Here is a 56,315-nt window from a genome sequence, read left to right as displayed (position 1 = left end):
GGTGGCCGCGATGGGGTGTCAGTGTCGAGGGACAAACCGTCCAACACCAGCGCGCTGATCTCGGGCGTGAGCCCCGCAACTGTGGTTTGTGCCGACGCGTGCCGCGCCGCGTCGCTGATCAGCAGGCGCGGATCGGTGGTCCGCAGGATCTGAGTGGCCTCGCGCGTTCCGGCGCGGGCACCGATCCCCACCACCACGGCGCCGCAGCGTTCTATGGCCACGAACAGCACATGGATGGCCGCGGTGTCGCCGTGCCACACCGCGACGCGATCGCCTGGTCGGACACCCAGCCCCGCCAACTGGGCGGCGAGTAGCGATGCGGCACAGTCGAATTCGTTCCAGGTGAACGTGGTGCCGGGGTGGTCGATATAGGCCGGCTTGTCGGGATGGGTGAGGGCGTGTTCCCGCACGGTCTGCGAGATCGTGCGGTCCGACCACCATCCGGCCGACCGGTAGTGGGCCGCTTCTGCAGCGTCAACTGCGGCGTCGCCGACCTTCATCACCAAATCATATGAAAATAAGAACCTGTGTCAACGGTCACACTGTTGTCGCTCGTGGATCACGGTCGTCGGGGACCGGACTGCGCCCACGCACGCACCATCGTCGGGTCGACGACCCCGTCGACGCCGGGGTACTGCTGGGCGTTGACCAGATGGGCCGCGGCCAGATCGCGGGCTCGCTGTGCATCGCCCATGTCGATCGCGTCGATCACCTGGCGGTGGTCTTCCAGAACCGCCCGGCGCTCCTCGACGGGCACGGTCGAGTGGTCCGTCACCTGAGCCGACCAGTTTTGCTCGTGGGCTGACCACAGCGCCTCCAGCGCGCCCGCCAGGATGATCATCGTCTCGTTGCCGCAGTGGCGCACCAGCGCCTCGTGATACCGGCGACTCGCCGAGGTGGCCTGCAGCAGATCGGAAACCGATCTGACCGATTCTTCGTGCAATTCACGGAGAATGGGTACAACAGTGCGCTTCCGGTCCGGCCGCTGGGCGCAGAGCGCGGCACACGCCGGCTCGACCTGCAGGAGTGCGGTGCCCACGTCGGCGAGTCCGACCTGCCCGGCGCCCAGTACCAGCCCCATGGTGTAGGCAAGGTTTGCTGCATCGGGTCGGTGGACCACCGCGCCGCCGAGCTTGCCGCGCCGTACCGTCAACAGCCCCTCGGCCTCGAGGATGCGCATCGCCTCGCGCAGGGACGGTTTGCTGATCGGGTATTCGACGAGAAGTTCGTCTTCCTTGGGCAGGATCGTGCCGTCGGGCAGTTCGCCGGTCAGGATCCGGCGCCGCAACTGGTCGGCGACCTGTTCGGCAAGTCGCTGGAACCGGACGTTTGGCTGCGCCACGCATCGAGTGTGCCAGATGCTCCGCCATTGAGGGGGCCGTGCCCAGCCTTGTATCCAAATGATTTGTCTCATACGGTGAGCCATGCAGAAGTGGACGATCGGCGCGTTGACGATTCACTCCGTCCTCGAGACTGTCGTGCCCACCCGGCCTGACCGGCTGTTTCGCGGGCTTCCGCCCGAGCTCCCGAGGTGGCTTCAGCCGCACTACGTCGATGACGCGGGCAATCTGCTGGTGGCCATCCAGTCGTTCCTCATCGAATCCGGTGACGAGCTCGTGGTCGTGGACTGCTGCTTCGGGGAAGGTCACGACCTGCCCTATCAGATCCCCATGGACCCTGACCAGTACCGACAGTCGTTGGCCGCGGCCGGATTCACGCCCGACGACGTGACCACAGTGGTCTGCACCCACCTTCACCTCGACCATGCCGGGCGCAACACCTCCCAGCGCGACGGTGCCTGGGTCCCCACCTACCCCAACGCGACGTACCTGCTCACCGCCGACGAGTACACGTCATGGCGGCAGTCCTCGGCGCCGAACCGCGCCGCTCCCGAGACCGTCGAACCTCTTGTCGCACACGACGTTCTGCGGCTGACCGAGATGGACCACGCGATCACCGACGAGATTCGGCTCATGGCCACGCCCGGTCACACGTCGGGACATACCGCGATCCGAATCGAGTCCGACGGGGAAGTGGCGATCATCAGCGGGGACGTGATCCACCATCCGATCCAGATCACCCACCCCGAGGTCCAGGCCCTACCCGATGACGATCCGGCCGCGGCCGCCGTGACCCGCACCCGGCTGCTGCAGGGCATCGTCGACGAGCAGGCACTGTTGTTCGGAACGCATTTCGCGGCCCCGGCCGCCGGCACGGTCGTCTCCGACGACGACAGGCTGATCTGGGTGTCGGTCTAGACCGCGAGCATCTCAGTCCGCGGTGTGGACGATGAGGATGTCGATCTTGACGCGGCGGGCGATGGTGGCAGGCACCGAACCCAGCAGGCGGCCGGCGACGGAGTCCAGCCCGATGTCGCCGACGACGATCAGATCCGCATCGACCTCTTTGGCGAGTTTCACCAGGGCGTCGACCGGGGCACCTTCGACCGCCCGCTCGACGACATCCGAGGCGCCGGCGGCCTTGGCCCGGTCGCGCGCCACCTGGAGGATCTCGTAGACCGGGGCGGCGCCGTGCATCCTGTAGCCCTCGCTCTTGAGGCTGTCCTCCGCACGGGTATCGACCACATGATCGGGCGACGGCGGTCGCGACCAGCCGCCCTTTTCGGCCACGGGTGGATGAGCACTCGCGACGATCAGCTTCGCGTTCTCCTGCGCGGCGACCGTGGCGGCGCGGTCGACCGCACGTAACGACGAGTCGGACCCGTCGGTCCCGACAACAATCGTCCGATACGTGCTCATGTCAGCTCCGAACTGTCGGCTTACCAGGACAAACAGGACATTAACGCACGTCAATCTTCTGCCGATGGAGATTCGGCTTCGCGCCGTGCCGAGGATCAACCGAGGCAATACAAACAAGGAGCGCCCCCGGCAGGGATCGAACCTGCGACCAGCCGCTTAGAAGGCGGCTGCTCTATCCACTGAGCTACGGAGGCCAACGCCCGCAGAGTCTATCGCGACTGTGCCCAACACCACGCAAACCGTGTCACCGGCAAAGCCGACCCGCGGGGCCGGTCGCGGACTAGCGTGGACGCTGCACTTGGTGGCCAGGGGAGGGGAGAGGGACCAAGCTATGAGCGACGTGCCGGAGTTGGATGCGGCCGGACTGCCTGAAGAGCTGAGCGCAGTCGATCAGCTGTTGCATCGGGGAGAGGCAAACCCGCGCACCCGGTCCGGGATCCTGGGCGTCGAGATCCTCGACACCACACCGGATTGGGAACGATTCCGGGCCCGTCTGGACCACGCGTCGCGCAAGGTTCTGCGGCTGCGCCAGAAGGTCGTCATGCCCACGCTGCCCACGGCCGCTCCGCGCTGGGTCGTCGACCCTGACTTCAACCTCGACTATCACGTGCGGCGGGTGCGGGTTCCGGCGCCGGGCACGTTGCGCGACGTGTTCGATCTGGCCGAGGTCGCCTTGCAGTCCCCGATGGACATCACCCGTCCGCTGTGGAACGCCACCCTGGTCGAAGGGCTGGCCGACGGGCGCGCGGCAACCATCCTGCACCTGAGCCACGCGGTGTCCGACGGCGTCGGCATGGTCGAGATGTTCGCCAACATCTACGACCTCGAACGCGATCCCGAACCGACCGCTGAGGCGCCGCTGCCCATCCCACAGGACCTCTCGCCCAACGACCTGATGCGTGAGGGCATCAACCGACTCCCCGGATCGATCGCGGGCGGTGTGCTCGGTGTGCTCGGGCAGGCGGCCCGCACGGTGACCAAGGTGGTGCGCGACCCGGTCTCCGCGGTCAGCGGCGCCGTCGACTACGCGATGTCCGGTGCCCGGGTGATGGGGCCGGCTGCGCACCACTCGCCGCTGCTGCGCCGCCGGAGCCTGTCGTCGCGCTCGGAAGCGATCGACATTCCGTTTTCCGACCTGCACCGGGCGGCCAAGGCCGCCGGCGGTTCGATCAATGACGCCTACCTGGCCGGGCTGTGCGGCGCACTGCGCCTCTACCACGACGCCAAGGGCATATCGATCGAGACGTTGCCGATGGCGGTGCCGGTCAACCTGCGTTCCGAGGATGATCCGGCCGGCGGCAACCGCTTCGCCGGGGTCAACCTCGCCGCGCCTGTGGGAATCGTCGACCCGGAGACCCGGATCAAAGCCGTCCGGTCGCAGATGATGAGCAAGCGTGAGGAGCGTGCCATCGACGTGGTCGGCGCGATCGCGCCCGTGCTGAGCCTGTTGCCCGATGCCGTGCTGGAGACGGTGGCCGGGTCGGTGGTGAACTCCGACGTGCAAGCCAGCAACGTCCCGGTGTATCCGGGGGACACCTTCATCGCCGGGGCAAAGATCATGCGCCACTACGGAATAGGCCCTCTGCCCGGGGTGGCGATGATGGTGGTGTTGATCTCGAGATCGGGACACATCACCGTCACCGCGCGCTACGACCGGGCTGCCATCACCGACGAGAAGCTGTTCGCCCAGTGCCTGCTGGCCGGCTTCGACGAGGTGCTGGCGCTCGGCGGCGACGGCCGAGCGGAGCCGGCCTCCTTCAGCAGCGACACGTCGGCGACGAACGGGAGTGCTGCACAGTGACTTCGAAAGATCCGGGCACACGCGGAACCAGGCAGATGCGGCTGCCCGGCACCCTGGCGGAGATCGAGGGGAGCCCGGAGGGCCCGGAGATCGGCGCGTTCTTCGACCTGGACGGAACACTCGTGGCCGGGTTCACCGGGGTGATCATGACCCGGGACCGGTTGCGCCGCGGCCAGATGGGCGTCGGCGAGTTCATCGGGATGGTGCAGGCCGGGCTCAACCACCAGCTGGGGCGTTCCGAGTTCGAGGACCTGATCGGCAAGGGCGCCCGGATGCTGCGCGGCAACTCGCTCAGCGATCTCGACGAGCTGGGCGAGCGGCTGTTCGTCCAGCACGTGAAGGGCCGCATGTACCCGGAGATGCGCGCCATGGTGCGCGCCCACATGGCCCGTGGCCACACCGTGGTGCTGAGCTCCTCGGCGCTGACAGTTCAGGTGGAGCCGGTGGCACGCTTTCTCGGCATCGACAACGTGCTGTGCAACAAGTTCGAGACCGACGAGGACGGCCTGATCACCGGGGAAGTGATGAGACCGGTCATCTGGGGGCCCGGCAAAGCCCGTGCGGTGCAGAACTTCTCGGCGGCCAACGGGGTGGACCTGACCAAGAGTTACTTCTACGCCGACGGTGACGAGGACGTCGCCCTGATGTACCTGGTGGGCAATCCGCGGCCGACGAATCCGGCCGGCAAGCTGGCCGCCGTCGCCGCCAAACGCGGCTGGCCCGTACTGAAGTTCAGCAGCCGCAGTGGCAGCAGCCCGGTCGCGCAACTGCGCACGCTCGCCAGCCTGGCCACCATTCCGACCGTCGCCGCCGGGGCGATCGGACTCGGATTGCTCACGCGCAACAAGCGCACCGGGGTCAATTTCTTCACCTCGAACTGGAGCAAGTTGCTGATGCTCACCACCGGCATCGAACTCAATGTCCTCGGCGAGGAGAACCTGACCGCGCAGCGCCCCGCGGTGTTCATCTTCAATCACCGCAATCAGGCCGACCCGATGATCGCGGGCCGGCTGGTCGGGGTGGACTTCACCGGCGTCGGGAAAAAGGAGCTCGAGCGCAACCCGTTGATGGGTCCACTGGGCAAGGTCATGGACGCGGCGTTCATCGACCGTGACGATCCGGAGAAGGCCGTCGAAAGCCTGCACAGGGTGGAAGAGCTTGCCCGCAAAGGTTTGTCGATCCTGATCGCGCCCGAGGGCACCCGCCTGGACACCACCGAGGTCGGCGAGTTCAAGAAGGGCCCGTTCCGCATCGCCATGGCCGCGGGCGTTCCGATCGTGCCGATCGTGATCCGAAACGCCGAGGTGATCGCGGCCCGCGATTCCAGCACGTTCAACCCCGGCAAGGTGGACGTCGCGGTGTACCCGCCGATATCGGTAGAGGACTGGACGGTCGACAACCTGGCCGACCGCATCGCCGAGATCCGCCAGATCTACCTCGACACCCTCGGCTCCTGGCCGCAGGACGAACTGCCCACTTTCGACATCTACACCCGCACACCCGCGAAGAAGGCCGCTCCGCGCCGGGCGGCCAAGAATGCACCGGCGAAGAAGGCGCCGGCGAAAAAGTCTGGGCCCGAACCGGATAACGCGTCATCGCAGTCGACCCCCAAGGGCCGGCCGTGACTGCGGGGCTCGATGAGTTCCCCAGCTTCAGCCCCACTGGCGATGCGCTCGTGCTCGCGTCGGTGTCGTCACCGGCCGAACTCGAGCTGCTCAACGAGTGGCTCAAAACGCAGCGACGCGAACACCCCGATTCCACGGTCGAGGTACTGCAGTTGCCCGCCACCGACGAACCCACGCCCGGAGCGGTCGCCCGGTTGGTCGAGGAGTTGGAATCGGACGAGGACCGGCTGGTGGTTCCGGTCCGGGTGTTCTGGGTGCCTGCCGGATTACCCACCCGATTGAAAGTGGTCGGGTTGATCTCGGGCCGCGACACCTACCGACCGCCGGACATCCTGCAGCGTCGCATCCTGCGTAAGAACCCGACGCGCGCACGGGTCGTCGCCGGTGAACCGGCCAAGGTGTCGGAGCTGCGCAAGCAGTGGAGTGAGACCACGGTCGCGGAAAACCCCAGGGAATTCGCACGATTCGTCCTTCGTCGGGCGGCGCTGGCAATCGAGCGGGTGGAGCTTCGTCTACTGGGCCCGGAGTACAAGTCGCCGCGGCTGGTCAAGCCGGAGATGCTCGACTCGGCACGCTTCCGTCAAGGCCTGGAGCAGATTCCCGGGGCGACGGTGGAGAAGGCCGGTGAGATGCTCGACGAGCTCTCCACCGGATGGAGCCGGTTCTCGGTGGACCTGATCCCGACTTTGGGCCGGGCCATCTTCAGCCGTGGATTCGATCCGCGGATCGACTATGACCGCTCCGAGATCGAGTCGATGCGCCATGCCCTGGAACAACATCCGGCGGTGCTGCTGTTCTCCCACCGTTCGTATCTCGACGGGGTCATCGTCCCGGTAGCCATGCAGGAGAACCGGCTTCCGCCGGTCTACACGTTCGCCGGGATCAACCTGTCGTTCGGCCTGATGGGTCCACTGTTCCGGCATTCCGGCGTCATCTTCCTGCGCCGCAAACTCGATGACCCGCTGTACAAGTACGTGCTGCGGCAGTACGTCGGCTATATCGTGGAGAAGCGGTTCAACCTGAACTGGTCCATCGAGGGCACCCGGTCGCGGACTGGAAAGATGTTGCCGCCCAAGCTCGGACTGCTCGCCTATGTCGCCAATGCATACCTCGACGGCCGCAGTGACGACATCCTGCTGCAGCCGGTGTCGATCAGTTTCGACCAGCTGCACGAGACGGCCGAGTACGCCGCGTACGCCCGCGGTGGCGAGAAGACGCCCGAGGGCCTGAGCTGGTTGTACAACTTCATCAAGGCACAGGGCGAACGCAATTACGGCAAGATCTATGTCCGCTTCCCCGAAGCGGTTTCGATGCGTGAGCATCTCGGTGAGCCGGGCGGCGACATGGCCCACGACGAGGCGGCCAAACGCCTGGCAATGCAGAAGATGGCGTTCGAGGTGGCCTGGCGGATTCTGCGGGTCACCCCGGTCAGCGCGACCAACCTGGTCTCGGCGCTGCTGCTGGGCGCCCGGGGGATCGCGCTGACCCTCGATCAGTTGCACCACACGCTGCAGGACTCACTGGATTACCTGGAACGCAAGAACACTCCGGTGACCAACAGCGCACTGCGGCTGCGTACCGCTGAGGGGGTGCGCTCGGCCGTCGACGCCCTCTCCGGCGGTCACCCCGTGACGATGGTGGACAGCGGCCGCGAACCGGTGTGGCGGATCGCACCCGAGGACGAACTGGAGGCGGCGTTCTACCGCAACTCGCTGATCCACGCGTTCCAGGAGACCTCGATCGTCGAGCTGGCCCTGGCCCATGCCGCTCATGCCGGCGACCCGCTGCAGGCGTTCTGGGACCAGGTGATGCGGCTGCGCGATCTGCTCAAGTTCGATTTCTATTTCGCCGATTCGGCCTCCTTCCGCGACAACGTCGCCGAAGAGATGTCTTGGTACGAGAACTGGGAAGAGAAGGTCGCGGCCGGGGGCGACGAGATCTATCAGATGTTGCGCGGCAAGCGACCGCTGTTGGTGGGCGCCATGCTGCGCCCGTTCTTCGAGGCCTACGCGATCGTCGCCGATGTGCTGCGCGATGCACCGGCGGAGATCGGGGAGCGGGACCTGACCAAGCGGGCGCTGGGTGTGGGGCGCCAGTATGTCGCTCAGGGCCGGGTAGGCAGCAACGAGTCGGTTTCGGCGTTGCTGTTCGCCACCGCGCGTCAGGTGGCGGCCGATCAGAACCTGCTGGTCGACGGCCCCGATCTGCAGCCGCGCCGCAACGCCTTCCGCGACGAACTGCGCGGGATCGTCGCCGACATGGACAAGGTCGACGAGATCGCGCGTGAGCAGTTCTACGTCCGGGAGCAGCAGCGTCGCGCCCAGCGATTCCTACAGGGCTAGGAGACGGCCGGGCTGCCGACACGGATTTGTCCGGCGGCCGGGGGTGTGGTGGAGCCCACGCCATACCCTTGCACCATGACTTCTGCCGGCCAGGTGGCCGCGTCCAGCGTGCGCAACAGCGTGGTGTGGCCTGTGCTGGTCGGCGTGGGGCTGCTGGCCGGGGCAGTGGCCGCGGGCATCGGCGCGCTGTCGCTGGCCGACGCGCTGACCGCCACGGGTCTGCCCGATCCCGGCCCGGTCACCACCTATGGACTGCCGTTCGTGCGGGCCGCCGGCGAGATCGCCGCTGTCGTCGCAGTGGGGTCCTTCCTGTTTGCGGCGTTCCTGGCGGCACCCCAGACCAACGGCGTGCTCGACGTCGCCGGTTACCGCGCCCTGCGGCTCGGCTCGGCCGCCTCGGGCGTGTGGACCGTATGTGCGGCGCTGCTGGTTCCGTTGACGATTTCCGACGTGTCCGGACAGCCGTTGCTCGATCATCTCGGGCCGGTCGACGTGTGGTCGGCGGCCAGCTTGGTCGATGTCGCCGTCGCTTGGCGCTGGACGGCGATCCTGGCCGCGGCCGTCACCATCGCGAGCCTCCCGGTGCTGCGGTGGGGGTGGACACCGGTGCTGCTGGCCGGGTCACTGCTGACGTTGATGCCGCTGGTTCTGACCGGACACTCCTCGGCCGGCGGTGCCCACGATCTGGCCACCAACAGCCTGTTCATCCACCTGGTGGCTGCCGCGTTGTGGGCCGGCGGGTTGCTCGCCTTGCTGGCGCACGCGATCCGGGCCGGCACCGGGGTCGGGGCTGACGGCCCGAACACCGTCCTGGCGGCACGCCGCTTCTCGGCGCTGGCGCTGTGGTGCTTCATCGCCATGGCGATCAGCGGTGTGCTCAACGCGTTGGTACGGATCCAACTGCCCGATCTGGTGCGCACCAACTACGGCTGGTTGCTGGTGGCCAAGGTCGTCGCACTCAGCCTGCTCGGCGTGCTGGGCTGGCGGCAGCGCCAGGTCAGCCTGACCGCCCTGGCCGCCGACCCCGGTGCGCGCAGACCGTTGATCCGGCTGGCGCTGACGGAGGCGGCGCTGTTCGGCGTGACGTTCGGTATCGCCGTCGGGCTGGGACGCACCCCGCCGCCGCCCGAGCCGAGGATCCCCAGCGCCACCGAGGTCGCGATCGGATACGACTTCGCCGGGCCTCCGACGGTCGCTCGGGTGTTGTTCGACTGGCGTTTCGATCTGCTGTTCGGGACCGCGGCGATCGTCGGTGCGGCGATGTACCTGGCCGCCGTGTACCGGCTGCGCCGCCGCGGCGATGTCTGGCCGGTCGGCCGCACATTCGCCTGGCTGCTGGGTTGCGCGGTCCTGCTGTTCACGACCTCGTCGGGGATGGGTCGCTACATGCCCGCGATGTTCAGCATGCACATGATCGCTCACATGCTGCTGTCCATGCTGGTTCCGGTGCTCTTGGTGCTGGGTGCCCCGGTGACCCTGGCCCTGCGGGCGCTGCCCACCGCGGGTCGCGGTGCGCCACCGGGCCCCAGGGAATGGCTGCTGGCGGCATTGCATTCGAAGGTGTCGCAGTTCCTGACCCATCCGATCGTCGCGACCGTCATGTTCGTCGCCGGCTTCTACGGCCTGTACTTCGGCGGCATCTTCGACGTCGCGGTGAGCAACCACGCCGCACATATCCTGATGAACGTCCACTTCCTGCTCTCGGGCTACCTGTTCTACTGGGTGGTCATCGGGGTGGACCCGACCCCGAGACCCGTCCCGCATCTGGTCAAGATCGGGATGGTGTTCTCCTCGCTGCCACTGCACGCGTTCTTCGGTGTGGTGATGATGGGCATGCAGACCGTGCTCGGCGCGAGCTTCTACCGGTCATTGCAATTGCCGTGGCACACCGACCTGCTCGGCGACCAGCACCTCGGCGGCGCCATCGCCTGGGCGGCCGGAGAAGTCCCGCTGGTCATCGTGATGCTGGCACTGCTCATCCAGTGGCGGCGCAGCGATCAGCGCACCGCCAAGCGGCTGGACCGGGCCGCCGACCGCGATGACGGCGCCGATCTGGCGGCCTACAACGCCATGCTCGCCGAGATGGCCCGGCGCGACCATCCTTCCGGCTGATACCGGAGTTATCCCCAGCCTGCGTTTCATCCCCAGCCGACGGGTGCATCGGGTCCGCCGCGGGTTCCGGCGTCGGACCGCCGACGGTCAATGGCTGCGTAAGGCGGTCGACGCTTCCGCACCGGCCGCCGGAGCCAGAGTGAAGCGAAAGGAACCAGAAAAATGTTCGAGACCCCGTTCAACATCGTCGGCAACATCGTCACCAACCCGGTCCGGCTGCGGTTCGGTGATCAGGAGTTGTACAAGTTCCGGGTGGCCAGCAACTCGCGACGGCGCACCCCCGAGGGCAGGTGGGAGCACGGCAACTCGCTGTATGTGACCGTCAACTGCTGGGGAAATCTGGCCACGGGCGTGAGTGCCTCGCTGGGGCGCGGCGATGCCGTCGTGGTGGTCGGGCACCTCTACACCAGCGAATACGACGACAAGGAGGGCGTGCGCCGGTCGTCGGTGGAGGTGCGGGCCAGCGCCGTCGGTCCGGATCTGTCGCGTTGCACGGCCAAGGTGGCACCCTTACCGAAGCCGTCAGCCGGCCCGGAACCCGAGCCCGGCGGCGTGACCGACGAGGCGGCGGACGCCACCGCCGAAACCGAGCCCGACGAGGATGACCTGCCACTGTCGGCCTAGCCGGTTTCGGTCACGCCTAGGATGGGCGCGAGTGAGTTGGGCTTGACGCGACCCTCCGCGCAAGCGCCCATCCGACGTTCCCGAGAAGCTTCAGAAAGGCACATCACGGCATGGCCGAATTCATCTACACGATGCGCAAGGTTCGCAAGGCGCACGGCGACAAGGTCATCCTTGACGACGTCAGCCTGAACTTCCTGCCCGGCGCGAAGATCGGCGTCGTCGGTCCCAACGGGGCTGGTAAGTCGAGTGTGCTGAAGATCATGGCCGGCATCGACCATGCCAACAACGGCGACGCGCTGCTCGCACCCGGCGCCAGCGTCGGCATCCTGATGCAGGAACCGCAGCTCGACGAAACCAAGACGGTCCGCGAGAACGTCGAGGCCGGCGTGGCCATCAAGGCCAAGCTCAACCGGTACAACGAGGTCGCCGAGCTGATGGCCACCGACTACACCGATGAGCTCATGGAAGAGATGGGCCATCTGCAGGAGGAACTGGACGCGGCCGACGCCTGGGACATCGACTCCCAGCTCGAGCAGGCCATGGACGCGCTGCGCTGCCCGCCGCCGGACGAGCCGGTCACCCACCTCTCCGGTGGTGAGCGCCGCCGTGTCGCACTGTGCAAGCTGCTGCTGAGCAAGCCGGACCTGCTGCTGCTCGACGAGCCGACCAACCACCTCGACGCCGAGAGCGTGCTGTGGCTCGAGCAGCACCTGGCCAGCTACAAGGGCGCCATCCTGGCGGTCACCCACGACCGGTACTTCCTCGACAACGTCGCCGAGTGGATCCTCGAACTCGACCGCGGCCGGGCCTACCCGTACGAGGGCAACTACTCGACGTACCTGGAGAAGAAGGCCGAGCGCCTCGAGGTCCAGGGCAAGAAGGACCAGAAGCTGCAGAAGCGGCTCAAGGACGAGCTGGCCTGGGTCCGCTCGGGCGCCAAGGCCCGTCAGGCCAAGAACAAGGCCCGCCTCGGCCGGTACGAGGAGATGGTCGCCGAAGCCGAGAAGACGAGGAAGCTCGACTTCGAAGAGATCCAGATTCCGACCCCGCCGCGACTGGGCAGTGTCGTGGTCGAGGTCGAGCACCTGGACAAGGGCTTCGAGGGCCGCACCCTGATCAAGGACCTGTCCTTCACGCTGCCGCGCAACGGCATCGTCGGCGTCATCGGTCCCAACGGTGTCGGCAAGACCACGCTGTTCAAGACCATCGTCGGGCTTGAGCAGCCCGACAGTGGTGAGGTCAAGGTCGGCGAGACGGTCAAGCTGAGCTATGTCGACCAGAGCCGCGCCGGCATCGACCCGAAGAAGAACGTCTGGCAGGTCGTCTCCGATGGACTGGACTACATCGAGGTCGGCCAGAACGAGATCCCGTCGCGCGCCTACGTGTCGGCGTTCGGTTTCAAGGGACCGGATCAGCAGAAGCCGGCGGGTGTGCTGTCCGGTGGTGAGCGCAACCGGCTGAACCTGGCGCTGACCCTCAAAGAGGGCGGCAACCTGATCCTGCTCGACGAGCCGACCAACGACCTCGACGTCGAGACGCTGTCGTCGCTGGAGAACGCGCTCGAGCAGTTCCCCGGCTGCGCCGTGGTGATCAGCCACGACCGGTGGTTCCTGGACCGCACCTGCACGCACATCCTCGCGTGGGAGGGCGACGACGCCAACGAGGCCAAGTGGTTCTGGTTCGAGGGCAACTTCGGTGCCTACGAGGAGAACAAGATCCAACGTCTCGGTGCCGAGGCGGCACGCCCGCACCGGGTGACCCACCGGAGACTGACCCGCGACTGAGCCGTGACGGGATAAACGGCGCAGCGGGCTCAGTGACGCTACTAATGTCGCAGCTATGCACCAATGCCGGTGTATGGGCGTGAGTAGGGAGTGATCCGTATGACGGCCGAGCCGGGAGCTCTTCGGGGACAGGGAATTAGCGACCGGGATCGCTCACAGGCACCGCCTGAGGTGATCCACCGGCTCGCGGTGGCTTTCCTGTCCACCTATCGGGCTCCGCAGGCCGATGCGCCTGGGGTCGCGGCCACCGGTCCTCAGGTCGCCGTGGCCGAGCGACTGGTCTCCGATGCCACGCTGGCCGCCCACTACGCGTTGGGCGGCCAACGGGCGCCGGGCGAAACCAAGGTCATGGTGTATCCGGGGGACAGTGACTCCGGCCCTGCCCTGCAGATCGTCACCGAGCAGGCGGCGATGCTCGTGGATTCCGTGACGGTGCTGCTGCACCGCCACGGCATCGCCTACCCGGCCATCATGAACCCGGTCTTCCGGGTGCGCCGCGACGCCAACGGGGTGCTGCTGGACTTCCAGCCCGCCGCCGAGGCCACCGGGGTCGACGGCGTCGACGAATGCTGGATCCTCGTTCCGGTCAACGGGGCGGCCGACGGCCCGGCACTGACCGAGGTGGTCGCACTGGTGCCCGGCGTCCTGGCCGAGGCGCGCCAGATCGGGTTGGACGCCGCGGCCATGGGCGCCGCGCTGCACGCCCTGGCCAACGACGTGGCCACCGATGTGGAGGGCCGGTTTCCCAACACCGACCGCAGGGATGTCGCCGCTCTGCTGCGTTGGTTGTCCGACGGACATTTCGTGCTGCTCGGTTATCAGCAGTGCGCGATCAGCGACGGGCAGGCCTCGGTCGATCCCGCCAGCCGGCTCGGCGTGCTCAAGCTGCGCGACGACGTACTCCCGCCGCTGACCGCTCCTGACGACCTGATGGTGCTGGCGCAGGCCACGATGCCGAGCTATGTGCGCTACGGCGCCTACCCGTACATCGTCGTCGTACGCGAGAGCGGCGAGCGGGTCGTCGAGCATCGCTTCGTCGGCCTGTTCACGGTGGCTGCGATGAACGCCAACGTGCTGGAGATCCCGTTGATCTCGCGGCGGGTCGAGGAGGCGCTGGCCATGGCGCGCCGCGACCCCAGCCATCCCGGGCAGCTGCTGCGCGACATCTTCCAGACCATCCCGCGCCCCGAACTGTTCGCGCTGAGCTCGAAGCAGCTGCTGGACATGGCGCTGACCGTGGTGGACCTGGGGTCACGGCGCCGCACCCTGCTGTTCCTGCGCGCAGACCAACTGGCGCACTTCGTGTCCTGCCTGGTGTACCTGCCACGTGACCGCTACACCACCGCGGTGCGGCTGGAGATGCAGGACATCCTCGTACGCGAGCTCGGCGGGGAGAGCATCGACTACTCCGCCAGGGTCAGCGAATCACCGTGGGCGGTGGTGCATTTCACGGTCCGGCTGCCCGACGGCACGGCCTCGCACACCGTGGACACCTCGGCCGAGAACGAGAGCCGGATCCAGAACCTGCTGACCGAGGCCACCCGCAACTGGGGTGACCGCATGACCAGCGCCGCCGCGCACGCGGCGCTCAGCCCGGCCGCCGTCGAGCACTACGCGACGGCGTTCCCGGAAGACTACAAACAAGCCGTCGCCCCGGCGGATGCCATCGCAGATATCGCGATCATCGAAGGGCTGCAGGACAATTCGGTCAAGCTGGTGTTCGACGAGGGTGGGGACGACGGGCTGGCCCAGCTCACCTGGTACCTCGGGGGACAGTCGGCCTCACTGAGCGAACTGCTGCCGATGCTGCAGTCGATGGGTGTGGTGGTGCTCGAAGAGCGTCCCTACACCGTGCGCCGGGCCGACGGCCTGCCGGTGTGGATCTATCAGTTCAAGGTGGCCAGGCAGCGCAGCATCCCCAAGGCGCCCGATGCGGCATCGCGGGAGGCCACCGCCCAGCGGTTCGCCGACGCCGTGACCGCGATCTGGCACGGCTGGGTCGAGGTGGACCGGTTCAACGAACTGGTGCTGCGCGCCGACCTGACCTGGCAGCAGGTGGTGATCCTGCGCGCCTACGCGAAGTACCTGCGTCAGGCGGGTTTCCCGTACAGCCAGTCGCACATCGAGTCTGTGGTCAACGAGAACCCACACACCACCCGGTCATTGGTGCAACTGTTCGAGGCACTCTTCGACCCGACCGAGGACACCGCGGGTACCCGGGACGCCCAGGGTGCGGCCGCTGCCGTGGCCGCCGACATCGACGCCCTGGTCAGCCTGGACACCGACCGGGTGCTGCGGGCCTTCGCCACCCTGATCCAGGCCACGCTGCGGACCAACTACTTTGTGCAGCAGCCGAATTCGGCGCGGCAACGCGGTGTGGTGGCGATGAAGCTGAACCCCGGCCTGATCAACGAGTTGCCGTTGCCGCGGCCCAAGTTCGAGATCTTCGTGTACTCACCCCGGGTGGAAGGCGTGCACCTGCGGTTCGGGTTCGTGGCCCGCGGCGGGCTGCGCTGGTCGGACCGCCGTGAGGACTTCCGCACCGAGATCCTCGGCCTCGTCAAGGCTCAGGCGGTGAAGAACGCGGTCATCGTTCCGGTCGGGGCCAAGGGCGGGTTCGTGGTGAAACGGCCGCCCGAGCCGACCGGCGACGCCGCCGTCGACCGTGAGGCGACGCGCGCCGAAGGCGTTGCGTGCTACCAACTTTTCATCTCCGGACTGCTCGACGTGACCGACAACGTCGACAAGGGAACCGGTGCCGTCGTCACCCCACCGGACGTGGTGCGGCGCGACGGAGAGGACGCCTATCTGGTGGTGGCGGCCGACAAGGGCACGGCCACGTTCTCCGACATCGCCAACGAGGTCGCGAAGTCCTACGGGTTCTGGCTGGGCGACGCGTTCGCCTCGGGCGGTTCCATCGGCTACGACCACAAGGCCATGGGCATCACCGCCAAGGGCGCGTGGGAGTCGGTGAAGCGCCACTTCCGGGAGATGGGGGTGGACACCCAGAGCCAGGACTTCACCGTTGTCGGCGTCGGCGACATGAGCGGTGACGTGTTCGGCAACGGCATGCTGCTGTCGAAGCACATCAGGCTCATCGCCGCCTTCGACCACCGGCACATCTTCGTCGATCCCAATCCCGACGCGGCGGTGTCGTGGGTGGAACGCAAGCGCCTGTTCGAGCTGCCGCGGTCCAGCTGGGAGGACTACGACGCCAAGCTGATCAGCGAGGGCGGCGGTGTTTTCAGCCGTCAGCAGAAGTCCATCCCGATCAGCCCCCAGGCGCGCGCCGCACTCGGGATCGAGGGCGACATAGAGGAACTCACGCCGCCCGCCCTGATGAAGGCCATTCTCAAGGCACCGGTGGACCTGCTGTGGAACGGCGGTATCGGCACCTACGTCAAGGCCGAGACCGAGGCCGATGTCGGTGATCGCGCCAACGACCAGATCCGGGTGTGCGGAAACGAAGTGCGGGCCAAGGTTATCGGCGAGGGCGGCAACCTCGGCGTGACGTCCCTGGGGCGCATCGAATTCGACCTGGCCGGCGGCCGGATCAACACCGATGCACTGGACAACTCCGCGGGCGTGGACTGTTCCGACCACGAGGTCAACATCAAGATCCTGATCGACTCGCTGGTCACCGCCGGCAAGGTCAGTCCCGAGGAACGCACCGAGTTGCTGTTGTCGATGACCGACGAGGTCGGTGCCCTGGTGCTGACCGACAACAAGGACCAGAACGACCTGATGGGGACCAGCCGGGCCAACGCCGCGAGCATGCTCTCGGTCCACGCCCGGATGATCAAGGAGTTCGTGGCCAACCGTGGGCTGAACCGCGAGCTGGAGGCGTTGCCCTCGGAGAAGGAGATCCGGCGCCGCGTTGACGCCGGAATCGGTTTGACCTCACCGGAATTGGCCACCCTGATGGCCCACGTCAAGCTCAATCTCAAAGACGATGTGCTGGCCAGCGACCTGCCCGATCAGGAGGTGTTCGCCTCCCGGCTGCCGCGGTACTTCCCGAAGAAGCTGCGGGAGCCGTTCACCAGCGAGATCCGGTCGCACCAACTGCGCCGGGAGATCGCCACCACCATGCTGGTCAACGATCTCGTCGACACCAGCGGGATCAGCTACGCGTACCGCATCACCGAGGATGTCGGCGTCGGCCCCGTCGACGCGCTGCGCAGCTACGTAGCCACCGACGCCATCTTCGGGATCGGCAAGGTGTGGCGCGAGATCCGGGCTGCCGGTGATGACGGGGTCCCGGTGTCCGTCACCGACCGGATGACGCTGGATCTGCGCCGGCTGGTCGACCGGGCCGGGCGCTGGCTGCTCAACTACCGTCCGCAGCCGCTGGCGGTCGGTGCCGAGATCAACCGGTTCGCCGCGAAGGTGTCCGCCCTGCGCCCACACATGCCGCAATGGCTACGTGGTGACGACAAGGCCATCGTCGAGAAAGAGGCCGGGGAGTTCTCCGCGCAAGGGGTTTCCGACGAACTGGCGTATGCGGTGGCGACCGGGCTGTACCAGTACAGCCTGCTCGACGTGATCGACATCTCCGACATCGTGGATCGCGAGCCCGCCGAGGTGGCCGACACCTACTTCGCGCTGATGGATCGCCTCGGAGCCGATGGCCTGCTCACCGCGGTGTCCCGGCTGGGCCGCGACGACCGGTGGCATTCCTTGGCGCGGTTGGCGATTCGCGACGACATCTACGGTTCACTTCGGGCCCTGTGCTTCGACGTGCTCGCGGTCGGCGAACCCGACGAGACCGGCGAGGAGAAGATCGCCGAGTGGGAGCTGACCAACAGCTCCCGGGTGACCCGCGCCCGTCGCACGCTGACCGAGATATACCAAGATGGTGAGCAGGATCTGGCAACGCTGTCGGTGGCGGCGCGGCAGATCCGCAGCATGACACGAACGAGTGGAACGGGAACAACTGCGTGAGCTTTACAACGCCGGTGCACGTGCGCTGGTCGGACATCGACATGTACCAGCACATCAATCACGCCACCATGGTGACTCTTCTCGAAGAGGCCCGGATACCTTTTCTGCGTGAGCCGTTCGGCGCCACGATCGAGACGATCGGCCTGCTGATCGCCGAGGTCAAAATCGTCTACAAGGGGCAGCTCCGGCTCGTGGACTCACCGCTGCAGGTGACCATGTGGTCCAAGCGGGTGCGGGCCGTCGACTTCACCATCGGCTACGAGGTGCGCTCGCTGAATGCCGCCCCGGACTCCAAGCCGTCGGTGATCGGCGAGACCCAACTGGCCGCGGTACACATCGCCGAGCAACGACTGGAACGTCTGACGGCCGAGCAGCGCGGCTACCTGGAGAGCCATCTGCGATGACCGCCACCGAGCGCGGGCTGTGGATCGACGATCCGCGGGACCGCGACGACTTCGCGACGTTCCTCGACCGTGCTTTGCGGCTGGACGGTGCCGCGGTGGTGCGGCTGCGGGAGCGGACCGCCGGGCAGGGGAGTGGCGGCACAGCCGTGGCCTGGGTGGCGACCGGGTTGGAGGTGCTGGCCAGCCGGGTCGTGGCCGGGCGGGTGCGTCCGTCGGACCTGTCCGCGGGCGCCGACGCGCTGGTGGCCGGATTGTCCACTGCCGCAGACGGATACGTCGACCCAGGCTTCCCGATGGACTCCGCCTGGCGCGGTGGCTTGCCGCCCGAGGACGGATTCGTCCACCTCGATGACATCCCCGCCCGGGTGATGCTCGACCTGGCCCAGCAGGGCGGTGCGCTGGCCCGCGAGCACGGCAGTGCCCACGGGCCGCCGGCCTCGCTGCTCGACCAGGAGGTCATCGCGGTCAGCGCGGGCGAATACCGCATCGGCATCCCGATGCGCTGCGTCTTCGCGTTGACGGCCATGGGATTTCTGCCGCAGACGGGCAACGAGGTCAGCGAGCAGGAGATCGTGCGGGTCCGCGCACACCCGTCTTGGTTGCGCATCGACGCCCGATTCGGCTCGGTGTACCGCCGCCGCGGCAGCGCCGCACTGATCCTGGGTTGACCAGCGGGCGCAACGTGTCATCTGGTGACTTCGAGCTGACCATGGACGAGCTGCGGGTCGTCGCTCGATACGTGACGGAGACGGCGGAAGAGGTCCTCGGCGTATTCGAGGGTGTCCATCCCGATGACCGTCGGCCGCGAGCCGCCATCACCGCCGCGTGGCGGTTCGTCGACGGTGCGCCCAGATCCCAGGCGCAGCGGGTCGCCTCGCTGGACGCCCACCGGGCAGCGAAGGGTGCCGGCACCGAAGCCGCACGTCTGGCGGCGCAGGCGGCCGGTGACGCCGCCTCAGCGGCCTACCTGCATCCGATCGCGAAAGCCCATCAGGTCGGCCACATCCTACGGGCCGCGGCGAGCGCGGCCCGCATCGCCGAGATCAATGGCGACGGTGATCCCGCGGCGGCCGACATGGTGCTGCAGCGAGTTCGGCAGCGTGCCTCACCGGTGTTGATCGACGTTCTCCGTCGCTATCCGCCCGCGCCGACCGGCAAAAGCCGGGTGGCCCAGCTGATGACGACCTTGGACGATGCCCTGAGGGCGCAGCGCTGACGGCCCACCTTCAGATCAGCCAGGCGGCGGTGTCGGCGGGCAGCAGATCATCCGCCGGCTCACCACTGCTCAGCAGCACCTCGCCGGGCGGCAACGGCACCGGCTCGGCACCCGTGTTGAGGACACACACCAGGCCACTTTCGCGCCGCAGCGTCAGAACGTCGCCTGCGCTGTTCAGCTCGATCCGGTCGCCGGTGAATTCGTCACGGCTGGAGCGTAATTGGATGGCCCGCCGGTAGAACTGCAGCGTCGACGACGGATCGGCCTGCTGACGCTGCACCGTCAACGGTGCCCACTCGGCGGGCATCGGCAACCAGGTATCGGAGTCCGACGAAAACCCGAACGGTGGGGCATCGCCCGACCACGGCATCGGGACCCGGCACCCGTCACGTCCGCGTTCGGTGTGACCCGAGCGCTCCCACACCGGATCCTGGAGCACCTCGTCGGGCAGATCGACATTGGGCAGCCCGAGTTCCTCGCCGTTGTAGACGAACACCGCACCCGGCAGTGCCAGCATCACCAGGGCCATCGCCCGTGCCCGCGCCAACCCTCGGGCACCGCCGCCGTAGCGGGTGACCTCACGTTCCACGTCGTGGTTGGACAGCGTCCACGTCGGTGTCGCCCCGGCGAGGTCGGCCGCGGTGATCGCGTTGTCGATCGCGTCGTGGACTTCGCGGGCGTCGAAATCGGCTTGCACCAGACGGAAATTGAAGCCCAGGTGCAGCTCGTCGGGGCGCAGGTACTTGGCGAAGCGCTCGTTGCCGTGCACCCAGACCTCGCCGACCGCCACGGCGTCGGGATAGTCGTCGAGCACCGTGCGGATGAAGCGGTGGATGTCGTGCACGCTGTCGTTGTCGAACCGCGGGTCGTCGTCACTGTTTCGGAGCAGCGCGGTGTCGGTGACCGCCATGTCGGGCAGCTCGGGTGGCTTGGCCATGCCATGGGCCACATCGATACGGAACCCGTCGACCCCGCGGTCGAGCCAGAACCGCAGCGTCTTCTCCAGATCCTCGAACACCGCGGGGTGGTTCCAGTTCAGGTCGGGCTGGGCGGGGTCGAACAGGTGCAGATACCACTGGCCCGGTGCGCCGTCGGGTTCGGTGACGCGGGTCCATGCCGGGCCGCCGAACACCGACACCCAGTTGTTGGGCGGCGCGTCACCGTGTGGGCCGCGGCCGTCCCGGAAGATGTAGCGGTCGCGACGGCGCGGATCGGCCAGAGCCTGGACGAACCACGGGTGCGCCGAACTGGTGTGGTTGGGCACCAGGTCCATGGTGACCCGGATCCCGCGGGCATGAGCGGCGTCGAGCAAACGGTCCAGGGCGTCGATACCGCCGAACAGCGGGTCGACGTCGCGCGGGTCGGCGACGTCATAGCCGTGGTCGGCCATCGGCGACACCATCACCGGGTTGAGCCACAGGGCGTCGACGCCGAGCGCCGCCAGATAGTCCAGCCCGGCGCTCACCCCGTCGAGGTCACCGACCCCATCGCCATTGCTGTCGGCGAATGAGCGGGGATAGACCTGGTAGAAAACCGCGTCTACCCACCACCGGCGCATGTCAGAACGCCGAGTTCACCATCGAATCTGCGGCCATGTTCAGATAGTCCAGCAACGCGCGCCGGTGCGGCTCGTCCAGCGTCGCCGAGTCGATCGAGGCCACCGCGGTGTGCATGCAGCGCAACCAGGCGTCCCGCTCGAGGTACCCGATCCGGAACGGGGCGTGCCGCATCCGCAGCCGGGGGTGGCCGCGCTGATCGGAGTAGGTCCGCGGCCCGCCCCAGTACTGCTCGAGGAACATCCGCAGCCGCTCTTCGGCGCCGTCGATGTCGTCCTCGGGATACAACGGCAGCAGGATCTCGTCCTCGCGCACCAGTTGGTAGAACCGCGACACGATCGTCGCGAAAGTCTCGTGCCCACCGACTTCGTCGTAGAAAGATCGCTGCACCTGCGTCACGTCGTTCATTGTGGTCCATTGTGGCCTGACGGCACGTCGGCGCCGGTCACGGCACCGTGGTCACCTGGTGTTCATTGGACTGACCTGCGAACACACAAAGAATTTTCGTGCGTATCCGCAGGATCCATGGTGGACTGTCTCCTCGGAGGCTCCATGGCGCACAGCAAAAAAAGCCATATGCGACGGACCGGCCACATTCCCGGCCCATCGGGACCCCATGTGCCAAATCGCCCCCTGCACAGCGTCGAGGCACTGCCGACGACCAACCCTGACGCCTCCCTGTGGGGGCGTCGCCGGGTGCTGCTGCTCAACTCCACCTACGAACCGCTGACCGCGCTGCCACTGCGGCGCGCGGTGATCATGGTGATGTGTGGCAAGGCCGACGTCGTGCACGACGACCCGTCGGGGCCGGTCATCCACTCGGCCACCCGGACCATCGTGGTGCCCTCGGTGATCCGGCTGCGCACCTTCGTGCGGGTGCCCTACCGGGCCCGCATCCCGATGACCCGGGCGGCGCTCATGCACCGTGACCGATTCCGCTGCGCGTACTGCGGCGGCCGGGCCGACACCGTCGACCATGTGATCCCGCGTAGCCGCGGTGGCGAGCACTCGTGGGAGAACTGTGTGGCGGCGTGCGCGCCGTGCAACCACCGCAAGGCCGACCGTCTGCTGGCCGAACTCGGCTGGTCACTGCGGTGCGTGCCGATGCCGCCGAAGGGGCAGCACTGGAGGCTGTTGTCGACGATCAAGGAGCTCGACCCGGCCTGGGTGCGCTATCTGGGCGAGGGCGCGGCCTGATGCCCGACTTGCTGGGCACTCTCGGCGCATCGTCGCATTGCGGCTGATACGGTTTGCGCGTGAGCACAGCACTTACCCATTCCCTCCTCGGAGGGGTTCCGCTGGTGTTGTTCGTGGTCCTTGCGTTGATCTACCTGCCCCAAAAGGGACCGCATCCGGCTACCTACAAGATGTCCGATCCGTGGACCCACGAGCCCATTCTGTGGGCCGCCGAGGAGCCGCAGGATCACGGACACGGCGGGCATGATTCACACGGTGTGACGATCGGAGGCGGCGCAAGTGGCAAGTGGTGAAATTGCGACCGCGACGAAGGACGTCGACCTGCCGTACGGCTACGCCCTGACCTACAGCGGCCGGATCTCCGGGGTCACCGAGCCCGGTGAGCTGTCGGTGCACTACCCCTTCCCGACGATGGACCTCGTCGTCCTCGACGACGCGCTGAAGTACGGCTCCCGCGCTGCCAAGGCCCGGTTCGCCGTCTACATCGGTGACCTCGGCGCGGACACCGCCGCCACGGCACGCGAGATCCTGGCCAAGGTGCCCACCCCCAACAACGCGGTGCTGCTCGCGGTCTCACCCGACCAGCACGCCATCGAGGTGGTCTACGGCGCCGACGTCAAGGGCCGTGGCATCGAAGAGGCCGCCCCGCTGGGCGTCTCGGCAGCTGCCGCCTCATTCAAGGAAGGCAACTTGATCGACGGTCTGATCAGCGCCGTGCGCGTGCTGTCGGCCGGCGTTTCTCCCGCCTGATTTTTCGTACCTGGCACCGTGAGCGTGCGTGGTTGTCTGTCGACAATCACGCACGCTCGCTGCATTTGTGGGGTCGGTTAACCCACCAGCTCAGTGCGGATCTCCACAAATCGCGTCAAGAACGCACGCTCATCGAGCCGTTTGCGCCGCATCCAGGTGCTGACCTCGAAGTTGCACTTGCTGGCGTTGCACGACGCGCACGCCGGCACCACGTTGTCCACGGTGTAGCGCCCGCCCCGTGAAATCGCCATCACACAGTCCTTCTGGAACGGACCCGTGGGGCTGTGGCAGTAGGCGCACCCGCCCCACGCCGCCTTGATGGCCTCCCACTGCTCGTCGGTCAAGTCGTGGACCACGAGGTCCATCCGACGCTTACGTTTGCGGGCAGCCCGTGCCGCGCGGGTTCGACTGACCGCCATCGGCACAGCGTATGACCGCGAGCGGGCGTGTCAGGCAGCAGACACGCCCGCTCGCGGTGCAAGTGGGGAACTAGCTCACGTCGAAGGCGCGAGCGCGCAGGGAACGTTCCACTCCGGCCCGGCCCTCGATCACCAGCCGGCGCAGCGCGGGCGGCACCTCGGGATCGGACAGGAACGCGTCCGCAGCGTCCAGGCCGTTCTGGCTGATGTCCCACGACGGGTACAGCCCGATCACCACGGTCTGAGCGACCTCGCTGGACCGCCGCTCCCACACCCCGGAGATCGCCGCGAAGTATCGCGTCGTGAACGGTGCGAGGAACTCGGACTGACCGGGCTGCACGAATCCGCCGACGATCGCGCGGGTGGTGATGTTGGCGAGCGTGTCGTCCTCGATGACCTGCTCCCACGCCGCGGACTTCACCACGTCCTGCGGGCGGGCGGCCGAGGCCGCCGCGGCCTGACGCTTGCCGGCCGCGGTCGGGTCGTTCTCGGCCTCGGCATCGATGAACGGCGCCTCGGGCCCGTCGGCGTCGACGTCGCCGGTGCGGGCCAGCGCGGTGACGATCCGCCAGCGCAGATCGGTGTCGATCACCAGGCCGGTCATGTTCACCGCGGCTGGTTCGTTGTCGAGCAGGGTCGACAGCACGGCGACATGGTTCGGCGACAGCACCGAGGTGCACAGCGCGTTCACGAACGCGAGTTGGTGATCGGAACCCGGCGCGGACTCTCGCGCCAGATCGAGCAGTGCATCCCCGAAAGCCGGCCAGCCGATTTCGGTGGCCCAGGCGGGATCGGCGTAAGAGCTCAGGGCGGTCTGCGCCTGCATCAGCAGCCGCTGCGCGACACCGACCTCGGTCTCGGCGTGCACTCCGCTCATCACCAGGGCGACGAAGTCGCGGGCCTTCATCTCGGCCTCGCGGGTCATCTCCCAGGCTGCCGACCAGGCCAGCGTCCGGGGGAGCGGATCGGCGATGTCGGCGATCCGTGACAGCACGGTCGACAGCGAGGCCGGGTCGAGCCGCAGCGAGCAGTAGGTCAGGTCGTCGTCGTTGACCAGGATCAGCTTCCCGCGCGAAACACCGACCAGGGCAGGAACTTCCGTGATCGGGCCTTCGACGTCGAGCTCCTCGCGGTGCACGCGCACGAGCTTGCCCGAGCCGTCGTCGTCGTAAATGCCGACGGCGAGCCGGTGCACCCGGGTCTCGCCGGCTCCCGGGGCCGCACCCGACTGGGCGATCGCGAACCGGGTGAACGCACCTGAGCCGTCCACATCGAAGTCGGCCCGCAACGTGTTCAAACCCGTTGTCTTGAGCCATTGCTGGCCCCAGCCGGACAGGTCGCGTCCCGAGGACTTCTCCAGCGCACCCAGCAGATCGCCGAACGTGGCGTTCGCGAAGGCGTGGTCGCGGAAGTAGTCACGCAGCCCGGAGAGGAACTCTTCGAGCCCGACGTAGGCCACCAGCTGCTTGAGCACCGAGGCGCCCTTGGCGTAGGTGATGCCGTCGAAGTTGACCTCGACGGCGGCCAGGTCCGGGATGTCGGCGGCGACCGGATGGGTCGAGGGCAGCTGATCCTGCCGGTAGGCCCAGGACTTCTCCACATTGGCGAAAGTGGTCCACGCCGTGACGTATTCGGTGGCCTCGGCCTGGCACAGCACCGACGCGAACGTCGCGAAGGACTCGTTGAGCCACAGGTCATCCCACCACTGCATGGTGACCAGATCGCCGAACCACATGTGCGCCATCTCGTGCAGCACGGTCTCGGCGCGACGCTCGTAGGAGGCCCGGGTCACCTTGGACCGGAAGACATAATCCTCGAGGAAGGTCACCGCGCCGGCGTTCTCCATGGCGCCTGCGTTGAACTCGGGCACGAACAGCTGGTCGTACTTGCCGAAGGCGTACGGCGTGCCGAAGTTCTTGTGGTAGAAGCCGAAACCCTGCTTGGTCTCGGTGAAAAGCCGGTCGGCGTCCATGAACTCGGCCAGCGAGGCCCGGCAGAAGATGCCCAGCGGGATCTCGCCGTGGGAGTCGGAGTAGGAGTCGCGCCACACCGCGTACGGTCCGGCGATCAACGCCGCCAGGTAGGTGCTCATCTTCGGAGTGGTGGCGAAGGTGTGCACGGTCCCCGACCCGTCGGGCTCGGCGCTCGTGGTGGCGCCGTTGGAGATCACCTGCCAATGCGAGGGCGCGGTGACCTGCACGTCGAACGTGGCCTTCAGGTCGGGCTGATCGAAGCAGGCGAGCATCCGCTTGGCGTCGGCGGTCTCGAACTGCGAGTAGAGGTAGACCTCGTCGTCGACCGGGTCGACGAAGCGGTGCAGGCCCTCGCCGGTGTTGGAGTACAGGCAGTCGGCATCGACCACCAGGGTGTTGTGCTCGGCCAGGCCGGGCAGCGCGATGCCCGTGGATTCGTCGTAACCGGACACGTCCAGTGCGATGCCGTTCAGCGTCGCACTGCGGACGGTATCGGCCGCCAGGTCGATGAAGGTGTCGGCGCCGGCGAGTGCGTCGAACGTCACAGTCGTAGTGGACCGGAAGGTGCGTTCGCCCGGTTTGCCGTTGCCGTCGGTGAGGTCGAGGACGACGCGGTAGTTGTCGACGGTGACCAGAGCGGCGCGCTCGATGGCCTGTTCGCGAGTGAGATTGGGAAGTGCCACCCGTCCAACCTAGTGGCTGGACCTCTGCGGGACCCGGGCTACTGGGGGAAGCCGGCGATCCCGGCGAGTCCGTTCAGCGCGCCCAGGTTGTTCAGGATCGAACCGTCGCCGATCGACGACATCATCTGCGGGCAGTACATCTGGATGGCGATTCCGGTGAAGAACGACGCCATCTGTGGGGACATGCCGCCGTCGCCGCGCATCTGTGAGGCCACCGATGCGAAGTCCTTGCCCGGCTCGACCAGCATCGGACACACGTCCTGGCCCATCTGGACAGCGGTGTTGGGGTCGCCGTAGCCCACCCCGGCGTTGTTCAGGGCGTTCAGGAACGAATTGTCGGTCGGATCGGACGGGGCCGGGACCGGATCGGCTTGCGCAGGGGCTGCAAACGCGAGGGCGGCGGCGACGGCACCGACTGTCGCCAGGAAGGCACGAGCGGCCATATTGAGCTCCTCAGCTATCACGCAGAACCCTTACTTCGCTCTGCTCACTTGGGCAACAGTGGTTTACCAGGGTCACAGGAACAACACGTTTCCATAAAGGTTCGCCCACTATGCGTTTCCTGTGCTGCTGCCGTGACTTCAGCATGCATGTCGGACATGCCAGTCACCAAGGTTGTCGCAATTGCTCCCCGGATAGTTACTCGGATCGGGAACATCTCAATGCGGGTGCAGAGTTGTGCAGATTGCAGTTGTGCCCTGAACCACATCGAGAGGACGCATAGATGGCCCCCAAGGATCAGAAGGCCGCAGACCAAAAAGACACCGCCGGTTTCTGGTTCGACCCGCTGTGCCCGTGGTGCTGGATCACCTCGCGCTGGATCCTCGAAGTCGAGAAGGTCCGTGACATCGACGTGCAGTTCCACGTCATGAGCCTCGCCGTCCTCAACGAGGGCCGCGACCTGCCCGAGAACTACCAGGAACTGATGAAGAAGGCGTGGGGCCCGGTCCGGGTCGCCATCGCCGCCGAGCAACTCAAGGGGCCGGAGATCCTCGGCCCGCTCTACACCGCGATGGGCTTCCGGATTCACAACCAGAACAACAAAGACCTCGATCAGGTCATCGCGCAGGCACTCGACGAGGTCGGTCTGCCCGCCGAACTAGCCGAGGCGGCCACCACCGACGAGTACGACGAGGCGCTGCGCAAGAGCCACCACGCCGGCATGGACGCCGTCGGTGAGGACGTAGGAACCCCGACCATCCACGTCAACGGTGTCGCATTCTTCGGCCCGGTGCTCTCGAAGATCCCGCGCGGTGAAGAGGCCGGCAAGCTCTGGGACGCGTCGGTGACGTTCGCGTCGTACCCGCATTTCTGGGAGCTCAAGCGTTCCCGTACAGAGGCACCTGAGTTCGACTAGCGCGAAACCGGATCGACCGGGCCGCGACGCAGCCACCGCAGGTCGTCGCGGCTTGGAGCCAACTCCCAGTCACCTTCGCCGGTGCACGCGAACGCACCGCACGCCAGCGCGGTCTCGAGGCACTCGCGCACCGTCGCACCGCGGGCGAGGTCAGCCAGCCAGCCGGCGACGAAGGCGTCTCCGGCACCGACGGTGTCGATAACCGGGACAGCGACGGCCGGAGCCGAATACCGGACCTCGGCTGTGGCGGCCATCGCCCCGTCGGCGCCGCGCTTGACTACCGCGCAGCCGATGCCAAGATTCAGCAGAGCGTCGAGTTGCCGCTGCGGGGAATCGGCTCCGGTGAGCAGCTCCGCCTCGTCTTCCCCGGCGAACACGATGTGGGCCCGCCGGGCAAGTTCGAGATACTCCGCCGCTGCCGCCTGCCGGTCACTCCACAGGGCGCTGCGATGGTTGACGTCGAACGATACCGATGCGCCCGCCGATGTCGCGGCGTCGATTGCAGCGTGCGCCGCGGATCGGGCGGACTCACCCAACGCGGCCGAAATGCCGGTGACATGAAGGATTCTCGTGTCAGTGACCACAGCGATCGGGACATCGGCCGGTCGCAGCCGGCTGCCGGCTTGTCCGCGGCGGTAATAGCTGACGCGGGCGCTGCCGGGGTGCGGACGTTCTTTGACCATGAGCGCCGTCGCGGCGTCGTGATCGAGCACCGGGTACGGATGAACACCTTCGGCCCGTAGTTCACGCAGAATCAATTCGCCGAGGCTGTCCGCGCCGAGCCGGCCGATCCAGGCCGCCGCGCCGCCGAGCCGGGCCACCCCGATGGCCACATTGCTCTCGGCACCGCCGAATCTCAGCTGCAGCGTCGGGTTGTGGTGCAGGCGCCCGGACTGCGGCGCCGTAAGCAGGCCGAGGCTTTCGCCGACGGTGACGACGTCGAAGGTCGGGCTCATCGCGGCGCCTGTGCCGCAACCGCGACCGCTGCGCGGGCCGCGTCAGCCACGGCATCGGCACCGGCGTCGGCCCGGGCGGTGATCCAGCTGCCGCTGACGGCGAAAACTGTCTGCTGAGTGAGGAATTCAGGCATGGTCACGGTGGTGACACCGGCTGACGGCATGAACATCATCTCCGGGAACACCGCCGCGTAGGCCGACAACAGAGCAGACGTGTCGACGGCGGCGGCCGGAAACAATTTGACCCGGTGCAGGCCGAGGCGGGCCGCGGCGCCCACCTCGGTTGGCGTCAGCACACCCGGGATGACTGCCAGGCCGGCTTGCTCGACGCATCGCACCACTTCCGCGTCCAGCCCGGGGGATACCACGAATCGCGCGCCCGCATCGATAGCATCGCGGGCTTGCGCGCTCGAGCGGACGGTGCCCGCGCCGACCAGAAGATCGCCGCGGGCGGCGAGCCGGCGAATCGCGGCGAGGCCGTGCTCGCCGCGCAACGCCACCTCGACCACCGGCAGACCGCCGTCGACGAGCCCGTCGCCGATCGCGTCGATGTGACCCGGATCCCGTACGGTCGCCAGCGGGATCACGCGGTGCTCGAACACCGCGTTCATCGGGCGTCGGCGAACGTCGGGCGGGTGCCGTAGCGCTCCAGTGCGGTTCGGTCCAGGGTGACGCCGAGCCCGGGCCCGTCTGGCACCGCGAGCATGCCGTCGCTATCGAGATCCCATCCGCCGCTGACGAGTTCGTCGATATAGGCCGATCCGGTCTTGTATTCGACGAGGTCGGTCGCCGCCAGTGCCGACGCCAGATGCAGATCGGCGGCCAACCCGATCGCGGTGTTCCAACCGTGCGGGATCAGCCGCACCCCGCGGTCCTGGGCGGCCCACCCGATACGGCGTGACTCGCTCAAACCACCACCCTTGGTGCTGTCGGGCTGGACGATGTCGAATGCCCCGGCATCGAGGAATGGCAGGAACGTCTGGCGACGGGTCAGCACCTCGCCGCCGCTGATGGGCACCTTGGAATGGCGCCTCAACTCGACGAAACCGTTGACATCGTCGGGGGCCAACGCCTCTTCGAACCAAGCGATGCCGTACTCGGCCAGCATGTCGGCCGTGCGCTTGGCCCACGACAGCCCGCCAGGGAAGAACGCCTCAGAACCACCGGCGTCGACGGCCAGCACGTGGTCGTCGACGGCGTCGCGGGCCGCGGCCACGGTACGCTCGTCGGTCTTGCTGTCCACGCGGCCGAATTTCCACCAGCCGATCTTGAACGCCGTGAATCCCTGATCCACCAGTTCAGCAAGGTTTTCGGTCATAACTGGCGCCTCGTCCATGAGCACTGAGGCGTAGGGCCTCACCCGCTCCCGGTAGCGGCCACCAAGCAGCCGCCCTACCGGTTGACCGAGCGCCTGGCCGGCCAGATCCCACAGCGCGATATCGATGGCGCTGGTGGCGTGGGTGAGGGAGCCGCCGCGGCCCATCCAGAACGCACTCTGGTGCAGCGTCTCCGTCAGCCGTTCGGCCTCGATTGCGCTCTGACCGATCAGTTGCGGCGCAAGCACATCCACGGCGGCGGCGACCAAACCTTCGGTCGTGAAGGCGCTGCCGAGGCCGACCTGGCCGCTGTCGGTGTGGACGGCGACCAGGGTGTGCACGACGTCGTCGGGCCGCAGCTCGTTGGACCAGCCCCCCTCCGGGGTGGCGCCACGCAGCCCGCACGTCTGAATGTCGGTGATTTTCATGTGTTTCGGAGCTCCTCGGGATGATGCGGTCGTGTGGTCACGGCCGGCGGGTGAGCATGAGTCCGGGCCTGCGGCCCGTGTGGGTGGCGTCGGTGACGACGGGCACGCCGTTCACCCAGACATGTCGCGCCGCGTCGGCATATCGGGGCGGCAACGTCCAGGTGTCGGTGCGGCCGATGATCGCGGGGTCGAACGCGACGACATCGGCGAAAGCTCCCTCGCGCAGTTCACCCCGGTCGCGCATGCCGAAGTGTTCGGCGACCATGCCGGTCATCTTGTGGATAGCCGTCTCCAGCGACAGGGTGCCCGTCCGCACGTGGTGAGTCAGGTAGTGCGTATGTCCGTGGTAGAAGAGCGGATTGCGGGTGCGGCCGTCGAGGGCGCCGTGTCGGCAGGTGGTGAAGGCGTCGACCCCGAGCAGGAAGTGGTCGTGCGCGATTGCCTCGGCGAGGTGGCCCGCGGTAAACAATTCGCCGAGCAGCTGCACACTGCCCATGTCGGCGCCTGCCGCGGTGAGGATGTCGAACAGGCACTCCCATTCGTCGGCGCCGCGCTTCTCGGCGATCTCGGTGAAGGGCAGTCCTTCCCAGTCGGGGTGGGTCGGGCTGACTCCGAGCCGCACGCGGTGCCACTGGCCGCGGTGGACGAACCGCCAGTAGCGGTCGCTGTCCCGGCGCACTTGCTCCCGAACTTCCCGGTCCTTGAGCAGCTCGGCGGCCTCGGCGCCGGGACGTTCTGCCAACCAGGCGGGGAGTAACCCGGTGGCCATGCCGATACCGTGGGGGTAGGGGGTCATGTCGGCCAACACATCGGTTCCACGCTGTCGTTCGGTGACAACGCGCTCGGCCGCACGCTCCCAGGCGCCGGATTCGGCGCCGGTGTCATGACGCACGTTCAGGTGCGAAAGTTGAGCCCGCACCTGCCCTCCGTCGACGACGGCGAAGAACTCGTCCACGGCGCTGTCGAGATCGGCGTCGCGGTTTCGGATGTGGCTGGCATACATGCCGTCACGCCGGCCTGCCGCCTGGGCGAGCGTCACGAGTTCCTCGGTGGCCGCGAAGCGTCCTGAGCCGTACTCCAGTCCGCTGGAGAAGCCGATCGCGCCGGCCTCCATCGCTTCCTCGAGCAGGCGTATCTGCGCGCGCAGTTGGTCGGTGGATGACCGCGCGGCGCGGCGAATCGCAGTGTGCCCCACGAACCACATGAGGTTCTGCGCTGTCGGACCCGAGTGCACCCGCTGCACGAGCTCGCCGAAGCTGCGCCAGTCGACCGGACCGTCGTAGCCCATGGCGCGCAGGGCACTTGCGGTCGTGTCGACATCGTCCTCTTCGATCGGGGCATAGGTGACGCCACAGTTGCCGACCACCTCGGTGGTGACGCCCTGGTGGATCGTGCTGAACGCGTCGGGATTGCCCAGCACTGACCAGTCGCTGTGGCTGTGCGGATCGATCAGCCCGGGGGTGATGGTCATGCCGGTGCAGTCGAGGGTGGTGACCGCTCGGACGTCGGGCGACAACCCGACGAATGCGATGCGGTTCCCGCGCAGACCGACATCGGCTCGTCGCGCGGGCGTCCCGGTACCGTCGACGATTTCTGCGCCCGTCAGCAAGTAGTCCAGTACCGGCATCTCAGAGCACCTTGCTCAGGAACTCCCGCGTGCGGGTCTCCTGCGGGCAGGTGAACATCGATGTCGGGCTGGCGGTTTCGACGATGGTGCCCTTGTCCATGTAGATCACCCGGTCGGAGACCTCGCGGGCAAAGCCCATCTCGTGGGTCACCACGACCATCGTCATGCCCTCGGCGGCAAGGTCTTTCATCACCGCCAGCACCTCGCCGACGATCTCGGGGTCCAGCGCTGACGTGGGCTCGTCGAACAGCATGATCTTTGGATCCATGGCCAGCGCACGGGCGATGGCCACGCGTTGTTTCTGGCCGCCCGACAGCGAATCGGGATAGACGTCGGCCTTGTCTGCCAGACCAACTCGCCCCAGTAGGGTGCGGGCCCGTTCCTCGGCCTCGCTCCTGGTGCGACCCAGTACCCGCCGCGGCGCCAGCACAATGTTCTCGATGACGGTCATGTGCGGAAAGAGGTTGAAATGCTGGAACACCATGCCGACGTCGCGGCGTACCACAGCAAGGTCGGCGGTCTTCTCCTGGGGCCCTAGCGTGTGTTCGTTGATCACGATCGTGCCGTGCGACGGCCGTTCCAAACCGTTCATGCAGCGCAGCAGCGTGCTCTTGCCCGAGCCCGACGCGCCGATGATGCACACCACTTCACGCTCGGCCACCCGGCACGAAACGCCGTGCAGCACTTCGGTGTCGCCGAAGCTCAGCCGTAGTCCGTCGACCTCGATCATTTGTTCGCTCCTGTAGTGAGGGTGAGGGTGTCGCCGACATCGGGTGCCTTGACGTGAACGCCGAGCCTTTGTTCGTATCGGCGGCCCAGCGACGAAAGCGCGTAGCAGATGACGAAGTAGCCGGCACCGACGATGAGGTACGTGGTGATCGGATCGGCCGTCAGCGAGCTGACCACGTTGCCCGCGCGGGTCAGTTCGATGAGACCGATGACTGCGACCAGCGAGCTGTCTTTGATCAGCACCACCAGGAAACCGACACAGGGTGGCACGATCACCCGCGCGGCCTGCGGCAGGATGACCCAGCGCATGCGATGGGTGTAGGACAGCCCGAGTGCGTCGGCGGCCTCGAACTGTCCGCGGGGGACGGCCTGGATGCTGCCGCGCACGAGCTCGCCGATGTAGGCCGACGCGAACACCGACAGCGCGATCACCGCGGCCCAGTACTCCGAGAGGCTGCTGCCCGGGGCCATCAGCGGTATACCGAAGTAGACGAAGAAGATGATCAGCAACGCCGGGATGCCGCGGATCAACGCGACGTAGAGAGCGGCCACCCACCGCAGGGCGCGGATTGTCCCGGTGGACATCAGGCCGATGACGATTCCGAGTGCGCCGCCGAAAAGCACTGACAGTGTGCATATCTGGAGAGTCACGAGGGCCCCGTGCCAGATCAGCGAGAGATGTTGGGTGCCGAGTCCTTCGAACATCACGCCACCTTCCACTTGATGGACCAGGTTTCGACGATTCGCGACAGGCTCGCGATGAGGAACGCGACCGCGAAGTAGAGCAGGCCGCCGACGGTGAACGCCTCGATGGTGCGGAACGTGGTCGAGGTGATTCCCATCATCACGTGCATCAGGTCGGGCAGGGATACGACCGACGTGATCGACGAGGCGAGGAACAGCAGAATGGTCTGATTGGTAATGGCCGGCAGGACATTGCGCATCGCCGGTGGGAATAGCACCCGCCAGAAGGTGTCGCGCGGACTGAGCCCGAGTGCCGCGCCCGCTTCGCGCAGGCCGGCTGGCACGGATTGAAAGCCAGCGCGGAAGATCTCGGCCATGTACGCCGCGTTGTTGATACTGAGTGCGAGGATGCCCGCGGCGACCGGGTCGAGGTTCACACCGGCCTGCGGCAGTGCGAAGTAGACGAGGTAGAGCTGCAACAGCAACGGGGTGTTGCGGATGACCTCGATGTAGGTCGATGACGCGATGCGCCAGATGCTCACCTTGGATGTGCGCCCGGAGTACAGCAGGATTCCGAATGCGCCGCCGACTACCGCCGCGACCAGGCTCACGCCGATGCTGACCGCGAGGCCTTTGAGCAGTGGAACGAGATAGGGGATCAGGTCCCCGTAGTAGAGCTGCATGTGTTGTCCTGAGAAATGTTGGGATGCAGCGAGTTACTTGATGAGCGCGGGGACGTCCATGCCGAGCCACTTGTTGTAGGACTCATCGGCGGCCCTGCTGATGTTGTAGTTCATGATGAAGTTGTTCAGGTAGTTGAGCCAGAGCTGGTCGCCCATCTTGATGCCGAAGGACACGAACGAGGGCGCCAGTGGGGGCGCATCGAGCACCCGTACCGCATCACCCTGGCTCGCGCGGACGCCGGCGACCACCGCGGTGCTCTCCATCAGTGCGTCCACCTTTCCGCTGCGCAGGGCTTGGATGGAGTCGGCGACGGCTTCGAACAGGCTGGGCTTGGCCTGCGGGAACTCGGCTTCCAAGATGGTGGCGGGCACACTGCCGCGGGTCGAGGCCACGGTGCGGCCGGCAAGGTCGTCATAGCGCCGAATCGAACTGTCCGCGGGCACCACGACCAGCTGTCCCTCTGACGCATACGGCCGGGTGAGCGCGACCACCTGGGCCCGCTCGTCGAGGTTGGTCAGCGCGGCGATGATGACGTCGGCTTTTCCGGTCTCCAGCATGGGAATTCGGCTCGCATTGGTGGCGCTGACGAATTCCACGCTGACGCCGAGTGAGTCCGCGAGTGCTCTGGCCTTGTCGATGTCGAAGCCTTCGTAATCGCCGGAGCCGTTCATCACGCCATACGGAGGGGCATCCGCGAAGACACCGATGGTGATCTTCTTGGAGGTCAGCACCTTGGTCAGGACGCTGCTCTGGGTGGTGCCGGTCTGACCCGACGACGTACAGCCGGCCAGCACCAGCGCAGTGGTGGCGGCAAGGGCGACGAACACGGCGCGGAGGGCTCTACGCATGAATGTCCTTTGTTCAGAAGATTTTTCAGGTCGAGGCCCGTAACCGTCGCGCCCCGTTTGGATAAATCAGAGATTATCTATAATCTGTAATCTACGCAACAGTGGCAGGCGGCAGTGTCTGCGCCGGAATGGGTGCAGACAGCTGCATAGGATTGACGCCACTGGGCAACCCTGGCGACCTTTTGTGAAGGAGAACGACCATTGACGGAGGCGCTGGAACCACTGGCCGCAGTCGCCCCGTTGCCCGCGTCGCGACGGCATCAGATCGCGGACTGGCTGCGCGAGCAGATTGTGAAAGGCGGCCTGGCACCCGGTGCGCAGCTCAAGCAAGATGTGCTGGCCGCACACCTGAGCACCAGCCCCGGTCCCGTGCGCGAAGCCCTGCGGCAGCTGGAAAGTGAAGGCTTGGTGCATCACATCCCCAACCGCGGGGCATTCGTGGCGACGGTGAGCGCCGACGAACTGCTGGGGGTGTTGCTTCCGGTGCGGTTGTCCATCGAGCAGTTCGCCGTGGAGAAGGCAAGCCTCGATCCAGCCGTGCTGGCCGAGCTGCAGCGGCTGGTGGCGCTCATGGACGATGCCGCGGCGGCCGACAACCTGGATCTGCTCAACGAACTCGACGTGCTGTTTCACGAGACGATCGTCAAGAGCGCTCACTCTGAACACGCGATGCAACTGTGGGCCAGTGTGCAACCGCGCATCCGGATGCAGATCCACCGGCTCGCCAGGCGCCACGACAGCCCGTTCGCGATCCCCGAAGAGCACCGCGCTCTACTGCACGCGATCAAGACCGGCGGGCCGGACGTGCGCCGCTCAGCGCTCCATGCCCACATCGTCGCCAGCGCCCGCGAGTTGCTTTCCGTCGCCGAGCCCGACTGAACGCCAACCAATCTCCGCGTTCAGCTTGCGTTGGGCCACGGTTCACGCCACGGTGTACGCATGACAGCGGCTGAGCCCAGTACAGACGGTTCCTACCGCGACCGGATCGCAGCTGTCGAGCCGGGCGGTAACGAGCACATCGCCGAGGCCGATCGGCACGGCAAGCCCAGCCAGTTGTTCTGGACCTGGACCTCGCCGAACCTGGAGTTCGCCACGATCTTCCTGGGCGTGCTGGCGGTGTCCGTCTACGGCATGACGTTCTGGCAGGCGGTGGCCGGCCTGGCGATCGGCACGGGTCTAGGGGCGCTGGCGCACTACTTCCTGTCCAAGCGTGGGCCTTTGCACGGCGTCCCGCAGATGGTGCTGGGCCGGCTGGCGTTCGGCTTCAAGGGCAATGCCGTGCCCTCACTGCTGATGACGGTGACCGCGGGCATCGGGTGGTTCGCCACCAACAGCGTCAGCGGTGCGTTCGCACTCTCCACCCTGATCGGCATCGCGCCGGTGCTGGCGCTGGTGCTCGTCGTCGTGGTGCAGACCGCGCTGGCGATCTTCGGGCACAACCTGGTGCAGGCCTTCGAACGGTGGGCATTCCCGGTGCTCGCGGTCATTTTCGCGATCACCTCGGTCGTGATCCTGAGCAAGGCGGATCTGGGCGCGCCCGCGGTCACCGGTGGTGTCGGTGGCACGGGTGGCTTCCTGCTGACCGTGGGCACCGCATTCGGTTACGTCGCCGGGTGGGCTCCGTATGCCGCCGACTACACGCGGTACCTGCCCCGGTCCGAGGCCGGCCCGCGTACCGGATTCTTCGCTGCCGCAGGACTGTTCGTGTCGTGCATGCTGCTGCAGACGGTGGGCGCGGCGTCGGTGACCATCGGCCCCGCGGTCTCGGACAATCCGACCACGGCGTTCACCTCGGAGTTGGCCCCGTGGCTGGCGAGCCTGACCCTGCTGGCGATCGCGATCGGGGCCGTGGCCGCCAACGCGATCAACATCTATTCGGGTGCAATGGCTTTCGTGACCATCGGGATCAAGCTCCCGCATCACATCGCCCGGGCCTTGGCGACCGCGTTCTTCGGCATCGTCGGATTTCTCATCGCCTGGTGGGCGCTGGCCGACGCTGCCGCAAGCTACGAGGCTTTCCTGTTGATCATCGCGTACTGGATCGGCCCGTGGCTCGGGGTGGTGTTCGCCGACGAGTACCTGCGCGGCGACGCGCCCGTCGCGCAGTTCCTCTACGACCGGTCATACACGAACTGGCCGGGCCTGTTCTCGTTCCTGATCGGTCTGGTGGTGTCGGTGACGTTGTTCTGCAACCAGACGAAGTTCGTCGGCTACATCGCACGCGAGGTACCACAGTTGGGTGACATAACATTCTTCGTCGGTTTCCTCATCGCCGGTGCGTGCTATCTCGTGTTGTGCCGGTCAAAGCTCACCGCGGAACGTATGGTGCCGGCATGACCCCGGAGCAGATGCTCGACGTCGCTGTCGAGGAAGCACGAAAAGGATTGGCCGAAGGCGGTATTCCGATCGGTGCCGCCTTGTTCAGCTCGGACGGGGCGCTGCTGGGCGCCGGCCACAACCGTCGCGTGCAGAACGACGACCCGTCGATCCACGCCGAGACGGACGCCTTCCGGGCCGCCGGGCGCCAGCGCGGCTACCGGTCCACGATCATGGTGACGACGCTCTCGCCGTGCTGGTACTGCAGCGGCCTGGTCCGCCAGTTCAACATCGGCGCGGTGGTGATCGGTGAAAGCCGGACCTTCACGGGTGGCCATGACTGGCTGGCCGAGCACGGGGTGGCGGTTACCCTGCTCGACGATGAACGCTGCGTGGCGATGATGGAGGACTTCATCGCCGAGCGGCCGGACCTGTGGGCGGAGGACATCGGCGAATGAGCGCGATAGCAACGATTGACATGTCCCGGTGGTACGCCGGCGGGGCAGAGGCCGACGCGGTCGCCGCCGAGGTCGACGCCGGGCTGCAGCGCGCCGGCTTCATCGTCGTCACCGGCCACGGTGTGGACACCGCCCTGGCGGCCAAGGTCCGCGCGGCCAGCCGCGAGTTCTTCGCGCTACCCGACGACGTCAAGCAGGGCTACTCGGTACCGGTCGGCGGGCACGGCTGGATCGGGCCGGGCGCTGAGGCCAACGGCTACGCCGAGGGCACCGAGACCCCGCCCGATCTGAAGGAGAGCTACAGCCTGGGCGCCGAGACCGCGACCGGTGACCCTGAGGTGGACCGGATCTGGTTCGCACCCAACGTGTGGCCGGCCGAGGTGCCTGCGCTGCAGACGCTGGTCGACGAGTACACCGCCGCGATGCGGAAGGTCTCCGACGACCTGCTGGCCTTGTTCGCCCACGCCCTCGGGCTGGCGGCCAACCCCTTTGTCGCCCTGGCGGATCGGCCGACCTGGACCATGAACATCAACCACTATCCGCCGGTCAGCGTGGTGGGGGAGCCAGAGCCGGGCCAGTTCCGGATCGGCCCGCACACCGACTTCGGCACGGTGACCATCCTCGACCGCGAGCCGGGCGCGGGCGGACTGCAGGTCTACTCCGAGCAGGAGGGCTGGGAGGACGCGCCGTGGGAGCCGGGATCGCTCACGGTGAACATCGGTGACCTGCTGGAGTACTGGAGTGGCCGCCGTTGGCCCTCGGGCCGGCACCGCGTCCTGCCGCCGCAGGCGCACGCCCCGGAAGAGGACCTGGTCTCGCTGATCTACTTCTACGAGGCCAACCACGATGCGCTGGTCGCGCCGCTGGAACCCCCCATCGGCAAGATCGGCGGCCTGGAGCCCGTGACGTCATCGGCCTTCATCAAGGAACGCCTGGACGCCATCACCATCGGCTGACGCGCTACGACCTGGGCGTCGGGCCGGCGGGGTCGAGGGTGTAGAACCCCGTCGTCAACGGTTTCCGGGCGCCGCGATGTTCGGTCGCCACAATCTCGGCCATCGCCCCGGTGGCGTCCGCACCGAACAGAAAGAGCAGCTCGCGGTGTGGCGCCGCAGCCACGATGTCCTCGCCGAGAAACCGGGTCATGCGCTCGTAGAGCCCGGGAGCCACCAGTGTGGTTGCTGCCAGCCAACTTCCGCTCGCGACAACGGTCGGTGCTCCGGACGGCCCCCGATCGAAGAACTCCAGCGCGATCTGGCCCGCCGACAAGGCGGCGGACAGGGCCCGATCGGCGTGGCCGTAGGCCGTGGCCAGGTCGATCCCGGCGCCGGCCAGGCCGGCGGCTCCCACCGCGCCGAGGATCTGCGCATCAGCCGGGCCCGTCGGTGTCACCAGAGCCACCGAGAGCCCATGACCGATCCGGCGCTGAGACTGCGCGCCGGTCGACAGCGCGTCGGGATAGTCCTCGGGAACCAGGTATGGGTAGATCTGATCGACATCGATCGTCGAGGGTGCCGCGTCTCGCCGCCGACGGAGCCAACCGGTCATCTCCATACCGTCATCCTGCGCTATGGCCAAGCGGCGTTACTGACCAGTTAGGGTTACCGACATGCGCGTTTACATCGGTGCCGACCACGCCGGATTCGAGTTCAAGCAGACCATCATCGAGCACCTCAAGAAGACCGGCCACGAGCCGATCGACTGCGGTGCCTACAGCTACGACGCCGATGACGACTACCCGGCGTTCTGCATCGACGCGGCAGTCAGGACAGTCGCCGATCCCGGCAGCCTGGGTATCGTGCTCGGCGGCTCGGGCAACGGCGAGCAGATCGCCGCGAACAAGGTGCCCGGCGCCCGCTGTGCCCTGGCCTGGAGCGTCGAGACTGCCAAGCTGGCCCGCGAGCACAACAACGCGCAGCTGATGGGCCTGGGCGGTCGCATGCACACAGAGGAGGAGGCGCTGGCCATCGTCGACGCGTTCCTGTCGACGCCGTGGTCGGAAGCCGAGCGCCATCAGCGCCGCATCGACATCCTGGCCGAGTACGAGAAGGACCACGTGGCCCCGCCGGTTCCCGGCGCGCCCGCCTGACCCATGCCCGAAGGGCACACCCTGCACCGGCTGGCCCGGCTGCACCAGAAGCGGTTCGGCCGGGCACCGGTGATGGTGTCCAGCCCGCAGGGCCGATTCGCCGATGGTGCCGCCGCGGTCAGCGGCCAGGTGTTCAAACAGGCCGACGCCTGGGGCAAGCACCTGTTCCACCACTACGACGGTGGCCGGGTCGTGCACATCCACCTCGGCCTGTACGGCACGTTCACCGAGGCTCTCGTCCCGCTGGGGCTGCCGGTCGGCCAGGTGCGGATGCGGATCGTGGGCGCCGAGTACGGCACCGACCTGCGTGGCCCCACTGTGTGCGAGGTGATCGCGGAGCCCGAGATCGCCGACGTGGTGGCGCGCCTCGGTCCCGACCCGCTGCGCAAGGACGCCGATCCCGCCCTGGCCTGGGCACGAATCAGTAAGTCGCGCAGGTCAATCGGTGCGTTGTTGATGGACCAGTCGGTGATTGCCGGGGTCGGCAACGTGTACCGCAGTGAGCTGCTGTTCCGTCATCACATCGATCCGTACCGGCCGGGCACCCATATGGGGCAGGCCGAATTCAGCGACATGTGGACCGATCTCGTCGAACTGATGAAGGTCGGCGTGCGTCGGGGCAAGATCGTCGTCGTCCGGCCCGAGCATGATCACGGTGCCCCGTCCTACGGTCCGGGCCGGCCCCGCACCTACGTGTATCGCCGGGCGGGGGAGGCCTGCCGGGTGTGCGGCGCAGGAGCGCGCACCGCGGAACTGGAGGGCCGCAACCTCTTCTGGTGCCCCGACTGCCAGGTGTGAGCGCGCGGCGCCGGCGCGGGCACGGGACGATTCCCGGGTGGAATTGATCCTCGTCGTCGTCGGAGCCATCCTCGTCACAGCAATCGCGCACCGCCGTGGGATGGAACCCGCCCTGATCATCGTGGTGATCGGCAGCGCGGTGTCGTTCCTTCCGGGGTTCGAACCCCCCGAGCTGGATTCGCACATTCTGCTGACGGTGGTGCTGCCGCCGCTGCTGTACTCGGCAGCCCTGGACTTCTCCTTCCCGACGTTCTTCCGCAACATCCGCCCGATCCTCGGCCTTGGTGTCGGGCTGGTCGTGGTGACGGCTTTCACGGTGGCCGCGGTGTCGTCCTGGCTGGTGCTGGTGCCGCTGACCTTCGGGCTGGCCCTCGTGCTCGGCGCGATCGTCGCGCCGCCGGACGCCGTCACGGCCGTCGCGGTGGGCCGCAAGCTCGGCCTGCCAAAACGGGTGATGGCGATCCTCACCGGCGAGAGTTTGATCAACGACGCGGCGGCGCTGACCCTGTTCTCCATCGCGGTGGCCCAGGTGGCGGGCAGCCACACCTTCATCGAGAACCCCTTCCTGCTGTTCGGATACAGCGCCACGGTCGGCCCGGTGGTCGGGGCACTGCTGGGCTACGTGACGCTGTGGATTCGAAAGCACCTGGACAACCCTGGCCTGGAAACGGTGCAGGGCCTGGTGGTTCCGTTCGCGGCCTTCATCACCGCCGAGGAACTGCACGCCTCCGGTGTGCTGGCGGTGGTGGTCGCCGGCTTCGTGGTCGGCAACGGTGCGATGGGTGCGGGGTACCAGACCCGACTGCAGGAGCGCTACGTCTGGAATTCGGTGGACGTTCTGCTCGAGGCGTTCGTATTCGCCTACATCGGGTTGCATCTGAGGTTCGTGCTGCAGGACCTCAACGAAGCCCACGAGTCGCTGACCGTCGTCGCCGTCGCCTCGGTGATCGTGTTGCTGATCGTGCTGGTGATCCGCCCGCTGTCGGTGTTCTTGATGTTCGGCCGGAACAAGCTGTCACGGCACGTGGAGAGCAAGTTCAGCGTGCCGGTGCCCGACGGCGCCCGCGGCGCCCTCGGCCGGCGTGAGCGAAAGCCTGAGGCGCGGTGGCGCCGGATCATCGACCGCCGCTCACTGAGCTGGCGAGAGAACGTCGTCGTGTCCTGGACCGGGATGCGGGGCGTGGTGACATTGGCTGCGGCCGCCGCGATCCCGGTCACCACAGCTGCGGGCGAACCCTTCCCGGAGCGCGCCACCATCCAGGCCATCGCGTTCGCGGTGAGTGTTGGCACGTTGCTGATCCAGGGTTGGACCCTGCCCCTGTTGATCCGCCGGCTGAACCTGTCCCGGTTCTGCGACGATCACGCCGCCGACCGGGAAGAAGAACTCAAGGCCGAGCGCGTGGTGCACGATGCGGCCGACGAGGTGCTCGACGCGTTCGAGGTGGATCCTCCAGAAGGTCTGGATCCCCGTGTGGTGACCGAGATCCGCGCGGTCATCGCCCGGCATTCACAGGACGCGGACGAAATGCCCGATCCCGAGGCGCTCACCAAACGGGCCGCGGTGTTCTCGGGCCTCTACCGCGATGTGCTTGCCGCGCAACGCGGTGCGCTCATCACCGAGCGTGACGAAGGTCGCATCGAGGACGAGGCGGTGCGAGCCATGCTGGAGCGTCTGGACCTACAGGAGGCTGGTGTGTCGGCGCGTCTGGAGAGCCGCCTCTAGATTTGTGTCGGGTTTCGGCTTGACCTTGCCCTAGGTGGCAGTGTTTACAGTCTGGGCGAGGACTTGACATGCAGATTTCTGAACTGGCCCGCCGGACGGGCACGTCGACCAAGGCCGTGCGTTACTACGAACACCTCGGCCTGCTGACTCCGGCACGCCTGGGCAACGGATACCGGAACTACTCCGATGAGCATGTGCAGATCGTGGAAGAGATCCGCGCACTCGCCGCGATCGGTATCTCCCCGTCGAAGGCCGGCCCGTTCGTCGACTGCCTTCGCCACGGTCACGAGCACAGTGACGAGTGTCCCGAATCGCTTGCGGCATACCGGGACAGCATCGCCGTACTCGATGAGACCATCGCGTCGTTGACGCGTAAGCGCCAAGTCCTCACGGCGCGGCTGACCGAGGCCGCGTGTCGAGCATTCGATGAGGAGCACCGACCGTTGACCGAGTTCACGTCTCTTCCCGCCGACCTGCCCGCACCCGTTGACGACGGTGCCGCAGACCATTTGGTGGGCCGGCCGATTCCCGACATCACCTTGGCCGGCAGTGGCGGTGAGGACATCGGGCTCGAGAGCCTGCCCGCGGGACGCACGATCATCTACCTGTACCCGCTCACCGGTCGTCCGGGAGTTGACCTCCCCGAGGGCTGGGACGCGATTCCCGGCGCGCGCGGATGTACACCAGAGGCGTGCGGATTCCGCGATCACTATGCGGAACTGCGCGCTGCCGGCGCGCAGCAGGTGTGGGGATTGTCCAGCCAGGACGCCGACTATCAGGCGGAAGTTGTTCGGCGGCTGGGCTTGCCGTTCGGGATGCTCTCGGATGAGGCGTTCGTCCTGGCGGACGCGCTGAACTTGCCCACGTTCGCGGCCGCCGGGCACCCGCGTCTCTACACGCGTCTCACCCTGGTGGTTCGGGACGGTCGGATCGAGCACGTGTTCTATCCGATATTCCCGACGGACACGCATGCCCAGCAGGTGCTCGACTGGCTCAACAGCCACCCGGTCGACTAGGCACCCGGGAAGTCAGGAGTCTGCTGGGCGGGGTCAGAAGCCCCCGAAATCACCGCCGAAGTCGCCGAAGCCGCCACCGTCGAATCCGCCGCCGTCCCAGCCGCTGGCGTCCGTTCCACCCCAGTCGCCACCGCCGGCGTCACCGCCATCCAATGCGCCGGCGTCGCCTCCGGTGTCCTGGCCCGCGGCGAAACCGTCGGAATAGCCGTCACCGTAACCGCTTTCGAATCCCTGTGCGCCGTAGTTGACTCCGTGCATACCGGAGAACATCGCGTCGAACAGCAGCACCGAGCCCAGGCCCCAGGCGCCGGCCACCAGGGCCGGCTTCCACCACGGCTCGGAGTACCAGCCGGCGGGCACCGGGCGCCCGGCCACCCGGCCGCCGGGGTAGTAGTTCGGGGTGCGCTGCGACGGGGTCGGGGAGGCCTCGATCTCGCGACCCTCGAAGTTGATCCGGCGGTCCTCGGTAACCGAGCCGGCCGCACGTTGTCCGGTCAACGACTCCAACTCGGGACCGGGATCCATGCCCATCGCGGTACGGGCCGCGCGCACGTAGTAGAGCCCCTCGATCGCGCTCTCCTTGGCCAGCACGGCCTGCTTGGCGGTGGTGGCCTGATCGATCTGTGAGGACGCGGCGGTGTACCGCTCGGAGGCGTCGGCCAGCGCCTGCTTGGAGGCGTCGTCGGAGCCGGTCAGGTTGAGCACCTGCCCGCCGAGACGCTCGATCAGCCGGCGGGCGTCAGCCTTGGCATCGGCCAGTGACTCCGCGGAGCGACGGCCGTTGGCCTGCGACGAGCTGTAGACAGCGAACGCGATCGCGGCGATGACAAGAACGATGAGTACCAGCAAAACGCTGTTCATGGCGTCCAGCGTACCGACGGAAATCGGCGTTTCCGGGTCCTCGAAGAGAACTCAAATTACGCCGAGAGCGGAGTACACCTCGTTGGACAGCGCGACCGTGCGCGGGTCGGCATTGCACTTGGTGGCGTCGAAGTAGTTCATCACGTACGCGTAGCCGATCCGGTGCTCCAGGTCGACGAAGGCGAACGAACCACCCGATCCGCCGTGCCCGAAGATGCCCGTGTTCGGCCCGGCCACGCCGCGCTGGTTGAGCATGTAACCCAGACCCCAGCCGTGATCGGCGACCCGCGCGCCCAGCACCACGTCGGCGTCGAATCCGCCCTGGGAGACCCGGCAGCGCTCCATGTGGTCGCGGGTCAGCAGTTTCTCCTGGGCCAGTGCGTTGTAGAAGGTCGCCATGCCGAGCGCGGTGACGTGCGCGTTGGTGCTCGGGAACTCGGCCGCGCGCCAGGTGTCCAGGGCTTGCACGCCCAGTTCGTCATCCGGCACGAAGTCCATCGACACCGCCCAACCGGCCATCGGATGGTCGTCGAGGGAGGCCGGCGGTTCGTTGACCAGGTTGTCGGCCAGCAGACTGCGCACCGACGGCTTGTTCACCATCTCCGCGCACCGGTGATGGTGCCAGGCAGGCAGGCCGATGTGGATGTCGGCGCCCAGCGGTTCGGCGATCTCGGTGCGTAGGTACTGGCCCAGGGTGCGGCCCGTGACTCGGCGCACGACTTCGCCGAGGATGAAGCCGAAGGTCACCACGTGGTAGCCCTGCGCGGTGCCCGGGGGCCACCACGGCGTCGCGGCGGCGATCCGGGCGCACACCGCGTCCCAGTCGGTCACCTGCTGCCAGCTCATCGGTTCGCGCGGGCCGATCACGCCGGAGCGGTGGCCCAGCACCATCGCGATGGTGATGTTCTGCTTTCCGGCCTGGCCGAACTCGGGCCAATAGCGGGCCACCGGCGCATCCAGGTCGATCTCGCCGCGGTCGGCCAACAGATGGATGCAGGTGCTCAGCAGCCCCTTGGATCCGGAATACACACTGGCCAGGGTGTCCTGCTGCCATGGCCTGGTGCCTGCCGCGTCGACCGATCCGCCCCACAGGTTGACCACCAGGTCGCCTTCGACCCAGACCGCGACGGCAGCGCCGACCTCATTGTGGTGGGCGAAGTTGTCCGCGAAGGCATCGCGCACCCGGGAGAATTCGGACGTGCAGAAGCCATCGATCGCATCGATCGGCTGACTTCTCAACGGTCCTCCAGCGGTGGGCAACGGATGTTGGCGATGACCCGGCAGAACGCCGGTACACGTCACTGCCCGATGGTAGGGGCGGCCCGTTGACTGAATCGATGGGCGCGGTCGGATCGTTACGAGGTCGGCGTCAGGTCTGCGCCGATTCGACGCCGGATCGAGACCGGATGTTTCATCGTCCGCACAGGTGAGCCACGCCCGGACCTTGCAGCTGGTCGGCGACCGCCGGAAAGCGTCCCGTCATCGCCAGTAACAGCGCCTCGCCTGGTCCACGAATCTCAGGCCCGCGGCCGGCTGACCAGTCGAGGTCAGAGGCGATCAATCGCAGCCCCCGGGTGCGGCGGGCTCCGCCGATCACCGGGCTGATCCGCGCAAAGGTGAGGGAGGTCAGCAGTGCGTCGGGTTTGACAGTGCGCGGTAGTCCCAGCGGGCGCCGGATGTCCTGCTGGTGGATCAGGCATTCGATCAGCGCCACCCGGCAGCCGTAGAGTGCGCCCGCGCCCGACGGGTCGGTGCCGGCCCGCATCCGGGTGCGGAGTTCGTCAGGTCCGGCCCCGGTGTCGGCTCGCAGGGCACGGTCGTTGATCCGGTCCACCCGGCCGCGTGCCGCCAGCATCGAGGCCGCGAGTCCCAGCCGGGTCTGCCCGAGATAGGCGATGGTGTGGGCGGCGACGTCGCGGACATCCCAACCCGCGCACAACGTCGGTGCTTGCCATTCGTGCGGGGCCAGCCCGTCGAGCAGATCGGCGAATTCTTGGCGTTCCCGGCGGGCCTGGGCACGGACGCTGAGCACACCGACAGTCTCGGCGATCATCGGCCGCGCGGACAAAACCACTCACGGCCTGTGTGTTGATGTGTTACCCAGGCGCAATGATGAAAATCCCGCTTGTCGTCGGCTTGGTTGCCGGCGCCATGTCGATCGCGTCCCCGGTCGCTCATGCGGATCGAGTCGAGCCACCGCCGCTGTACGGGCACTACGACTTGTTCATCGACTTCTCGAAGCAGACGTTCAAGGGAATGCCGACACCGATGAATCCGATTACGGTGCCTGTCGAATTCACCACGCGGTGCGACGTGAACGGTTGTGTTGCGCGCATGGACAATTCGGACGATCACGCCCGCAATCCAGGCGCCCCGGTGGCCTATGAGTACAGATGGAACAACGGCCGTTGGGAGACGAGCGGTGAGTATCCCTACTTCTGTGATCGCAACAACCCCGGCAGCGCCGTGCAGGCCCAACGCTCGGACTACTGGGTCCCGAACCCCGACGGCAGCTTCTACGGAGAGCGCACTCTCGTCATCGGGGGAGTCGGATGCCCAGGTGAGGGACCCGGCACCCATTGGCTGCCGATATCGCTGACGCCCGTCGACCCACCACCCGGTGGATCGGGGCAGTGATCGGGGCCCGACATACAAAAAACCGCCCTATCAGGGCGGTTTTGTTGGAGCGGGCGACGGGAATCGAACCCGCGTAGCTAGTTTGGAAGACTAGGGCTCTACCATTGAGCTACGCCCGCATGTGCAGCATCAGCACTGTACCGGTGTGCCCCCGATCAAAGCCAATTGAATGCTCCGTGCCGTCAGCACGTAGTATCTCGCGTGGTCCGTTCGTGGGTTTTGCCGCAGCGGATCGACCACCACCACGGGGTGTAGCGCAGCTTGGTAGCGCATCCGCTTTGGGAGCGGAAGGCCGCAGGTTCAAATCCTGTCACCCCGACTCACCCGCCAGTACGACCAGGACTATCTAGGAGCAGGAAGAGTGAAGAGCACAGTCGAGCAGTTGAGCCCCACCCGGGTGCGCATCAATGTGGAGGTGCCCTTCACCGAGCTTGAGCCTGATTTCGATCGCGCGTTCAAGGCGCTGGCCCAGCAGGTCCGCCTGCCCGGCTTCCGCCCGGGCAAGGCCCCGCGCAAGTTGCTGGAGGCCCGCGTCGGCCGCGGCGCGGTGCTGGAGCAGGTTGTCAACGACGCGCTGCCGAGCCGCTACAGCGAGGCCGTCACGGCTTCCGACGTCAAGCCACTGGGTCAGCCCGAGATCGAGGTGACCAAGCTGGAGGACGGCCAGGAACTGGCGTTCACCGCCGAGGTCGACGTGCGTCCCGAGATCACCCTGCCCGAGTTCGACTCGCTCAAGATCACTGTCGATCCGATCGAGGTTGACGATGAGGCGGTCGACGCCGAGCTGCAGTCGCTGCGGGCCCGTTTCGGCACCCTGACCGGCGTCGAGCGCGGCGCCCAGGAAGGAGACTTCGTCTCCATCGACCTGTCGGCCACCGTCGACGGCACCGAGGTGCCCGAGGCCGCGACCGAGGGCCTGTCGCACGAGGTCGGTTCCGGTCAGCTGATCGAGGGCCTCGACGAGGCGATCACCGGCCTGAAGGTCGGCGAGTCCAAGGTCTTCACCACCAAGCTGGCCGCCGGCGAATACGCCGGCCAGGACGCCGACGTGACCGTGACCGTGAAGTCGGTCAAGGAGCGCGAGCTGCCTGAGGCCGACGACGACTTCGCCCAGCTGGCAAGCGAATTCGACACCATCGATGAGCTCAAGGAGAGCCTCACCGACCAGGTGCGCCGGGTCAAGAGCGTGCAGCAGGCCGAGCAGATCCGCGACAAGGCCATCGAGGTGCTGCTGGAGCAGACCGAGGTTCCGTTGCCGGAGAAGGTCGTTCAGGCCCAGATCGACGACACCCTGCACAACGCGATCCACGGCCTCGACCACGACGAGGACAAGTTCGCCGAGCAGCTGACCGAACAGGGCAGCAGCCGTGAGGAATTCGACGCCGACAACAAGTCGAACGCTGAAAAGGCCGTCAAGACCCAGCTGCTGATGGATGCCGTCGCCGACAAGCTCGACATTCAGGTGGGTCAGAACGACCTCACCGAGCGTCTTGTGCTGATGTCGCGTCAGTACGGCATCGAGCCCCAGCAGCTGATCCAGATCCTGCAGCAGAACAACCAGCTGCCGGCCATGTTCGCCGACGTGCGCCGTGGACTGACCATCGCCGCTGTGGTGCACGCCGCCACCGTGACCGATACCGACGGCACCGTGATCGACACCACGGAGTTCTTCGGTCCGGCCGAGGCTGCGCAGGCCGAGGGCGAGCAGGCTGACGAGGCCGACGACAAGGACGCTGACGCCGCCGAGTGACGCTGTGAGCGAACGCAGCCCCGTACGGGAGTGCGTGGCGCCCCAGTTTCGTTAGTGTCGTCAGTACCAATGCGTAAGAGAAAGCAGGTATCCAGTCGTGACTGACATGCGTTCGAACGGGAGCGGGTTCAGCCTCGTCGACTCCGTCTATGAGCGCTTGCTTGCCGAGCGGATCATCTTCCTGGGTTCCCAAGTGGACGACGACATCGCCAACAAGCTGTGCGCGCAGATCCTGTTGCTGTCGGCGGAGGATCCGACCAAGGACATCCACCTCTACATCAACTCGCCCGGCGGCTCGATCAGCGCCGGCATGGCCATCTACGACACGATGGTCCTGGCGCCGTGCGACGTCGCCACCTACGCGATGGGCATGGCCGCCTCGATGGGTGAGTTCCTGCTCGCTGCGGGCACCAAGGGCAAGCGTCACGCCCTGCCCCACGCCCGGGTGCTGATGCACCAGCCGCTCGGTGGTGTCACCGGCAGTGCCGCGGACATCGCCATCCAGGCTGAGCAGTTCCACGTCATCAAGAAGGAAATGTTCCGGCTCAACGCAGAGTTCACCGGCAAGTCCGTCGAGCAGATCGAGGCCGACTCCGACCGCGACCGCTGGTTCACCGCGCCGGAAGCTCTGGAATACGGGTTCGTCGACCACATCATCACCAGCGCCAACATCAACGGCACCGGACCGGGAGCAGGACTGGACAAATGACCGACCACACTGATCCCCGCCTTCAGCCGCAGGCTCGCTACATCCTGCCGTCGTTCATCGAGCACTCGAGCTTCGGCGTCAAGGAATCCAACCCGTACAACAAGCTGTTCGAGGAACGCATCATCTTCCTCGGCGTGCAGGTGGACGACGCGTCGGCCAACGACATCATGGCCCAGCTGCTCGTGCTGGAGTCGCTGGATCCCGACCGCGACATCACCATGTACATCAACTCGCCCGGTGGCTCGTTCACCTCGCTGATGGCGATCTACGACACCATGCAGTACGTGCGTGCCGACATCCAGACGGTGTGCCTCGGGCAGGCCGCCTCGGCCGCCGCGGTGCTGCTGGCCGCCGGTACCCCCGGCAAGCGCCTGGCGCTGCCCAACGCCCGGGTGCTGATCCACCAGCCGTCGCTGTCCGGAGTGATCCAGGGACAGTTCTCGGACCTGGAGATCCAGGCCGCCGAGATCGAGCGGATGCGCACCCTGATGGAGAGCACGCTCGCCCGCCACACCGGTAAGGATCCCGAGGTCATCCGCAAGGACACCGACCGCGACAAGATCCTCACCGCGGCCGATGCCAAGGACTACGGGATCATCGACACGGTCCTGGAGTACCGCAAGCTGTCCGCTCAGGCCTAGTAGTACAGCGGCAACCCCCAGCCTGATGACACACGCCCTGCCCGGTTACCTCCGGTGCGGGGCGTGCGTCGTCGTGGGGGAGTCTGAAAGATCCGCTGACCTGCGCTTCCGTAGGCGTCGGGGTGGTGCCGGTACCCTCGACCACGGCGAATGCCGCACAAGGACCAGGTCGTTCGACTACTCGTCCCCGCTCCACAACGACACGCCAAGGACACAGTCAGCGTGCCGACGGGTGACGGGCCGCAAGGAGAGATATGTTCTCCTGCACGTGAACAAATACCACCGGAGCGATTCGGCCTTATCGGTCGCACCGCGACGGAACGAACGGGTAGCGTCGGGTTTACGCCCGAGGTGACCCAGCAACTGGCGTAACGACCGACTGCAAACAGGAAGTAGGACCCCCCCACATGGCGCGCATTGGAGACGGCGGTGACCTGCTGAAGTGCTCGTTCTGCGGCAAGAGTCAAAAGCAGGTCAAAAAGCTCATTGCCGGTCCGGGCGTGTACATCTGCGACGAGTGCATCGATCTGTGCAACGAGATCATCGAGGAGGAACTCGCCGACGCTGACGACGTCAAGCTCGACGAGCTGCCCAAACCCGCGGAGATCCGTGACTTCCTCGAGGGCTACGTCATCGGTCAGGACACCGCGAAGCGCACGCTGGCCGTGGCTGTCTACAACCACTACAAGCGCATCCAGGCCCAGGAGAAGTCCCGCGATTCGCGCTCCGAGCCGGTCGAGCTGACCAAGTCCAACATCCTCATGCTGGGCCCCACCGGCTGCGGTAAGACCTACCTGGCCCAGACGCTGGCCAAGATGCTCAACGTGCCGTTCGCCATCGCCGATGCGACCGCGCTGACCGAGGCCGGGTACGTGGGCGAGGACGTCGAGAACATTCTGCTCAAGCTGATTCAGGCCGCCGACTACGACGTCAAGCGCGCCGAGACCGGCATCATCTACATCGACGAGGTCGACAAGATCGCCCGCAAGAGCGAGAACCCGTCGATCACCCGCGATGTCTCCGGCGAGGGTGTGCAGCAGGCCCTGCTGAAGATCCTGGAAGGCACGCAGGCCTCGGTTCCGCCGCAGGGTGGCCGTAAGCATCCGCACCAGGAATTCATCCAGATCGACACCACCAACGTGCTGTTCATCGTGGCGGGTGCGTTCGCGGGCCTGGAGAAGATCGTCTCCGACCGGGTCGGCAAGCGCGGTCTGGGCTTCGGCGCCGAGGTGCGGTCCAAGGCCGAGATCGACACCCAGGACCACTTCGCCGAGGTGATGCCCGAGGACCTGATCAAGTTCGGTCTGATCCCCGAGTTCATCGGCCGCCTGCCGGTCGTGGCCTCGGTGACGAACCTGGACAAGGAGTCCTTGGTCAAGATCCTCTCCGAGCCGAAGAACGCTCTGGTGAAGCAGTACGTCCGGCTGTTCGAGATGGACGGCGTGGAGCTGGAGTTCACCGAAGAGGCGCTGGAGGCGATCGCCGATCAGGCCATCCACCGCGGCACCGGTGCCCGCGGCCTGCGCGCCATCATGGAGGAAGTCCTGCTGCCGGTGATGTACGACATCCCCAGCCGCGACGACGTCGCCAAGGTGGTCGTCACCAAGGAGACCGTGCAGGACAACGTGCTGCCGACCATCGTGCCGCGCAAGCCGTCGCGGTCTGAGCGTCGCGACAAGACCGCATAGTCCAATACGCCCAAATTGCACTCAGGGTCGTGATCCCAGCCGGATCACGACCCTGAGTGCATTCGTGCTGGGGTTCGGGCGGTAAGGCCCTATACCGGCGTCACCGAACGCAACAGCTGCTGCGCGAACCAGAATTTCTTTGCCATCACTGCTGCACGCGGTCAGGGCGGGTGTAGACGTTCATCGAATCGCCCCGCAGGAAGGCCACCAGGGTCAGGCCGGATTGGCCGGCCAGATCGACGGCCAGCGAGGACGGCGCGGACACCGCGGCCAGGATCGGGATGCCCGCCATCACGGCCTTCTGGGTGAGCTCGAACGAGGCCCGGCCGCTGACCAGAAGGACCGTGGCGCTCAACGGAATCCGGTTGTGCTCCAGCGCCCAGCCGATCACCTTGTCGACGGCGTTGTGCCTGCCGATGTCCTCACGGACGACGAGCATGTCACCGTCGACGGTGAACAGCGCTGCGGCGTGCAGGCCGCCGGTGCTGGCGAAGACCTTCTGCGCAGCCCGAAGTTGCCGGGGCATCGCCGAGAGCAGCGTGGCGGGAACCGTCGACGGGTCATCGCCGGGACAGTGCTTGCTGCTCAACCGCACCGCCTCCAATGAGGCCTTGCCACACACCCCGCACGACGAGGTGGTGTAGAAGTTGCGGGTCACGTCAACATCGGGCTTGGGCACGTCAGGGGCCAAGGTGGCGTCCAACACGTTGTAGGTGTTGATTCCGTCCTCGTTGGCACCCCGGCAGTAACGCACCGACACCAGGTCCTCACGCTGCGCGATCAAGCCCTCGGTCAGCAGAAACCCTTGGGCCAGCTCGACATCGGCGCCCGGGGTGCGCATCGTGACAGTGATGGGCGTGCCGTCGACGCGGATCTCCAGCGGCTCCTCGACCACCAGCGTTTCCGGGCGGGCCTCGGCCGTGGCGCCGGTCAGGTGGTGGGCGCGTCGGCGGGCGGTGACCCGGCCCACTAGGCCCCCTCCAACCGGATTACGACGGCCTTCGACACCGGCGTGTTCGATTTCTTGGCCGTGTGATCAAGCGGCACCAGCGGATTGGTTTCCGGGTAGTACGCCGCGGCGTTGCCTCTCGGGGTGGAGTAGGCGACGATCAGGAAGTCCTTCGCGCGGCGCTCCTGCCCGTCGAATTCCGACACGAGGTCCACGCGGTCTCCGTCGGCCAAGCCCATGGCTTCGATGTCTGCGGGGTTGACGAACACCACGCGGCGGCCACCCTTCACGCCGCGGTAGCGGTCGTCCAGGCCGTAGATGGTGGTGTTGTACTGGTCGTGGCTGCGCAGCGTCTGCAGCACCAGGCGTCCTTGCGGTACCTCCACCCATTCCAGCGGATACACCGAGAAGTTGGCTTTACCTGTGGTGGTGCGGAATTCGCGGGAATCGCGGGGTGGATGAGGCAGCTGGAACCCGTCGGGCTGACGCACCTTGGTGTTGTAGTTCTCGCAGCCGGGTACCACGTCGGCGATGGCGTCGCGGATGCGGTCATAGTCGGCGTTGAACTGCTCCCACGGCACCGGATGGCCAGGGCCCAGTAGTGCGCGAGCCAGCTGACAGACGATCGCGACCTCACTGCGCAAGTGCTCGCTCGGCGGCGTCAGGCCGCCGCGAGACAGGTGCACCATCGACATCGAATCCTCAACGGACACCAGCTGCTTTCCGCCGGCCTGGAAATCTCTGTCGGTGCGTCCGAGGGTAGGCAGGATGAGCGCGGTGCGACCGTGAACCAGGTGACTGCGGTTCAGCTTCGTCGAAATCTGAACGGTCAGAGCGCAACTGCGCAAACCGGCCTCGGTGACCTCGGTGTCTGGGGTGGCGGAGACGAAGTTGCCTCCCATCCCGATGAAGACCTTGGCACGGCCATCGCGCATGGCGCGGATCGCATCGACGGTGTCGTAGCCGTGCTTGCGGGGGCTGGCGATGCCGAACCTGTTGTCGAGCGCATCCAGGAACTTCTCGGGCATCTTCTCCCAGATGCCCATGGTCCGATCGCCCTGGACGTTGGAATGCCCGCGCACCGGGCACACGCCCGCACCCGGCTTGCCGATCATGCCGCGCATGAACAGCAGGTTGGTCGCCTCGCCGATCGTCGCCACCGCGTGGCGGTGTTGGGTCAGCCCCATCGCCCAGCAGATCACCGTGCGCTGCGAGGCGATCAGCATGTCGGCGACGCGGCGCAGCTGGGTCTCGTCGATACCGCTGGCCTCGGTCACAGTGGCCAGGTCGACCGCCCGCGTCTGGCGGGCATAGTCGTCGAAGCCCGCGCAATGGGCCTCGATGAACTCCCGGTCCAACACCGTGCCCGGGGCGGCGTCCTCCGCCTCCAGCAGCAACCGGCCCAGGCCGGCGAACAGTGCCATGTCCCCACCGAGCCGGATCTGGACGAACTCGTCGGCGATCGGCACGCCGTGCCCGACAACACCGTGCACCTTCTGCGGATCCTTGAACCGGATGAGCCCGGCCTCGGGCAGGGGGTTGATCGCAACGATCTTGGCGCCGTTGGCTTTTGCCTTCTCCAGCACCGACAACATGCGCGGGTGGTTGGTGCCCGGATTCTGCCCGGCGATCAGGATCAGGTCGGCCTCGGTGACGTCCTCGACGGTGACGGAGCCCTTGCCGATGCCGATCGACTCGGTCAGCGCGGTGCCCGAGGATTCGTGGCACATGTTCGAGCAGTCCGGCAGGTTGTTGGTGCCGAAGCTGCGGACCATCAGCTGATAGAGGAATGCCGCCTCGTTGCTGGTGCGCCCGGAGGTGTAGAACAGTGCCTCGTCGGGGGAGGCCAGCGCATTGAGGTGTACGGCGATGAGGCGGTACGCGTCATCCCATTCGATAGGCCGGTAGTGCTCCTCGCCGGGTGTGAGCACCATCGGCTGGGTCAGCCGGCCCTGCTGAGACAGCCAGTACTCGGGCTTGGCCTCGAGTTCGGCGACGCTGTGGCGGGCGAAGAAATCCGGTGTCACGACGCGTTTGGTGGCTTCCTCCGCGACAGCCTTGGCGCCGTTCTCGCAGAACTCGGCCAGCTTGCGGCCACCGTGCTCCTCGGGCCACGCGCAACCCGGGCAGTCGAAGCCGTGCCGCTGGTTGAGCCTGGTCAATGCGGCGGCGGTGCGCAGCGGGCCCATCTGCTCGAGTCCGCGCTGCATGCTGACCAGGACCGCCTTGACACCTGCGGCCTCGTCTTTGGCGCCCGTGCTGATGATTTTGTACTCGTCGTAGTCGGCATCGATGTCCTGGGCGCGAGTCATGAAATTCAATCTAATACCCGAAAATCACGAGACACGCCGCTTGGCGGGCGTCGACATTCGATATTTCACATGCAGTGATAGATGATTTCTATCGAACTGCGACGAATGCGGGATCCATGGCGAGCGATGTGCTGCTACAGCAACTCGACTACCTGCTGGCGCTCGCGTCCGAGCGGCACTTCGGCAGGGCGGCCGCGCGGTGCCACGTGAGTCAGCCGACGCTGTCGGTGGGTATCCGCCGCTTGGAGCGCGAATTGGGCATCGTCATCGTGCAGCGGGGACATCGGTTCGAAGGATTCACCGAAGAGGGGCAGCGGGTCGTGACGTGGGCCCAGCGGATCGTCGCGGAGCGCGATGAGATGCTCGCCGATATCGACCGCATGCGCGGGCGGTTGACCGTCACGGCCCGGATCGGGGCGATCCCGACGGCGGTGCCCACCGGCCCGTTCATCACCACCGAGTTCCTGCGCCGCAATCCGGCGGCGTCGGTGCGCTTCGAGGCGCTGTCGTCGCGAGAGATCGCGCGGCGGCTGGCCGACTTCGAGATCGACGCCGGGTTGACCTATCTCGATGACGAAGCCCCGCCCGGAACCAGGTCGGTGGAGATGTACCGGGAGCGCTATGTCCTGGTGGCTCCGGCCGATGATGCACTGATGCGTCAACCGGAGATCGCGTGGTCGGATGCGGCCGGACTGGAACTCTGCTTGCTGACCACCACGATGCGCAACCGGCGCATCCTCGATGCCAACATGGCCGCCGAAGGGGTGCGCTACCGCCCAGTGGTGGAGGCGGATTCGGTCGATGCGCTGTATGCGCACCTGACGAACTCGCCGCGCGCGACCATCGCCTCCACCGCATGGCTGCCACAGCTCGGTGTGCCTCCGGGCTTTGCTGCGCGGCCGATGGTGCAGCACGGTCCGCACCCGGCGATCGGCCTGGTGGTGCTCGACCGTGAGCCCGCGTCGATCGTGGCCGCCGCGCTCGTCGAGGTGGCTGCCGATCTCGATCTCGGCAGCCGCATCGACGGCTGGGACGCGACGGGGCCCGCAAGCCCCGGGCTTGCGTAGAGCGTCAGGGACCGCGTACTGCTTTGCCGCTGAGGGCATGGTTGTTGTTGAGCAGTGTCCAGCCGGGTGGAAGCCTGGGGTCGAGTGGTTCTGGGGCGGATGGTTCGGGGTTCCAGAGGTGTTCGACATTGGGTGTGTTGGGTGTGGGTTGGTCGAAGTCGTTGTCCCAGTCCAGGTCCCATTGCGGGTGCCATTGCAGTTCCCCGTCTGCAGGCTGCTCGGGTTCATGGGTCAGGTCCCGTTCGGGGTCGTGTTCGGGGTGCTGCTGTGGTTCCGGTTCTGGTTGGTCCTGGGGTGGGGTGAGGAGTAGTTCGGGGCGGTGGTGGTAGTTGATGCGGTGTTGGCCGTGGTCCAGTTGTGGTGGTGGGTGCCATTCGACTTCGCCGTGGTTGTTGATGGTGGTGGTGTAGCCGCCGTTGGTGTGCACGAGGCGGTTGTCGGGGCCGCAGGCCAGGGCCATGTCGTCGACGTTGGTGTTGCCGCCGT

51 protein-coding genes, 3 tRNA genes and 1 pseudogene (1 of these 55 running past the window's edge) are annotated in these 56,315 nt (G+C 66.8%); 30 read left to right on the top strand and 25 right to left on the bottom strand.

Features of this window, described 5'->3' with window-relative positions:
• Both ACWEFV_RS29240 and ACWEFV_RS29235 read right to left on the bottom strand, forming a co-directional pair.
• Nucleotides 1–500, bottom strand: partial view of a class I adenylate-forming enzyme family protein gene (locus ACWEFV_RS29240; RefSeq protein ID WP_450072745.1) — the 5' end (the start) only. The gene continues 1,102 nt to the left of window position 1, outside the view; only the first 500 of its 1,602 coding nucleotides appear in the window; the start codon lies at nt 498–500; its stop codon lies beyond the left edge, outside the window.
• A gap of 59 nt (nt 501–559) precedes the next feature.
• The gene (locus ACWEFV_RS29235; protein ID WP_135456476.1) at nt 560–1,342 is read right to left on the bottom strand and encodes a FadR/GntR family transcriptional regulator; all 783 of its coding nucleotides are present in this window, start codon (nt 1,340–1,342) and stop codon (nt 560–562) included.
• Between the two features lie 82 nt (nt 1,343–1,424).
• Here ACWEFV_RS29235 and ACWEFV_RS29230 point away from each other — a divergent pair, with 82 nt between their 5' ends.
• Nucleotides 1,425–2,258, top strand: coding sequence for an MBL fold metallo-hydrolase (locus ACWEFV_RS29230; protein ID WP_450072744.1), 834 nt, complete (start codon nt 1,425–1,427; stop codon nt 2,256–2,258).
• A gap of 12 nt (nt 2,259–2,270) precedes the next feature.
• Here ACWEFV_RS29230 and ACWEFV_RS29225 read toward each other — a convergent pair whose 3' ends face one another.
• Nucleotides 2,271–2,759, bottom strand: a complete 489-nt coding sequence (locus tag ACWEFV_RS29225; RefSeq protein ID WP_450072743.1) for a universal stress protein — start codon at nt 2,757–2,759, stop codon at nt 2,271–2,273.
• A gap of 121 nt (nt 2,760–2,880) precedes the next feature.
• A tRNA-Arg gene (locus ACWEFV_RS29220) sits at nt 2,881–2,953 on the bottom strand.
• Nucleotides 2,954–3,090: 137 nt separating this feature from the next.
• On the opposite strand from ACWEFV_RS29220, the gene ACWEFV_RS29215 reads away from it, so the two are divergent.
• The 10 genes from ACWEFV_RS29215 (at nt 3,091) to ACWEFV_RS29170 (ending at nt 19,608) form a co-directional block, all read left to right on the top strand.
• The gene (locus ACWEFV_RS29215) at nt 3,091–4,560 is read left to right on the top strand and encodes a wax ester/triacylglycerol synthase family O-acyltransferase (RefSeq protein WP_450072742.1); all 1,470 of its coding nucleotides are present in this window, start codon (nt 3,091–3,093) and stop codon (nt 4,558–4,560) included.
• 35 nt (nt 4,561–4,595) lie between these two features.
• On the top strand, nt 4,596–6,185 hold the full coding sequence (locus ACWEFV_RS29210; RefSeq protein ID WP_450072803.1) for an HAD-IB family hydrolase: 1,590 nt from the start codon (nt 4,596–4,598) through the stop codon (nt 6,183–6,185).
• Nucleotides 6,182–8,527: a glycerol-3-phosphate 1-O-acyltransferase gene (locus tag ACWEFV_RS29205; RefSeq protein WP_450072741.1), complete on the top strand. Its 2,346-nt coding sequence runs from the start codon at nt 6,182–6,184 to the stop codon at nt 8,525–8,527. Before ACWEFV_RS29210 ends, ACWEFV_RS29205 begins: the two co-directional genes overlap by 4 nt.
• Before the next feature lie 75 nt (nt 8,528–8,602).
• The gene (locus ACWEFV_RS29200; protein WP_450072740.1) at nt 8,603–10,639 is read left to right on the top strand and encodes a cytochrome c oxidase assembly protein; all 2,037 of its coding nucleotides are present in this window, start codon (nt 8,603–8,605) and stop codon (nt 10,637–10,639) included.
• A gap of 162 nt (nt 10,640–10,801) precedes the next feature.
• Nucleotides 10,802–11,263, top strand: coding sequence for a single-stranded DNA-binding protein (locus tag ACWEFV_RS29195; RefSeq protein WP_450072739.1), 462 nt, complete (start codon nt 10,802–10,804; stop codon nt 11,261–11,263).
• A 110-nt stretch (nt 11,264–11,373) separates the two neighbouring features.
• On the top strand, nt 11,374–13,047 hold the full coding sequence (gene ettA, locus ACWEFV_RS29190; protein WP_450072738.1) for an energy-dependent translational throttle protein EttA: 1,674 nt from the start codon (nt 11,374–11,376) through the stop codon (nt 13,045–13,047).
• Nucleotides 13,048–13,146: 99 nt separating this feature from the next.
• Nucleotides 13,147–17,988, top strand: coding sequence for an NAD-glutamate dehydrogenase (locus tag ACWEFV_RS29185; protein ID WP_450072737.1), 4,842 nt, complete (start codon nt 13,147–13,149; stop codon nt 17,986–17,988).
• Nucleotides 17,985–18,392: an acyl-CoA thioesterase gene (locus ACWEFV_RS29180; RefSeq protein ID WP_135456460.1), complete on the top strand. Its 408-nt coding sequence runs from the start codon at nt 17,985–17,987 to the stop codon at nt 18,390–18,392. The genes ACWEFV_RS29185 and ACWEFV_RS29180 overlap by 4 nt, the downstream gene beginning before the upstream one ends.
• Nucleotides 18,389–19,060 (top strand): hypothetical protein, encoded by a 672-nt coding sequence (locus tag ACWEFV_RS29175; protein WP_450072736.1) that lies wholly within the window; start codon nt 18,389–18,391, stop codon nt 19,058–19,060. The genes ACWEFV_RS29180 and ACWEFV_RS29175 overlap by 4 nt, the downstream gene beginning before the upstream one ends.
• Nucleotides 19,061–19,101: 41 nt before the next feature.
• Nucleotides 19,102–19,608 carry a putative immunity protein gene (locus ACWEFV_RS29170; RefSeq protein ID WP_450072802.1) on the top strand — a complete coding sequence of 169 codons (507 nt, stop codon included), beginning with the start codon at nt 19,102–19,104 and terminating at the stop codon, nt 19,606–19,608.
• 10 nt (nt 19,609–19,618) lie between these two features.
• Here ACWEFV_RS29170 and ACWEFV_RS29165 read toward each other — a convergent pair whose 3' ends face one another.
• Both ACWEFV_RS29165 and ACWEFV_RS29160 read right to left on the bottom strand, forming a co-directional pair.
• Nucleotides 19,619–21,166, bottom strand: a complete 1,548-nt coding sequence (locus tag ACWEFV_RS29165) for a glycoside hydrolase family 13 protein (RefSeq protein ID WP_450072735.1) — start codon at nt 21,164–21,166, stop codon at nt 19,619–19,621.
• A gap of 1 nt (nt 21,167) precedes the next feature.
• On the bottom strand, nt 21,168–21,554 hold the full coding sequence (locus tag ACWEFV_RS29160) for a globin (protein WP_167858160.1): 387 nt from the start codon (nt 21,552–21,554) through the stop codon (nt 21,168–21,170).
• 162 nt (nt 21,555–21,716) lie between these two features.
• On the opposite strand from ACWEFV_RS29160, the gene ACWEFV_RS29155 reads away from it, so the two are divergent.
• Genes ACWEFV_RS29155 through ACWEFV_RS29145 form a run of 3 tightly spaced genes read left to right on the top strand, consistent with a single transcriptional unit; the run spans nt 21,717 to nt 23,111 of the window.
• Nucleotides 21,717–22,361, top strand: a complete 645-nt coding sequence (locus ACWEFV_RS29155; RefSeq protein WP_167857910.1) for an HNH endonuclease — start codon at nt 21,717–21,719, stop codon at nt 22,359–22,361.
• A gap of 59 nt (nt 22,362–22,420) precedes the next feature.
• A complete protein-coding gene (gene ctaJ / locus ACWEFV_RS29150; protein ID WP_135456450.1) occupies nt 22,421–22,654 on the top strand; it encodes an aa3-type cytochrome oxidase subunit CtaJ in 234 nt (77 codons plus the stop codon).
• Nucleotides 22,641–23,111, top strand: a complete 471-nt coding sequence (locus ACWEFV_RS29145) for a DUF5130 domain-containing protein (RefSeq protein WP_450072734.1) — start codon at nt 22,641–22,643, stop codon at nt 23,109–23,111. Before ctaJ ends, ACWEFV_RS29145 begins: the two co-directional genes overlap by 14 nt.
• Nucleotides 23,112–23,188: 77 nt before the next feature.
• On the opposite strand, the gene ACWEFV_RS29140 is transcribed toward ACWEFV_RS29145, so the two are convergent.
• From ACWEFV_RS29140 to ACWEFV_RS29130, 3 genes are all read right to left on the bottom strand, one after another.
• On the bottom strand, nt 23,189–23,530 hold the full coding sequence (locus ACWEFV_RS29140) for an HNH endonuclease (protein WP_450072733.1): 342 nt from the start codon (nt 23,528–23,530) through the stop codon (nt 23,189–23,191).
• A 70-nt stretch (nt 23,531–23,600) separates the two neighbouring features.
• Nucleotides 23,601–26,186, bottom strand: a complete 2,586-nt coding sequence (gene pepN, locus ACWEFV_RS29135) for an aminopeptidase N (protein WP_450072732.1) — start codon at nt 26,184–26,186, stop codon at nt 23,601–23,603.
• Nucleotides 26,187–26,224: 38 nt separating this feature from the next.
• Complete coding sequence (locus ACWEFV_RS29130) at nt 26,225–26,629, bottom strand: DUF732 domain-containing protein (protein WP_135456442.1); 405 nt, start codon at nt 26,627–26,629, stop codon at nt 26,225–26,227.
• A gap of 281 nt (nt 26,630–26,910) precedes the next feature.
• Here ACWEFV_RS29130 and ACWEFV_RS29125 point away from each other — a divergent pair, with 281 nt between their 5' ends.
• Entirely contained in the window at nt 26,911–27,543 is a 633-nt protein-coding gene (locus tag ACWEFV_RS29125) for a mycothiol-dependent nitroreductase Rv2466c family protein (RefSeq protein ID WP_135456441.1), read from the top strand.
• Here ACWEFV_RS29125 and ACWEFV_RS29120 read toward each other — a convergent pair.
• From ACWEFV_RS29120 to ACWEFV_RS29085, 8 genes are read right to left on the bottom strand one after another with little or no spacing between them, the layout of a single operon-like run.
• Nucleotides 27,540–28,499 (bottom strand): sugar kinase, encoded by a 960-nt coding sequence (locus tag ACWEFV_RS29120; RefSeq protein ID WP_450072731.1) that lies wholly within the window; start codon nt 28,497–28,499, stop codon nt 27,540–27,542. The genes ACWEFV_RS29125 and ACWEFV_RS29120 overlap by 4 nt on opposite strands.
• Complete coding sequence (locus ACWEFV_RS29115; RefSeq protein ID WP_450072730.1) at nt 28,496–29,110, bottom strand: bifunctional 4-hydroxy-2-oxoglutarate aldolase/2-dehydro-3-deoxy-phosphogluconate aldolase; 615 nt, start codon at nt 29,108–29,110, stop codon at nt 28,496–28,498. The genes ACWEFV_RS29120 and ACWEFV_RS29115 overlap by 4 nt, the downstream gene beginning before the upstream one ends.
• Nucleotides 29,107–30,243 (bottom strand): mandelate racemase/muconate lactonizing enzyme family protein, encoded by a 1,137-nt coding sequence (locus tag ACWEFV_RS29110; RefSeq protein WP_450072729.1) that lies wholly within the window; start codon nt 30,241–30,243, stop codon nt 29,107–29,109. Before ACWEFV_RS29110 ends, ACWEFV_RS29115 begins: the two co-directional genes overlap by 4 nt.
• Nucleotides 30,244–30,280: 37 nt before the next feature.
• Nucleotides 30,281–31,870: an N-acyl-D-amino-acid deacylase family protein gene (locus tag ACWEFV_RS29105; RefSeq protein ID WP_450072728.1), complete on the bottom strand. Its 1,590-nt coding sequence runs from the start codon at nt 31,868–31,870 to the stop codon at nt 30,281–30,283.
• Nucleotide 31,871: 1 nt separating this feature from the next.
• Nucleotides 31,872–32,600, bottom strand: a complete 729-nt coding sequence (locus tag ACWEFV_RS29100) for an amino acid ABC transporter ATP-binding protein (protein ID WP_450072727.1) — start codon at nt 32,598–32,600, stop codon at nt 31,872–31,874.
• On the bottom strand, nt 32,597–33,304 hold the full coding sequence (locus ACWEFV_RS29095; RefSeq protein WP_450072726.1) for an amino acid ABC transporter permease: 708 nt from the start codon (nt 33,302–33,304) through the stop codon (nt 32,597–32,599). The genes ACWEFV_RS29100 and ACWEFV_RS29095 overlap by 4 nt, the downstream gene beginning before the upstream one ends.
• Nucleotides 33,304–33,966 (bottom strand): amino acid ABC transporter permease, encoded by a 663-nt coding sequence (locus ACWEFV_RS29090; protein ID WP_450072725.1) that lies wholly within the window; start codon nt 33,964–33,966, stop codon nt 33,304–33,306. The genes ACWEFV_RS29095 and ACWEFV_RS29090 overlap by 1 nt, the downstream gene beginning before the upstream one ends.
• A gap of 33 nt (nt 33,967–33,999) precedes the next feature.
• Nucleotides 34,000–34,815, bottom strand: a complete 816-nt coding sequence (locus ACWEFV_RS29085) for a substrate-binding periplasmic protein (protein ID WP_450072724.1) — start codon at nt 34,813–34,815, stop codon at nt 34,000–34,002.
• 201 nt (nt 34,816–35,016) lie between these two features.
• Here ACWEFV_RS29085 and ACWEFV_RS29080 point away from each other — a divergent pair, with 201 nt between their 5' ends.
• Genes ACWEFV_RS29080 through ACWEFV_RS29065 form a run of 4 tightly spaced genes read left to right on the top strand, consistent with a single transcriptional unit; the run spans nt 35,017 to nt 38,545 of the window.
• Nucleotides 35,017–35,694, top strand: a complete 678-nt coding sequence (locus tag ACWEFV_RS29080) for a GntR family transcriptional regulator (RefSeq protein ID WP_450072723.1) — start codon at nt 35,017–35,019, stop codon at nt 35,692–35,694.
• Nucleotides 35,695–35,754: 60 nt separating this feature from the next.
• Nucleotides 35,755–37,152 (top strand): purine-cytosine permease family protein, encoded by a 1,398-nt coding sequence (locus tag ACWEFV_RS29075; RefSeq protein ID WP_450072722.1) that lies wholly within the window; start codon nt 35,755–35,757, stop codon nt 37,150–37,152.
• Complete coding sequence (locus ACWEFV_RS29070; protein WP_450072721.1) at nt 37,149–37,589, top strand: nucleoside deaminase; 441 nt, start codon at nt 37,149–37,151, stop codon at nt 37,587–37,589. Before ACWEFV_RS29075 ends, ACWEFV_RS29070 begins: the two co-directional genes overlap by 4 nt.
• Entirely contained in the window at nt 37,586–38,545 is a 960-nt protein-coding gene (locus ACWEFV_RS29065) for an isopenicillin N synthase family dioxygenase (RefSeq protein ID WP_450072720.1), read from the top strand. The genes ACWEFV_RS29070 and ACWEFV_RS29065 overlap by 4 nt, the downstream gene beginning before the upstream one ends.
• Nucleotides 38,546–38,549: 4 nt before the next feature.
• Here the strand turns inward: ACWEFV_RS29065 and ACWEFV_RS29060 are convergent, their stop codons facing one another.
• A complete protein-coding gene (locus ACWEFV_RS29060; RefSeq protein ID WP_450072719.1) occupies nt 38,550–39,137 on the bottom strand; it encodes a hypothetical protein in 588 nt (195 codons plus the stop codon).
• 61 nt (nt 39,138–39,198) lie between these two features.
• Between ACWEFV_RS29060 and ACWEFV_RS29055 the strand changes: the two genes are divergently transcribed.
• The 4 genes from ACWEFV_RS29055 to ACWEFV_RS29040 all read left to right on the top strand — a co-directional run bounded on the left by ACWEFV_RS29055 (nt 39,199) and on the right by ACWEFV_RS29040 (nt 43,215).
• Nucleotides 39,199–39,678 carry a ribose-5-phosphate isomerase gene (locus ACWEFV_RS29055; RefSeq protein WP_135456410.1) on the top strand — a complete coding sequence of 160 codons (480 nt, stop codon included), beginning with the start codon at nt 39,199–39,201 and terminating at the stop codon, nt 39,676–39,678.
• Between the two features lie 3 nt (nt 39,679–39,681).
• Nucleotides 39,682–40,476, top strand: coding sequence for an Fpg/Nei family DNA glycosylase (locus ACWEFV_RS29050; RefSeq protein ID WP_450072718.1), 795 nt, complete (start codon nt 39,682–39,684; stop codon nt 40,474–40,476).
• Between the two features lie 37 nt (nt 40,477–40,513).
• Complete coding sequence (locus ACWEFV_RS29045) at nt 40,514–42,199, top strand: cation:proton antiporter (RefSeq protein ID WP_135456405.1); 1,686 nt, start codon at nt 40,514–40,516, stop codon at nt 42,197–42,199.
• 68 nt (nt 42,200–42,267) lie between these two features.
• Nucleotides 42,268–43,215: a MerR family transcriptional regulator gene (locus ACWEFV_RS29040; RefSeq protein WP_450072717.1), complete on the top strand. Its 948-nt coding sequence runs from the start codon at nt 42,268–42,270 to the stop codon at nt 43,213–43,215.
• Nucleotides 43,216–43,248: 33 nt separating this feature from the next.
• On the opposite strand, the gene ACWEFV_RS29035 is transcribed toward ACWEFV_RS29040, so the two are convergent.
• The 3 genes from ACWEFV_RS29035 to ACWEFV_RS29025 all read right to left on the bottom strand — a co-directional run bounded on the left by ACWEFV_RS29035 (nt 43,249) and on the right by ACWEFV_RS29025 (nt 46,129).
• Nucleotides 43,249–44,076: a DUF1542 domain-containing protein gene (locus tag ACWEFV_RS29035; RefSeq protein ID WP_450072716.1), complete on the bottom strand. Its 828-nt coding sequence runs from the start codon at nt 44,074–44,076 to the stop codon at nt 43,249–43,251.
• Nucleotides 44,077–44,127: 51 nt separating this feature from the next.
• Nucleotides 44,128–45,315, bottom strand: coding sequence for a serine hydrolase domain-containing protein (locus ACWEFV_RS29030; RefSeq protein WP_450072715.1), 1,188 nt, complete (start codon nt 45,313–45,315; stop codon nt 44,128–44,130).
• A 172-nt stretch (nt 45,316–45,487) separates the two neighbouring features.
• Entirely contained in the window at nt 45,488–46,129 is a 642-nt protein-coding gene (locus ACWEFV_RS29025) for a maleylpyruvate isomerase family mycothiol-dependent enzyme (protein ID WP_450072714.1), read from the bottom strand.
• Between the two features lie 56 nt (nt 46,130–46,185).
• Here ACWEFV_RS29025 and ACWEFV_RS29020 point away from each other — a divergent pair, with 56 nt between their 5' ends.
• Nucleotides 46,186–46,713: an MBOE_33420 family protein gene (locus ACWEFV_RS29020; protein WP_450072713.1), complete on the top strand. Its 528-nt coding sequence runs from the start codon at nt 46,186–46,188 to the stop codon at nt 46,711–46,713.
• Between the two features lie 45 nt (nt 46,714–46,758).
• On the opposite strand, the gene ACWEFV_RS29015 is transcribed toward ACWEFV_RS29020, so the two are convergent.
• A tRNA-Gly gene (locus ACWEFV_RS29015) sits at nt 46,759–46,832 on the bottom strand.
• Nucleotides 46,833–46,958: 126 nt separating this feature from the next.
• Between ACWEFV_RS29015 and ACWEFV_RS29010 the strand changes: the two genes are divergently transcribed.
• The 5 genes from ACWEFV_RS29010 to clpX all read left to right on the top strand — a co-directional run bounded on the left by ACWEFV_RS29010 (nt 46,959) and on the right by clpX (nt 51,501).
• Nucleotides 46,959–47,032, top strand: a tRNA-Pro gene (locus ACWEFV_RS29010).
• A 42-nt stretch (nt 47,033–47,074) separates the two neighbouring features.
• The gene (tig, locus tag ACWEFV_RS29005) at nt 47,075–48,463 is read left to right on the top strand and encodes a trigger factor (protein WP_135456397.1); all 1,389 of its coding nucleotides are present in this window, start codon (nt 47,075–47,077) and stop codon (nt 48,461–48,463) included.
• A 106-nt stretch (nt 48,464–48,569) separates the two neighbouring features.
• Nucleotides 48,570–49,172: an ATP-dependent Clp protease proteolytic subunit gene (locus ACWEFV_RS29000; RefSeq protein WP_450072801.1), complete on the top strand. Its 603-nt coding sequence runs from the start codon at nt 48,570–48,572 to the stop codon at nt 49,170–49,172.
• Nucleotides 49,169–49,813 (top strand): ATP-dependent CLP protease proteolytic subunit ClpP2, encoded by a 645-nt coding sequence (gene clpP2 / locus ACWEFV_RS28995; protein ID WP_135456393.1) that lies wholly within the window; start codon nt 49,169–49,171, stop codon nt 49,811–49,813. Before ACWEFV_RS29000 ends, clpP2 begins: the two co-directional genes overlap by 4 nt.
• Before the next feature lie 407 nt (nt 49,814–50,220).
• Nucleotides 50,221–51,501: an ATP-dependent Clp protease ATP-binding subunit ClpX gene (gene clpX, locus ACWEFV_RS28990; RefSeq protein WP_135456391.1), complete on the top strand. Its 1,281-nt coding sequence runs from the start codon at nt 50,221–50,223 to the stop codon at nt 51,499–51,501.
• Nucleotides 51,502–51,646: 145 nt separating this feature from the next.
• On the opposite strand, the gene fdhD is transcribed toward clpX, so the two are convergent.
• A complete protein-coding gene (gene fdhD / locus ACWEFV_RS28985) occupies nt 51,647–52,471 on the bottom strand; it encodes a formate dehydrogenase accessory sulfurtransferase FdhD (RefSeq protein WP_135456389.1) in 825 nt (274 codons plus the stop codon).
• A complete protein-coding gene (locus tag ACWEFV_RS28980) occupies nt 52,471–54,762 on the bottom strand; it encodes an FdhF/YdeP family oxidoreductase (RefSeq protein ID WP_450072712.1) in 2,292 nt (763 codons plus the stop codon). The genes fdhD and ACWEFV_RS28980 overlap by 1 nt, the downstream gene beginning before the upstream one ends.
• Nucleotides 54,763–54,878: 116 nt before the next feature.
• Here ACWEFV_RS28980 and ACWEFV_RS28975 point away from each other — a divergent pair, with 116 nt between their 5' ends.
• Nucleotides 54,879–55,829 (top strand): LysR family transcriptional regulator, encoded by a 951-nt coding sequence (locus tag ACWEFV_RS28975; RefSeq protein ID WP_450072711.1) that lies wholly within the window; start codon nt 54,879–54,881, stop codon nt 55,827–55,829.
• 4 nt (nt 55,830–55,833) lie between these two features.
• On the opposite strand, the pseudogene ACWEFV_RS28970 reads toward ACWEFV_RS28975, so the two are convergent.
• Nucleotides 55,834–56,315: pseudogene (locus tag ACWEFV_RS28970) on the bottom strand (HNH endonuclease signature motif containing protein); the annotation flags it as partial.

Source organism: Mycobacterium sp. NPDC004974 (assembly GCF_053600815.1).
This window is presented reverse-complemented; position numbering and strand designations above follow the sequence as displayed.

Bases quoted from the DNA above. Each gene is read 5' to 3' on its own strand.
- ACWEFV_RS29105 (WP_450072728.1), bottom strand. From the start codon at position 31,870: ATGCCGGTACTGGACTACTTGCTGACGGGCGCAGAAATCGTCGACGGT.
- ACWEFV_RS29050 (WP_450072718.1), top strand. From the start codon at position 39,682: ATGCCCGAAGGGCACACCCTGCACCGGCTGGCCCGGCTGCACCAGAAG.
- ACWEFV_RS29025 (WP_450072714.1), bottom strand. From the start codon at position 46,129: ATGATCGCCGAGACTGTCGGTGTGCTCAGCGTCCGTGCCCAGGCCCGC.
- ACWEFV_RS29020 (WP_450072713.1), top strand. From the start codon at position 46,186: ATGATGAAAATCCCGCTTGTCGTCGGCTTGGTTGCCGGCGCCATGTCG.
- clpX (WP_135456391.1), top strand. From the start codon at position 50,221: ATGGCGCGCATTGGAGACGGCGGTGACCTGCTGAAGTGCTCGTTCTGC.
- ACWEFV_RS29100 (WP_450072727.1), bottom strand. From the start codon at position 32,600: ATGATCGAGGTCGACGGACTACGGCTGAGCTTCGGCGACACCGAAGTG.
- ACWEFV_RS29230 (WP_450072744.1), top strand. From the start codon at position 1,425: ATGCAGAAGTGGACGATCGGCGCGTTGACGATTCACTCCGTCCTCGAG.
- clpP2 (WP_135456393.1), top strand. From the start codon at position 49,169: ATGACCGACCACACTGATCCCCGCCTTCAGCCGCAGGCTCGCTACATC.
- ACWEFV_RS29095 (WP_450072726.1), bottom strand. From the start codon at position 33,304: ATGTTCGAAGGACTCGGCACCCAACATCTCTCGCTGATCTGGCACGGG.
- ACWEFV_RS29110 (WP_450072729.1), bottom strand. From the start codon at position 30,243: ATGAAAATCACCGACATTCAGACGTGCGGGCTGCGTGGCGCCACCCCG.
- ACWEFV_RS29165 (WP_450072735.1), bottom strand. From the start codon at position 21,166: ATGCGCCGGTGGTGGGTAGACGCGGTTTTCTACCAGGTCTATCCCCGC.
- ACWEFV_RS29225 (WP_450072743.1), bottom strand. From the start codon at position 2,759: ATGAGCACGTATCGGACGATTGTTGTCGGGACCGACGGGTCCGACTCG.
- ACWEFV_RS29185 (WP_450072737.1), top strand. From the start codon at position 13,147: ATGACGGCCGAGCCGGGAGCTCTTCGGGGACAGGGAATTAGCGACCGG.
- ACWEFV_RS29000 (WP_450072801.1), top strand. From the start codon at position 48,570: ATGCGTTCGAACGGGAGCGGGTTCAGCCTCGTCGACTCCGTCTATGAG.
- ACWEFV_RS29210 (WP_450072803.1), top strand. From the start codon at position 4,596: ATGCGGCTGCCCGGCACCCTGGCGGAGATCGAGGGGAGCCCGGAGGGC.
- ACWEFV_RS28980 (WP_450072712.1), bottom strand. From the start codon at position 54,762: ATGACTCGCGCCCAGGACATCGATGCCGACTACGACGAGTACAAAATC.
- ACWEFV_RS29195 (WP_450072739.1), top strand. From the start codon at position 10,802: ATGTTCGAGACCCCGTTCAACATCGTCGGCAACATCGTCACCAACCCG.
- ACWEFV_RS29075 (WP_450072722.1), top strand. From the start codon at position 35,755: ATGACAGCGGCTGAGCCCAGTACAGACGGTTCCTACCGCGACCGGATC.
- ACWEFV_RS29090 (WP_450072725.1), bottom strand. From the start codon at position 33,966: ATGCAGCTCTACTACGGGGACCTGATCCCCTATCTCGTTCCACTGCTC.
- ACWEFV_RS29035 (WP_450072716.1), bottom strand. From the start codon at position 44,076: ATGAACAGCGTTTTGCTGGTACTCATCGTTCTTGTCATCGCCGCGATC.
- ACWEFV_RS28975 (WP_450072711.1), top strand. From the start codon at position 54,879: ATGGCGAGCGATGTGCTGCTACAGCAACTCGACTACCTGCTGGCGCTC.
- ettA (WP_450072738.1), top strand. From the start codon at position 11,374: ATGGCCGAATTCATCTACACGATGCGCAAGGTTCGCAAGGCGCACGGC.
- ACWEFV_RS29070 (WP_450072721.1), top strand. From the start codon at position 37,149: ATGACCCCGGAGCAGATGCTCGACGTCGCTGTCGAGGAAGCACGAAAA.
- ACWEFV_RS29215 (WP_450072742.1), top strand. From the start codon at position 3,091: ATGAGCGACGTGCCGGAGTTGGATGCGGCCGGACTGCCTGAAGAGCTG.
- ACWEFV_RS29140 (WP_450072733.1), bottom strand. From the start codon at position 23,530: ATGGCGGTCAGTCGAACCCGCGCGGCACGGGCTGCCCGCAAACGTAAG.
- ACWEFV_RS29040 (WP_450072717.1), top strand. From the start codon at position 42,268: ATGCAGATTTCTGAACTGGCCCGCCGGACGGGCACGTCGACCAAGGCC.
- ACWEFV_RS29115 (WP_450072730.1), bottom strand. From the start codon at position 29,110: ATGAACGCGGTGTTCGAGCACCGCGTGATCCCGCTGGCGACCGTACGG.
- ACWEFV_RS29055 (WP_135456410.1), top strand. From the start codon at position 39,199: ATGCGCGTTTACATCGGTGCCGACCACGCCGGATTCGAGTTCAAGCAG.
- ACWEFV_RS29065 (WP_450072720.1), top strand. From the start codon at position 37,586: ATGAGCGCGATAGCAACGATTGACATGTCCCGGTGGTACGCCGGCGGG.
- ACWEFV_RS29060 (WP_450072719.1), bottom strand. From the start codon at position 39,137: ATGACCGGTTGGCTCCGTCGGCGGCGAGACGCGGCACCCTCGACGATC.
- ACWEFV_RS29155 (WP_167857910.1), top strand. From the start codon at position 21,717: ATGGCGCACAGCAAAAAAAGCCATATGCGACGGACCGGCCACATTCCC.
- ACWEFV_RS29170 (WP_450072802.1), top strand. From the start codon at position 19,102: ATGGACGAGCTGCGGGTCGTCGCTCGATACGTGACGGAGACGGCGGAA.
- ACWEFV_RS29120 (WP_450072731.1), bottom strand. From the start codon at position 28,499: ATGAGCCCGACCTTCGACGTCGTCACCGTCGGCGAAAGCCTCGGCCTG.
- ACWEFV_RS29200 (WP_450072740.1), top strand. From the start codon at position 8,603: ATGACTTCTGCCGGCCAGGTGGCCGCGTCCAGCGTGCGCAACAGCGTG.
- ACWEFV_RS29175 (WP_450072736.1), top strand. From the start codon at position 18,389: ATGACCGCCACCGAGCGCGGGCTGTGGATCGACGATCCGCGGGACCGC.
- ACWEFV_RS29085 (WP_450072724.1), bottom strand. From the start codon at position 34,815: ATGCGTAGAGCCCTCCGCGCCGTGTTCGTCGCCCTTGCCGCCACCACT.
- ACWEFV_RS29130 (WP_135456442.1), bottom strand. From the start codon at position 26,629: ATGGCCGCTCGTGCCTTCCTGGCGACAGTCGGTGCCGTCGCCGCCGCC.
- ACWEFV_RS29125 (WP_135456441.1), top strand. From the start codon at position 26,911: ATGGCCCCCAAGGATCAGAAGGCCGCAGACCAAAAAGACACCGCCGGT.